The organism is Streptomyces sp. NPDC007856, from assembly GCF_042868225.1.
In the GTDB taxonomy this organism is placed as follows: Bacteria; Actinomycetota; Actinomycetes; order Streptomycetales; family Streptomycetaceae; genus Streptomyces.
In genome coordinates, this window is the sequence record NZ_JBIAEC010000003.1 from 57,277 (window position 1) to 112,458 (window position 55,182).

Annotated in this window: 53 protein-coding genes, 5 tRNA genes, 1 other RNA gene and 5 pseudogenes (2 of these 64 cut by a window edge); 31 read left to right on the forward strand and 33 right to left on the reverse strand. The window is 71.1% G+C overall.

All coding sequences use genetic code 11. The features are described from left to right. The 6 genes from purF to purS all read right to left on the reverse strand — a co-directional run. A protein-coding gene (purF, locus tag ACFYOH_RS08250; RefSeq protein WP_388622433.1) for an amidophosphoribosyltransferase crosses the window boundary here: on the reverse strand, positions 1-198 show its 5' portion. It extends 1,332 nt beyond the left edge of the window; only the first 198 of its 1,530 coding nucleotides appear in the window; it begins with the start codon at positions 196-198; its stop codon lies off the left edge, out of view. A gap of 201 nt (positions 199-399) precedes the next feature. Further along, complete coding sequence (locus tag ACFYOH_RS08255) at positions 400-858, reverse strand: META domain-containing protein (protein ID WP_388622434.1); 459 nt, start codon at positions 856-858, stop codon at positions 400-402. Between the two features lie 35 nt (positions 859-893). Then, positions 894-1,691 (reverse strand): sterol carrier family protein, encoded by a 798-nt coding sequence (locus ACFYOH_RS08260; RefSeq protein WP_388622436.1) that lies wholly within the window; start codon positions 1,689-1,691, stop codon positions 894-896. 104 nt (positions 1,692-1,795) lie between these two features. Next, positions 1,796-4,054, reverse strand: coding sequence for a phosphoribosylformylglycinamidine synthase subunit PurL (purL, locus tag ACFYOH_RS08265; protein WP_388622438.1), 2,259 nt, complete (start codon positions 4,052-4,054; stop codon positions 1,796-1,798). Further along, on the reverse strand, positions 4,051-4,731 hold the full coding sequence (gene purQ / locus ACFYOH_RS08270; protein ID WP_388622440.1) for a phosphoribosylformylglycinamidine synthase subunit PurQ: 681 nt from the start codon (positions 4,729-4,731) through the stop codon (positions 4,051-4,053). The genes purL and purQ overlap by 4 nt, the downstream gene beginning before the upstream one ends. Then, the gene (purS, locus tag ACFYOH_RS08275; RefSeq protein WP_388622442.1) at positions 4,728-5,000 is read right to left on the reverse strand and encodes a phosphoribosylformylglycinamidine synthase subunit PurS; all 273 of its coding nucleotides are present in this window, start codon (positions 4,998-5,000) and stop codon (positions 4,728-4,730) included. The genes purQ and purS overlap by 4 nt, the downstream gene beginning before the upstream one ends. A gap of 310 nt (positions 5,001-5,310) precedes the next feature. Between purS and ACFYOH_RS08280 the strand changes: the two genes are divergently transcribed. From ACFYOH_RS08280 to ACFYOH_RS08295, 4 genes are all read left to right on the forward strand, one after another. Continuing rightward, positions 5,311-5,628, forward strand: a complete 318-nt coding sequence (locus tag ACFYOH_RS08280) for an Lsr2 family protein (RefSeq protein ID WP_388622444.1) — start codon at positions 5,311-5,313, stop codon at positions 5,626-5,628. A gap of 203 nt (positions 5,629-5,831) precedes the next feature. After that, positions 5,832-5,903: transfer RNA gene (locus ACFYOH_RS08285), tRNA-Gly, on the forward strand. A gap of 82 nt (positions 5,904-5,985) precedes the next feature. Then, positions 5,986-6,061, forward strand: a tRNA-Gly gene (locus ACFYOH_RS08290). A 572-nt stretch (positions 6,062-6,633) separates the two neighbouring features. Then, positions 6,634-6,706, forward strand: a tRNA-Gly gene (locus ACFYOH_RS08295). 45 nt (positions 6,707-6,751) lie between these two features. Here the strand turns inward: ACFYOH_RS08295 and ACFYOH_RS08300 are convergent. The 6 genes from ACFYOH_RS08300 to ffs all read right to left on the reverse strand — a co-directional run bounded on the left by ACFYOH_RS08300 (position 6,752) and on the right by ffs (position 15,522). Then, positions 6,752-7,651 carry a phosphoribosylaminoimidazolesuccinocarboxamide synthase gene (locus tag ACFYOH_RS08300; RefSeq protein WP_388622446.1) on the reverse strand — a complete coding sequence of 300 codons (900 nt, stop codon included), beginning with the start codon at positions 7,649-7,651 and terminating at the stop codon, positions 6,752-6,754. 92 nt (positions 7,652-7,743) lie between these two features. Beyond that, positions 7,744-9,225 (reverse strand): N,N-dimethylformamidase beta subunit family domain-containing protein, encoded by a 1,482-nt coding sequence (locus tag ACFYOH_RS08305; RefSeq protein WP_388622448.1) that lies wholly within the window; start codon positions 9,223-9,225, stop codon positions 7,744-7,746. Between the two features lie 251 nt (positions 9,226-9,476). After that, the gene (locus tag ACFYOH_RS08310) at positions 9,477-11,387 is read right to left on the reverse strand and encodes a hypothetical protein (RefSeq protein WP_388622450.1); all 1,911 of its coding nucleotides are present in this window, start codon (positions 11,385-11,387) and stop codon (positions 9,477-9,479) included. A gap of 263 nt (positions 11,388-11,650) precedes the next feature. Further along, positions 11,651-12,919, reverse strand: a complete 1,269-nt coding sequence (purD, locus tag ACFYOH_RS08315; RefSeq protein WP_388622452.1) for a phosphoribosylamine--glycine ligase — start codon at positions 12,917-12,919, stop codon at positions 11,651-11,653. 100 nt (positions 12,920-13,019) lie between these two features. Beyond that, positions 13,020-15,347 (reverse strand): DNA polymerase III subunit gamma and tau, encoded by a 2,328-nt coding sequence (locus ACFYOH_RS08320; RefSeq protein WP_388622454.1) that lies wholly within the window; start codon positions 15,345-15,347, stop codon positions 13,020-13,022. Positions 15,348-15,425: 78 nt separating this feature from the next. Then, an RNA gene (ffs, locus tag ACFYOH_RS08325) (signal recognition particle sRNA small type) lies at positions 15,426-15,522 on the reverse strand. Positions 15,523-15,642: 120 nt separating this feature from the next. Between ffs and ACFYOH_RS08330 the strand changes: the two genes are divergently transcribed. Then, positions 15,643-15,730, forward strand: a tRNA-Ser gene (locus ACFYOH_RS08330). Between the two features lie 79 nt (positions 15,731-15,809). Here ACFYOH_RS08330 and ACFYOH_RS08335 read toward each other — a convergent pair. Beyond that, positions 15,810-16,355, reverse strand: a pseudogene (locus ACFYOH_RS08335) (tyrosine-type recombinase/integrase); the annotation flags it as partial. On the opposite strand from ACFYOH_RS08335, the pseudogene ACFYOH_RS08340 reads away from it, so the two are divergent. Continuing rightward, positions 16,307-16,771: pseudogene (locus ACFYOH_RS08340) on the forward strand (ATP-binding protein); the annotation flags it as partial. The pseudogenes ACFYOH_RS08335 and ACFYOH_RS08340 overlap by 49 nt on opposite strands. 402 nt (positions 16,772-17,173) lie before the next feature. Beyond that, the gene (locus tag ACFYOH_RS08345; RefSeq protein ID WP_388622456.1) at positions 17,174-18,856 is read left to right on the forward strand and encodes an RICIN domain-containing protein; all 1,683 of its coding nucleotides are present in this window, start codon (positions 17,174-17,176) and stop codon (positions 18,854-18,856) included. 402 nt (positions 18,857-19,258) lie between these two features. Here the strand turns inward: ACFYOH_RS08345 and ACFYOH_RS08350 are convergent, their stop codons facing one another. Continuing rightward, positions 19,259-21,697 carry a non-reducing end alpha-L-arabinofuranosidase family hydrolase gene (locus ACFYOH_RS08350; protein ID WP_388622458.1) on the reverse strand — a complete coding sequence of 813 codons (2,439 nt, stop codon included), beginning with the start codon at positions 21,695-21,697 and terminating at the stop codon, positions 19,259-19,261. An 88-nt stretch (positions 21,698-21,785) separates the two neighbouring features. On the opposite strand from ACFYOH_RS08350, the gene ACFYOH_RS08355 reads away from it, so the two are divergent. Further along, the gene (locus tag ACFYOH_RS08355) at positions 21,786-22,106 is read left to right on the forward strand and encodes a hypothetical protein (RefSeq protein WP_388623815.1); all 321 of its coding nucleotides are present in this window, start codon (positions 21,786-21,788) and stop codon (positions 22,104-22,106) included. Here ACFYOH_RS08355 and ACFYOH_RS08360 read toward each other — a convergent pair. The 8 genes and pseudogenes from ACFYOH_RS08360 to ACFYOH_RS08395 form a co-directional block, all read right to left on the reverse strand. Further along, positions 21,997-22,782, reverse strand: coding sequence for a hypothetical protein (locus tag ACFYOH_RS08360; protein ID WP_388622460.1), 786 nt, complete (start codon positions 22,780-22,782; stop codon positions 21,997-21,999). The genes ACFYOH_RS08355 and ACFYOH_RS08360 overlap by 110 nt on opposite strands. Then, entirely contained in the window at positions 22,779-23,309 is a 531-nt protein-coding gene (locus tag ACFYOH_RS08365) for a SigE family RNA polymerase sigma factor (RefSeq protein ID WP_356317216.1), read from the reverse strand. Before ACFYOH_RS08365 ends, ACFYOH_RS08360 begins: the two co-directional genes overlap by 4 nt. A 143-nt stretch (positions 23,310-23,452) precedes the next feature. Next, positions 23,453-23,716 (reverse strand): hypothetical protein, encoded by a 264-nt coding sequence (locus tag ACFYOH_RS08370; protein ID WP_388622462.1) that lies wholly within the window; start codon positions 23,714-23,716, stop codon positions 23,453-23,455. Positions 23,717-24,292: 576 nt separating this feature from the next. Continuing rightward, entirely contained in the window at positions 24,293-24,931 is a 639-nt protein-coding gene (locus tag ACFYOH_RS08375) for a lanthionine synthetase LanC family protein (RefSeq protein ID WP_388622464.1), read from the reverse strand. Positions 24,932-25,010: 79 nt separating this feature from the next. Further along, entirely contained in the window at positions 25,011-26,792 is a 1,782-nt protein-coding gene (locus ACFYOH_RS08380) for a copper resistance CopC/CopD family protein (RefSeq protein ID WP_388622466.1), read from the reverse strand. A gap of 231 nt (positions 26,793-27,023) precedes the next feature. After that, entirely contained in the window at positions 27,024-27,800 is a 777-nt protein-coding gene (locus ACFYOH_RS08385; RefSeq protein WP_388622468.1) for an SDR family NAD(P)-dependent oxidoreductase, read from the reverse strand. Beyond that, positions 27,797-28,270 carry a cupin domain-containing protein gene (locus ACFYOH_RS08390; protein WP_388623817.1) on the reverse strand — a complete coding sequence of 158 codons (474 nt, stop codon included), beginning with the start codon at positions 28,268-28,270 and terminating at the stop codon, positions 27,797-27,799. Before ACFYOH_RS08390 ends, ACFYOH_RS08385 begins: the two co-directional genes overlap by 4 nt. Before the next feature lie 2 nt (positions 28,271-28,272). Beyond that, positions 28,273-28,436, reverse strand: a pseudogene (locus tag ACFYOH_RS08395) (siderophore biosynthesis protein); the annotation flags it as partial. Between the two features lie 56 nt (positions 28,437-28,492). Between ACFYOH_RS08395 and ACFYOH_RS08400 the strand changes: the two are divergent. The 6 genes from ACFYOH_RS08400 to ACFYOH_RS08425 all read left to right on the forward strand — a co-directional run bounded on the left by ACFYOH_RS08400 (position 28,493) and on the right by ACFYOH_RS08425 (position 31,803). Further along, complete coding sequence (locus tag ACFYOH_RS08400; RefSeq protein WP_388622470.1) at positions 28,493-29,095, forward strand: HhH-GPD-type base excision DNA repair protein; 603 nt, start codon at positions 28,493-28,495, stop codon at positions 29,093-29,095. Between the two features lie 77 nt (positions 29,096-29,172). Next, positions 29,173-29,841: an HdeD family acid-resistance protein gene (locus ACFYOH_RS08405; RefSeq protein WP_388622472.1), complete on the forward strand. Its 669-nt coding sequence runs from the start codon at positions 29,173-29,175 to the stop codon at positions 29,839-29,841. A 96-nt stretch (positions 29,842-29,937) separates the two neighbouring features. Then, a complete protein-coding gene (locus ACFYOH_RS08410) occupies positions 29,938-30,258 on the forward strand; it encodes a hypothetical protein (RefSeq protein ID WP_388622474.1) in 321 nt (106 codons plus the stop codon). Between the two features lie 79 nt (positions 30,259-30,337). Continuing rightward, a complete protein-coding gene (locus ACFYOH_RS08415; protein ID WP_388622476.1) occupies positions 30,338-30,460 on the forward strand; it encodes a hypothetical protein in 123 nt (40 codons plus the stop codon). A gap of 305 nt (positions 30,461-30,765) precedes the next feature. Continuing rightward, positions 30,766-31,062 carry a type II toxin-antitoxin system VapB family antitoxin gene (locus ACFYOH_RS08420; protein WP_004943146.1) on the forward strand — a complete coding sequence of 99 codons (297 nt, stop codon included), beginning with the start codon at positions 30,766-30,768 and terminating at the stop codon, positions 31,060-31,062. A gap of 105 nt (positions 31,063-31,167) precedes the next feature. Beyond that, complete coding sequence (locus tag ACFYOH_RS08425; RefSeq protein ID WP_388622478.1) at positions 31,168-31,803, forward strand: LytR C-terminal domain-containing protein; 636 nt, start codon at positions 31,168-31,170, stop codon at positions 31,801-31,803. A 51-nt stretch (positions 31,804-31,854) separates the two neighbouring features. On the opposite strand, the gene upp is transcribed toward ACFYOH_RS08425, so the two are convergent. Further along, the gene (upp, locus tag ACFYOH_RS08430) at positions 31,855-32,490 is read right to left on the reverse strand and encodes a uracil phosphoribosyltransferase (protein WP_365720507.1); all 636 of its coding nucleotides are present in this window, start codon (positions 32,488-32,490) and stop codon (positions 31,855-31,857) included. Between the two features lie 161 nt (positions 32,491-32,651). Between upp and ACFYOH_RS08435 the strand changes: the two genes are divergently transcribed. The 9 genes from ACFYOH_RS08435 to ACFYOH_RS08475 all read left to right on the forward strand — a co-directional run bounded on the left by ACFYOH_RS08435 (position 32,652) and on the right by ACFYOH_RS08475 (position 38,091). Then, a complete protein-coding gene (locus ACFYOH_RS08435; RefSeq protein WP_388623896.1) occupies positions 32,652-32,873 on the forward strand; it encodes a hypothetical protein in 222 nt (73 codons plus the stop codon). A gap of 312 nt (positions 32,874-33,185) precedes the next feature. Next, complete coding sequence (locus tag ACFYOH_RS08440; RefSeq protein ID WP_388623820.1) at positions 33,186-33,722, forward strand: hypothetical protein; 537 nt, start codon at positions 33,186-33,188, stop codon at positions 33,720-33,722. Between the two features lie 56 nt (positions 33,723-33,778). Further along, on the forward strand, positions 33,779-34,210 hold the full coding sequence (gene tadA, locus ACFYOH_RS08445) for a tRNA adenosine(34) deaminase TadA (RefSeq protein ID WP_388622481.1): 432 nt from the start codon (positions 33,779-33,781) through the stop codon (positions 34,208-34,210). Between the two features lie 45 nt (positions 34,211-34,255). Continuing rightward, positions 34,256-34,340: transfer RNA gene (locus ACFYOH_RS08450), tRNA-Ser, on the forward strand. Positions 34,341-34,503: 163 nt separating this feature from the next. After that, a complete protein-coding gene (locus ACFYOH_RS08455) occupies positions 34,504-34,683 on the forward strand; it encodes a hypothetical protein (RefSeq protein ID WP_055708362.1) in 180 nt (59 codons plus the stop codon). Between the two features lie 10 nt (positions 34,684-34,693). After that, the gene (locus ACFYOH_RS08460; protein ID WP_388622483.1) at positions 34,694-34,987 is read left to right on the forward strand and encodes a Dabb family protein; all 294 of its coding nucleotides are present in this window, start codon (positions 34,694-34,696) and stop codon (positions 34,985-34,987) included. Positions 34,988-35,161: 174 nt separating this feature from the next. Next, positions 35,162-36,010: an RNA polymerase sigma factor SigF gene (locus ACFYOH_RS08465; RefSeq protein WP_388623822.1), complete on the forward strand. Its 849-nt coding sequence runs from the start codon at positions 35,162-35,164 to the stop codon at positions 36,008-36,010. A gap of 327 nt (positions 36,011-36,337) precedes the next feature. Then, a complete protein-coding gene (locus tag ACFYOH_RS08470) occupies positions 36,338-37,276 on the forward strand; it encodes an RNA polymerase sigma factor SigF (protein ID WP_388622485.1) in 939 nt (312 codons plus the stop codon). 254 nt (positions 37,277-37,530) lie between these two features. Then, complete coding sequence (locus ACFYOH_RS08475; protein ID WP_388622487.1) at positions 37,531-38,091, forward strand: hypothetical protein; 561 nt, start codon at positions 37,531-37,533, stop codon at positions 38,089-38,091. A gap of 16 nt (positions 38,092-38,107) precedes the next feature. Here the strand turns inward: ACFYOH_RS08475 and ACFYOH_RS08480 are convergent, their stop codons facing one another. Then, positions 38,108-38,308 (reverse strand): hypothetical protein, encoded by a 201-nt coding sequence (locus ACFYOH_RS08480; protein WP_388622489.1) that lies wholly within the window; start codon positions 38,306-38,308, stop codon positions 38,108-38,110. A gap of 207 nt (positions 38,309-38,515) precedes the next feature. On the opposite strand from ACFYOH_RS08480, the gene ACFYOH_RS08485 reads away from it, so the two are divergent. From ACFYOH_RS08485 to ACFYOH_RS08500, 4 genes are all read left to right on the forward strand, one after another. After that, a complete protein-coding gene (locus tag ACFYOH_RS08485; protein WP_388622491.1) occupies positions 38,516-39,022 on the forward strand; it encodes a MarR family winged helix-turn-helix transcriptional regulator in 507 nt (168 codons plus the stop codon). 13 nt (positions 39,023-39,035) lie between these two features. Beyond that, positions 39,036-41,579: an MFS transporter gene (locus ACFYOH_RS08490; protein WP_388622493.1), complete on the forward strand. Its 2,544-nt coding sequence runs from the start codon at positions 39,036-39,038 to the stop codon at positions 41,577-41,579. 94 nt (positions 41,580-41,673) lie between these two features. Then, the gene (locus tag ACFYOH_RS08495) at positions 41,674-42,495 is read left to right on the forward strand and encodes a YceI family protein (protein WP_388622495.1); all 822 of its coding nucleotides are present in this window, start codon (positions 41,674-41,676) and stop codon (positions 42,493-42,495) included. A 49-nt stretch (positions 42,496-42,544) separates the two neighbouring features. After that, positions 42,545-43,015, forward strand: a complete 471-nt coding sequence (locus ACFYOH_RS08500) for a PPOX class F420-dependent oxidoreductase (RefSeq protein ID WP_388622497.1) — start codon at positions 42,545-42,547, stop codon at positions 43,013-43,015. A 130-nt stretch (positions 43,016-43,145) separates the two neighbouring features. On the opposite strand, the gene ACFYOH_RS08505 is transcribed toward ACFYOH_RS08500, so the two are convergent. The 9 genes and pseudogenes from ACFYOH_RS08505 to ACFYOH_RS08545 all read right to left on the reverse strand — a co-directional run bounded on the left by ACFYOH_RS08505 (position 43,146) and on the right by ACFYOH_RS08545 (position 52,499). After that, positions 43,146-43,910, reverse strand: a complete 765-nt coding sequence (locus tag ACFYOH_RS08505; protein WP_388622499.1) for a TetR/AcrR family transcriptional regulator — start codon at positions 43,908-43,910, stop codon at positions 43,146-43,148. A gap of 136 nt (positions 43,911-44,046) precedes the next feature. Beyond that, a pseudogene (locus ACFYOH_RS08510) lies at positions 44,047-44,337 on the reverse strand (MFS transporter); the annotation flags it as partial. 87 nt (positions 44,338-44,424) lie between these two features. After that, positions 44,425-46,659 carry a glycosyltransferase family 39 protein gene (locus ACFYOH_RS08515; protein WP_388622501.1) on the reverse strand — a complete coding sequence of 745 codons (2,235 nt, stop codon included), beginning with the start codon at positions 46,657-46,659 and terminating at the stop codon, positions 44,425-44,427. Further along, positions 46,656-48,149, reverse strand: a complete 1,494-nt coding sequence (locus tag ACFYOH_RS08520) for a glycosyltransferase (RefSeq protein ID WP_388622503.1) — start codon at positions 48,147-48,149, stop codon at positions 46,656-46,658. The genes ACFYOH_RS08515 and ACFYOH_RS08520 overlap by 4 nt, the downstream gene beginning before the upstream one ends. 14 nt (positions 48,150-48,163) lie before the next feature. After that, on the reverse strand, positions 48,164-49,828 hold the full coding sequence (locus ACFYOH_RS08525) for an ATP-binding protein (protein ID WP_388622505.1): 1,665 nt from the start codon (positions 49,826-49,828) through the stop codon (positions 48,164-48,166). Continuing rightward, positions 49,825-50,565 carry a response regulator transcription factor gene (locus tag ACFYOH_RS08530; RefSeq protein ID WP_388622507.1) on the reverse strand — a complete coding sequence of 247 codons (741 nt, stop codon included), beginning with the start codon at positions 50,563-50,565 and terminating at the stop codon, positions 49,825-49,827. Before ACFYOH_RS08530 ends, ACFYOH_RS08525 begins: the two co-directional genes overlap by 4 nt. Positions 50,566-50,665: 100 nt before the next feature. Further along, positions 50,666-51,037 (reverse strand): antibiotic biosynthesis monooxygenase family protein, encoded by a 372-nt coding sequence (locus ACFYOH_RS08535; RefSeq protein ID WP_388622509.1) that lies wholly within the window; start codon positions 51,035-51,037, stop codon positions 50,666-50,668. A gap of 87 nt (positions 51,038-51,124) precedes the next feature. After that, positions 51,125-52,000, reverse strand: a complete 876-nt coding sequence (locus tag ACFYOH_RS08540) for a DUF2797 domain-containing protein (RefSeq protein WP_388622511.1) — start codon at positions 51,998-52,000, stop codon at positions 51,125-51,127. Positions 52,001-52,106: 106 nt separating this feature from the next. Next, entirely contained in the window at positions 52,107-52,499 is a 393-nt protein-coding gene (locus tag ACFYOH_RS08545) for a hypothetical protein (RefSeq protein ID WP_388622513.1), read from the reverse strand. Positions 52,500-52,704: 205 nt separating this feature from the next. On the opposite strand from ACFYOH_RS08545, the gene ACFYOH_RS08550 reads away from it, so the two are divergent. The 4 genes and pseudogenes from ACFYOH_RS08550 to ACFYOH_RS08565 all read left to right on the forward strand — a co-directional run. Continuing rightward, complete coding sequence (locus ACFYOH_RS08550; protein WP_388622515.1) at positions 52,705-53,241, forward strand: GNAT family N-acetyltransferase; 537 nt, start codon at positions 52,705-52,707, stop codon at positions 53,239-53,241. A 105-nt stretch (positions 53,242-53,346) separates the two neighbouring features. Further along, positions 53,347-53,568, forward strand: coding sequence for a hypothetical protein (locus ACFYOH_RS08555; protein WP_388622517.1), 222 nt, complete (start codon positions 53,347-53,349; stop codon positions 53,566-53,568). Positions 53,569-54,655: 1,087 nt separating this feature from the next. Continuing rightward, complete coding sequence (locus tag ACFYOH_RS08560; RefSeq protein ID WP_388622518.1) at positions 54,656-54,847, forward strand: IS3 family transposase; 192 nt, start codon at positions 54,656-54,658, stop codon at positions 54,845-54,847. Positions 54,848-54,869: 22 nt separating this feature from the next. Further along, positions 54,870-55,182: pseudogene (locus tag ACFYOH_RS08565) on the forward strand (site-specific integrase) (its annotated part continues 146 nt past the right edge of the window); the annotation flags it as partial.

The following is a 55,182-nucleotide window of genomic DNA, read 5'->3' on the forward strand; positions in this document are numbered from 1 at the left end:
GACGAGGATCTGGGAGCCGTTGCTGACCGCGATTCCCGCGGATTCCTGACCCCGGTGCTGGAGGGCGTAGAGCCCGAAGTACGTGAGCTTTGCGACCTCTTCACCCGGAGCCCAGACACCGAAGACGCCGCAAGCGTCCTGGGGGCCCTTCTCGCCGGGAAGCAGATCGTGATTGAGTCGACCGTCACCACGTGGCACGCCACCGAGTGTAGGCGAGGTCGACCACTGGTCCGAATTGGGGATACGTGCCTTTGACGGACAAGCGCTTCCCGATCACCTTGGCGGTTTCCGCGTTTGCGCAGGTCAACGAGGTGCGCTCGCGGTTCTGAGCGTCGGAGGCGGCGCTGCGGGCGCCGGTCGCGGGCCGGTTCGCCCGGGGAGTGAGTGAGGTGTCGCACATCATCCGGGCGCGTTGCGGCTGAGGTGGATGCGGTCGCCGTCGCCGTCCGTGAGCGTCAGTTTCGCGTGTTGCGTCTCGGCGACGAGCGTGCCCGTGGTGAGCGCGCGGGCGAGCGCGCGCTCGAAGTCCATCCGGTCCGGGGCGCAGGCCATCCGGGTCGTGCGCAGGTCGCCGAAGGTGAGGTGGTCGCCGTGCACGGTGACCCGCGCGCTGAACTGGTTGCAGCCGAGGTTGCCTGCCGCCTTGCCGTCCGCGTCGATGCGCAGGCGGGCCGCGGCGGGCGCGTGCCGGGTCGTACCGCCGACGGTCAGGCTGTCGACCCGCCAGTCGACGCCGGTCACGGGCTGCTGGACGGTCACCGCACCACTGTCCGCCCTCCCGTTGCCGCACGCCACCGTGAGGACGGCGAGCACGGCGGCCGCCGGCGCGAGGATCATGCGCTGCTTGTACCGGTTCATAACGATTCGACGGTAGACCGGCCGGACCGGTTCCGCTACGCCATCAGCGGCAGCAGCCCCCCGATGTCCGCCCGCTCCCCACTGGCGCTCACCTTGGCCTCCTCCAGGGCGTCCTGCCAGCTCAGACGGCCGGTGGCGAGCCGGATCCAGGTCAGCGGGTCGGTCTCCACGACGTTGGGCGGGGTGCCGCGGGTGTGGCGGGGCCCCTCGACGCACTGCACCACGGCGTACGGCGGCACCCGCACCTCCGTGGAGCCGCCGGGCGCCTTCGCGGCGAGGGCGTCGGCGAGCAGCCGGGTGGCGGCGGCCAGAGCCTGGCGGTCGTACGGGATCTGCAGGCCCGGGAGGGCGGCGTTGAGGTCGTCGGTGTGGACGACGAGTTCGGCGGCGCGGGTGACCAGATAGTCGTCCAGGGGCATGGCACCGGCGCTCGTCTGCAGGATCCGGGTGCCGGGGTGCTCGGCGAGCAGGGCGCGCGTCGACCGGTCGACCTCCGTGAGGTAGGCGCCGAGGTCGGGGTGTTCGCCGGACAGGTTCCGGGTGAACTCGTCGATGGCGGCGGCGTTGGCCGAGGTGGCGAAGGGCCAGTCGAGCAGGACGGCGTCCGCCTTGGCCGGCTCGGGCAGGGCGAGCGAGCGGTGGACGGCGGTGAGCGCCATGCCGATGTGCACGGCCAGGTCGCGTACGGTCCACTCGCCGAGCCGGGTGGGCAGCGCGAGCTGCTCCCGGGTGAGGCCGCGCACGGCCTCCCTGACGTTTCCGAACTGGGCCAGGACCGCGGCACGGGTCCTGGCGGGGTCATAGCTGCGGGCACGCTTCCTGGCCGGTGGCATGGCGGTGAGCCTATGCCTTCACGGCGTTCTCCCTCGCCGTGCGGCCGCATGCGGAAGACCCCGTCCGGCTCTCCGGACGGGGCCCTCACATGGCCGTACGGCGATTACGCCAGCAGCGCCGGAATGGTCTCCTCGTGAGCCTTCCGCAGCTCCTCCGGGGTGAGCGCGAACTCGCCCTGGACCTCGACCGCGTCTCCGTCCACGACACCGATCCGGGTGGCCGGCAGGCCCCGCGCACCGCACATGTCGTTGAAGCGGACCTCCTCCGAGCGCGGCACCGCGACGATCGCGCGGCCGGCCGACTCGGAGAACAGGAAGGTGAAGGCGTCCAGGCCGTCCGGTACGACCAGCCGCGCGCCCTTGCCGCCGAGCAGCGCGGACTCCACGACCGCCTGCACCAGGCCGCCGTCGGACAGGTCGTGCGCGGAGTCGATCATGCCGTCGCGGGAGGCGGAGATCAGGATCTCGGCCAGCAGGCGCTCGCGCTCCAGGTCGACCTTCGGGGGCAGGCCGCCGAGGTGGTCGTGGACCACCTGGGACCAGGCCGAGCCGCCGAACTCCTCGCGGGTGTCGCCGAGGAGGTAGAGCAGCTGGCCCTCCTCCTGGAAGGCGACCGGCGTGCGGCGCGCGACATCGTCGATCACGCCCAGGACCGCGACCACCGGGGTCGGGTGGATGGCCGCCTCGCCCGTCTGGTTGTAGAGCGAGACGTTGCCGCCGGTCACCGGGGTGCCCAGCTGCTGACAGGCGTCCGCCAGACCACGCACGGCCTCGGCGAACTGCCACATCACCGCCGGGTCCTCGGGCGAGCCGAAGTTCAGGCAGTCGGAGACGGCGAGGGGCTTGGCACCGGTGGTGGCCACATTGCGGTAGGCCTCGGCCAGGGCCAGCTGCGCGCCCGTGTACGGGTCGAGCTTGGCGTAACGGCCGTTGCCGTCCGTGGCGATGGCGACACCGAGGCCGGTCTCCTCGTCCACGCGGATCATGCCGGAGTCCTCCGGCTGCGCGAGGACGGTGTTGCCCTGCACGAGGTGGTCGTACTGCTGGGTGATCCACCTCTTGGAGGCCTGGTTGGGGGAGGCGACCAGCTTCAGGACCTGGTCCTTCAGCTCCTCGCTCGTCTCCGGCCGCGGCAGCTTGTTCGCATCGTCGGCCTGCAGGGCGTCCTGCCAGTCCGGGCGGGCGTACGGACGCTCGTACGTCGGGCCCTCGTGGGCCACCGTGCGCGGGTCGACGTCCACGATCTTCTCGCCGTGCCAGAAGATCTCCAGCCGGTCGCCGTCGGTCACCTCACCGATGACGGTGGCGATGACGTCCCACTTCGCGCAGATCTCCAGGAAGCGGTCGACCTTCTCCGGCTCCACGACCGCGCACATGCGTTCCTGCGACTCGCTCATGAGGATCTCCTCGGGCGAGAGCGTGGAGTCGCGCAGCGGGACGTCGTCCAGGGTGACGCTCATGCCGCCGGAGCCGTTCGAGGCCAGCTCGGAGGTGGCGCAGGAGAGACCGGCGGCACCGAGGTCCTGGATGCCGACGACCAGCTTCTCCTTGAACGCCTCCAGGGTGCACTCGATGAGCAGCTTCTCCTGGAAGGGGTCGCCGACCTGCACGGCCGGACGCTTCGACGGCTTGGCGTCGTCGAAGGTCTCGGAGGCCAGGATCGACGCGCCGCCGATGCCGTCGCCGCCGGTCCGGGCGCCGTACAGGATGACCTTGTTGCCCGCGCCGGAGGCCTTGGCGAGGTGGATGTCCTCGTGCCGCATCACACCGATGGCACCGGCGTTGACCAGCGGGTTGCCCTGGTAGCAGGCGTCGAAGACGACCTCGCCGCCGATGTTGGGCAGGCCCAGGCAGTTGCCGTAGCCGCCGATGCCCGCGACCACGCCCGGGAGCACCCGCTTGGTGTCCGGGTGGTCCGCCGCGCCGAAGCGCAGGGGGTCGACCACGGCGACCGGGCGGGCGCCCATCGCGATGATGTCGCGGACGATGCCGCCGACACCCGTGGCCGCGCCCTGGTAGGGCTCGACGTACGAGGGGTGGTTGTGCGACTCGACCTTGAAGGTCACTGCGTAACCCTGGCCGACGTCCACCACGCCCGCGTTCTCGCCGATGCCGACGAGCAGGGCGTCCGACTGGGGCGCCTTCTCGCCGAACTGGCGCAGGTGGACCTTGGAGGACTTGTACGAGCAGTGCTCGGACCACATGACCGAGTACATGGCGAGCTCGGCGCCGGTCGGGCGGCGGCCGAGGATCTCGACCACACGCTCGTACTCGTCCTTCTTCAGGCCGAGTTCGGCCCAGGGCAGCTCGACGTCGGGGGTCGCGGCCGCGTGCTCGACCGTGTCCAGAGGCGTCCGGCTCATGCGTTGACCAGCTTCTTGAGGATCGAGGTGAAGAACGGGAGCCCGTCGGTACGGCCCGTACCGACCAGCGGCTCGACGGCGTGCTCGGGGTGCGGCATGAGGCCTACGACGTTCCCGGCCTCGTTGGTGATGCCGGCGATGTCCCGCAGCGAGCCGTTCGGGTTGAAGTCGAGGTAACGGAAGACGACACGGCCCTCCGCCTCCAGCTTGTCCAGCGTGTACTCGTCGGCGACGTACCGGCCGTCCATGTTCTTCAGCGGGATGTGGATCTCCTGGCCGGCGCGGTAGTCGCTGGTCCAGGAGGTCTCCGCGTTCTCCACCCGCAGCTTCTGGTCGCGGCAGATGAAGTGGAGGTGGTCGTTGCCGAGCATCGCGCCCGGGAGGAGGTGGGCCTCGGTGAGGACCTGGAAGCCGTTGCAGATGCCGAGCACCGGAAGTCCGGCCTTCGCCTGCTCGATGACCGTCTCCATCACCGGCGAGAACCGGGAGATGGCACCGGCGCGCAGATAGTCGCCATAGGAGAAACCGCCGGGCAGGACCACGGCGTCGACCTGCTTGAGGTCCTTGTCCTTGTGCCACAGGGCGACCGGTTCGGCGCCCGCGAGGCGGATCGCGCGCTGGGCGTCCTGATCGTCAAGGCTGCCCGGGAAAGTGACGACGCCAATACGAGCGGTCACTTGGCCGCCTCCGCGACTTCCGCGGCCTCTTCCACCTTGACGGTGAAGTCCTCGATCACCGTGTTGGCGAGGAAGGATTCCGCGAGATCGTGGATGCGGGCGAGCGTGGCCTCGTCGACCGGCCCGTCAACTTCCAGTTCGAAACGCTTTCCCTGACGTACGTCCGAGATCCCTTCGAATCCCAGGCGCGGCAGCGCACGCTGGACCGCCTGGCCCTGGGGGTCGAGGATCTCCGGCTTGAGCATGACGTCGACTACGACGCGTGCCACTGGCACTCCCGGTGTGTGGTGCTGAGCAGGTCCCTTCAGACTACCCGCACAAAATTTCTACGCGGGTAGAGTTGTAGGAAACTACGTGAGGCGCATCACGATCGGGTGTCGAAGCCGTACTCCCGTGAAAAGTTCTGGGAAAGTTCCCCAGTCCGCCCCGTTCGCCTATTGTCTTCGGACACGCGGACGGATTTAGTCGGGCTTCACTTTGCATTGCCGAGCACTGTACAAATGAATTGGCAATAGCCGATACTCGGCACGTCGTCGCCGGTGAGCTGTATCGACGTGCCGCACGAAGGGACCGATATTCGTGGCGCAAAAGGTCGTGGTCACGCTCTTTGACGACATCGACGGCTCGGAAGCGGCGGAAACGATCGCCTTCGGACTCGACGGGAAGTCGTACGAGATCGACCTGAACGAAACCAACGCCAAGAAACTGCGCAAGGCGCTCGCGCCCTACGTCGAGGCCGGCCGCAAGCGGTCGCGGTCCGGCAAGGCGTTCAAGCAGACGGAGGTCGCCCCCGACCCGGCGGCCGTCCGCGCCTGGGCCCAGGCCAACAAGATGGACGTCCCCGCCCGCGGACGCATCCCCAAGAAGGTCTACGAGGCGTTCAGCGCCGCGCAGTGAGGCGTGCCGGGAGCCGTCGTGAGCGGCCGCCGCATGAGCCCGCGAAGGGGCAGTCCTCAGGGTTCGTCAGCGGACCCTGAGGGCCGCGCACTTGGGCATACCGGGCACCAGGGGAAGCCGACTTGCGTCACCCCCCTGTTGATCAGCTAATGTCTGGAGCACGCCGAGGGGCGAGGCCGGAAAGCCGAAACCCCGAGGAGCGTGCGGGTGTAGTTCAGTAGCAGAACATCCCCCTTCCAGGGGGAAGGCGCAGTGTGCGATTCCTGTCACCCGCTCCGGCACCGGTTGTCACGACCACTCTTGTGGATCAGGTAGGCTGGTGCTCGCACCGATCGGTGGGAGCCGGTCGGGAGCAGTGCGGACGTAGCTCAGTTGGTAGAGCGCAACCTTGCCAAGGTTGAGGTCGCGAGTTCGAGCCTCGTCGTCCGCTCCAGGGAAAGCCCCGGTCATAGCGACCGGGGCTTTTTTCGTGTCCCCTGTGATCGCGCCGGATCTTCGGATACCGGGCATCTTCTGATACTCGGCATCATCGGATACCGGGCGCCGGTGCTGTGAAGGACGCCACATCTGCGCGCGCCGAAGTGCCCTCCTGCCAGGTGCTGATCGTCACCGGGCCCGGGCTGCCGGGCCGCCTGGAACCGGCGCTCGCGGCCGGTGTGCGTGGGTTCGTCCTGACGGCCGTCAGCGCCCAGCGGCTCGCCTGGATCTCTGGACCGTGCATCGACCGTGCACGCCGGACACCCTTGTGCGGACCCGGGGTTGGCCGCCCGACGCGATCTCCGTCAGGGCTGCCCTCCAGCGCCTCGGCTTCCCGTACGGTCGGCGCTCGCGGCCGACGGGGCGCCCGGTCGCGGAGATCGCCGAACGGGCCGCGCCGGCCTTGGTGACCGTGCGGGATCGCCGCTCCTCGGCCGTCCCGAAGCCCGGCACCGGAAACCGACGCGCGGCGGTGCGTCTCACACACGACCGAGGTTGGGTATAGTTGCTCTCGCGCCACGGCGCAACGCGGACGTAGCTCAGTTGGTAGAGCGCAACCTTGCCAAGGTTGAGGTCGCGAGTTCGAGCCTCGTCGTCCGCTCTGGAAGAAGACCCCGGTCCAATGGACCGGGGTCTTTTCGTGTTGCTAGCTCCAGCTGAGGCCGGTGAGGCGCTCGTACGCCTCCACGTACTTCTGCCGAGTCGCCTGCACGACCTCCTCGGGCAGCGGCGGCGGGGGCTGCTCGCTCTTGCGGTCCCAGCCGGAGGCGGCGGAGGTCAGCCAGTCCCGGACGAACTGCTTGTCGTACGACGGCTGGGCGCGGCCCGGCTGCCACCGGTCGGCCGGCCAGAAGCGGGAGGAGTCCGGGGTGAGGACCTCGTCCGCGAGGACCAGGGCGTCGCCGTCGAAGCCGAACTCGAACTTGGTGTCCGCCAGGATGATCCCCCGGTCGCGGGCGATGTCCCGGGCCCGCGAGTACACGGCGAGGGTCGCCTGGCGCAGCTGGGCGGCGGTGTCGGCGCCGACCTGGCGGGCGACCTCCTCGTAGGAGACGTTCTCGTCGTGCTCGCCGACCTCGGCCTTGGTGGCCGGGGTGAAGATCGGAGCGGGGAGCTCCGAGCCGTCCACGAGGCCTTCAGGGAGGGCGAGGCCGCAGACCGTACGGGACTCCTCGTACTCGACCAGGCCGGAGCCGGTGAGATAGCCGCGGGCCACGCACTCCACCGGGACCATCTTCAGCTGCTTGCACACCAGCGTGCGGCCCGCCCAGTCGGCGGGGGCGCCCTCGGGCACCTCGGTGCTGATCACGTGGTTGGGGGCCAGGTCCCGCAGCTGGTCGAACCACCACAGGGAGAGCTGGGTGAGGACACGGCCCTTGTCGGGGATCTCCGTGGGCAGCACCCAGTCGTACGCGGACATGCGGTCGCTGGCGACCATCACGAGGTCGCCCGCCTCGTTCTGGTACAGCTCGCGCACCTTTCCGGTGTGCAGGTGCACCAGGCCCGGAACCTGGATCGGCTCGGGCTTTTCTACGAATCCGGACACGGTTCCTCCCCGTGGTTCTGTCCAAGTGCCTCGATTCTCCCTTATCGGGGGGATCGGTTTCGGCCAGGGGGTCGTGCGCGGTCCGCCGGCGGTCAGTCGCGTTTGCAGATGCGGTCGAGGAGGTTCGCCGTGGCGCGCTGGACACGGGGGTCCACATGGCCGGGGCGGTCCAGGGCCGGGGACCAGGCGAAGGTGCCGGAGGCGAAGACCCAGGCGCCGGAGGGGGCGCGGTACAGGGAGGTCTCCTGGTGGCGCAGGACGCCGTCGTTGTCGGTGTACGGGGAGTGGGCGAGCAGGATGCGCTCCTCGTGCGCGGGCAGCGGGGTGCGCGGGAAGTACCGGTCGGCCTCGCCGGCGACCAGGCCCTCGATCTCGTCACCCTCGCGCGCGCCGGTCGCCTCCCACAGCCAGTGGTCGGCGTTGCGGACGACCAGCGGATGCGGCTCGGGCACCCGGCCCGCGTACTGGATGCCGACCAGCTGCTGCTCGGGCCGGTCGATCTCGCGCCAGAGGACCGGCTTGCCGGGTCCCTTGCGCTTACGGCAGGTCAGCAGGCGGTCCGGGACACCGGACGGGGAGGGGCCCAGCTCCACCTGCCAGTACATGGTGTTGGCGGAGAGGAAGACCAGTGAGGTGCCGTGGTCGCGGGCGTCCTCCACGGCCCGGCGCATCGGCACCGACCAGTACTCGTCGTGCCCGGGGAAGACCAGGCCCCGGTAACGGCCGGGGTCGACGCGGCCGGCGTGCAGATCGCGGGCGTCGGCGTAGGCGAGGTCGTAGCCGTAGCGCTCGGCCCAGCGGATGAAGTCGTAGGCGTGCCCGACGTGCAGGGGCAGGCCGGCGCCCGCGTACGGCCGGTCGAAGGAGACCGTGGTCGCGGCGTCGGCCTCGCCGAGCAGCCGGCCCCTGTCGTCCCAGGCGTGGTACAGACTGGCGCCGGTGCGGCCGTCCTCCGGATACAGGTTGTACGCCTGCCAGGTGATGTCCGGCAGCAGCAGGAGCAGGTCGGCGGGGTGGTCGTCGCGGACCGTGAACGGCACGTGGGAGCGGTAGCCGTCGGTGGTGGTGAGGACGGCCACATAGGCGCCGATGGGCCAGTGGGAGGGCACCTGGAGGCGCCAGGACAGCCACCAGTGGTGACAGGAGACCGTGCGGTCGGCGGTCAGCGGCGGGGCCTGGACGATCCCGGACAGCCGCGGACTGGTGGTGATCTTCGCGGCGCCGTCGCCGCCGTAGTGGCCGATCCGGTAGATGTCGACGCTGAACTCCTGGGGCGGGTCGACCGTGACGTGGAAGTCGATCGCCGCGCCGGGCGTGACCGCGCCGGTCGCGGTGAACCCCTTGATCTGGCGGTGCACGTCGTCCGCCGAGCGGGGGCCGGGCACACGCGGGGCGGCACCGACCCCTTTCAGCGGCTGCGGGCTCGGTTCGACGTACCAGGGCACGACATGGCCCGTGTCGTCGAAGTAGGTCTCACTGCCGCGCAGCCAGGGCACCGGGCCCTGGCCGAAGGGGTCCGTGACGGCGTGCGCGAGCGCTCCCGACTCCCAGCGGCGGATGTGGTCCGAGGCCATGGTCGCTCCCCTCCCTCATGCCCCCCGTGTCGTCCTGTCTCGGTGGTGCTCGACGTGCTCTCTGTGCTCGCCGTGCCCGGTGTGCTCGGTGGTACGCGCAGTCCTCGGGCGTGCTGTCGTATGTCGCACGCCCTTGCCAGGTGCGTGGTCACTCCCAGCACATCACATAACGCACGGGCTCGGTCACTAGTCGTTGCGAATTGACCTGAAGTGGAAGACAGAACTCCCGTTTTACGACGCTGCCGGGTCCCCTAGACGAGCCGTACGGGCTTCTCCGGCCGTATCCCGGACGCGGCCAGCCAGTCGCGCAGCGGGCCCGGGTCTCCCTCCTCGATGAGGCTGAGCACCTTGGGAACGAGGTCGGTGGCGCGCTCGCCGCCCAGCACGAGGGAGGGGCCGTCCAGCCAGTCCAGCGCGGGGACCGCGCCCGCGGTGTCGACGGCCGCGCAGCACACCATCGCCGTGACGTGGTCGGTGAGCAGGTCGCGGGCGGTGCGTGGGGGCTGCAGCGGGAAGAGCGGCAGGCCGCCGTCGTCCCACAGGGCGCTCTCCGGGGTCCGGCCGGTGGCGGTCGCGCCGGACCTCGGGGCGCCGGCCTCCTCGCGGGCCAGGGCGGCGCTCAGGCCCGCGGCGAGGGTGGCGCTGCGTTCCGTGCCGGGGTCTTCGGGCGGCGGTCCCACCTCGGCTTCGCGGGTCGCCTGAGGCGCCTCGGCGGCATGGGACACGTCCGCCTCGTCCTCACCCTCGGCGGGGTTCTGGTTCCCACTCGCACCACCCGTGCGGCTTTCGTCGTCGGGTGCGGGTGGCCCCTGTGGGGCGTCCTCTCCGTCGGCGGCTTGCGGGATGAGGTGTGGGGATTTCGGTATCGCCGCTTCCGAGGGGTGTTCGGTGAGGTGGTCCAGGACTCGGGCCAGGGTGGGGCCGCCGGGGTCGGGGGTCGTGGGGTCGAGGGAGGGGCGGACACCCAGGGAGTCCAGGACGCGGTGCAGGCGGGCCGCGTCGGCGCGCCAGGTGCGGTCCACGACCTCCTCCGGATACGCCTGCCAGTCCACCGGAGCCCAGTCCGGACCGGGCTCCGCGGGGCCGCCGTGGAAGAGGCGGGCGGCGAGGAGGGACGCGGCCTCGTCCACGGCACCCGGCTCCTCCAGGAGGTCGCACGCGGGCCGCTCGCCGAGCCGGGAGGTGAAGCCCTCCGCCAGGCGGTCGCGCCGGGACAGCTCGGTGAGCGCCGCCACCACGCCCGCGTCCAGCCGCGAGGGCCAGCGGCCCATGCGCCAGGCGGGCACCGCGACCCTGGTCAGCAGCCGGTCCCAGCCGGCGTAGGCGAGACCGACCTGCTCCTGGGCGACGATCCGCAGGCCGTAGTCGACGGCCTGGGCCCGCTCGGCCGCCGCCGCGGCGACCCCGCGCTCCATCTGCGTCGCGTGCTCCCGGCAGCCGCGCAACAGCAGCCGGGCCACCCAGCCGAGGGCCGCGCACACACCGCGTGTCGCCGGGCAGCGGCCCGGTGTCGAGGCGACCGCGACGGCCGCGTCCAGGCCGCGCACGAAGCGCCGGGCTGCGGCTATGTCCGGGTGCGCCGAAGGGCCCGTACCGGCGATGACAGGGGCGAGGACCGCGCGCAGCTCGCCGACGCGCATCCACCACAGGAACGGGGAGCCGATGACGAGCACCGGGGCGACCGGCGCGCGGCGGCGGCCCGGACCCGCCAGCTCGTCCTCGTCGGGCGTGGAGCGCTGCGGCGGGCCGTGGGCCGAGTGCGTGCGGTCCTCCAGCCAGCTGTCGCAGTCCGGGGTGAGCGCTATGGCCGAAGGGGCCGGCACGTCCAGCCGGTCGGCGAGGTCGCGCACCATCCGGTACAGATCCGGGGCGGACTCCTCCGGGACCGGCACCGTGGGGCTGACGGCGGGGCGGGCCCGGGCCACGACCAGGGCGATACCGGTGGCGGCCAGCAGCACCAGCACGGCGAGCAGGCCCACGACCCAGCGGGTCACGTCCCAGCCCCGGCCGACGAAGTGGCCGGTGGAGCCGCCGGTCAGCAGGATCACCGCGGCGGCCGCGGGCAGCACGGCCACGGCCAGGGCCCGGCCCCGGACCCGCAGTACGGCGAGGGCCCGGGAGCGCGCGGCCTGCGCGCCCATTTCCGCACCGATTCCGGTCACGTCCCGCCCTCACCCCCTCGCCGCCGATGCCGTGCTTGCCTGGTGGTGCTCACTCCCCCACTGTGGCACCCGCCACTGACATCGCAATGCCGGTGGGCCAAGTGCCGGAACGCATGCGCGGCACCCTAGTTGGGGCCCCGGCCCCCGTCAGCCGTATGGACGATTGCTCACTCGATGGAATGGCTTTGGTCAGAGGTGAGTGACAGACAGCAAAGATCAGGCCCCGGATTGTGGGTCCGGGGCCTTCATCAGGAGGGGGCAGGTCAGGCGGTTGCCGCCGGTGCGGCCTGGGCCGCCTTCGCGGCGATGTCCGTGCGGTGCTGGGCGCCGTCCAGCCGGATCCGGCCCACCGCCCGGTACGCCCGCTCGCGCGCCTCGGTCAGGTCCTTGCCGGTAGCCGTGACGGACAGCACCCGGCCGCCCGCGCTGACGACGGCGTCGCCGTCCCGCCTGGTCCCGGCGTGCAGCACGTACGCGTGCGGGGCGTCCTCGGCGGCCACCTCGTCCAGACCGGTGATCGGGTCGCCGGTGCGGGGGGTGGCGGGGTAGTTGTGCGAGGCGACGACGACCGTGACGGCCGCGTCCTCGCTCCAGCGCAGCGGCGGCAGATCGGCGAGGTTGCCGGTGGCGGCGGCCATCAGGAGGCCGGCCGGCGGGGTCTTCAGCCGGGCGAGCACCACCTGGGTCTCGGGGTCGCCGAAGCGGGCGTTGAACTCGATCACCCGGACACCTCGGCTGGTGATCGCCAGGCCCGCGTACAGCAGCCCGGAGAAGGGGGTGCCGCGGCGGCGCAGCTCGTCCACGGTGGGCTGCAGAACCGTCTCCAGCACCTCGTCGACCAGCTTCGGCTCGGCCCACGGCAGCGGCGAGTACGCGCCCATGCCGCCGGTGTTCGGGCCCTCGTCGCCGTCCAGGGCACGCTTGAAGTCCTGGGCGGGCTGGAGCGGTACGACCGACTCCCCGTCGGTGATCGCGAAGAGGGACACCTCGGGGCCGTCGAGGAACTCCTCGATGACCACGCGCTCACAGGCGGCGGCGTGTGCCTTGGCGGCCGCCAGGTCGTCGGTGACGACCACGCCCTTGCCGGCGGCGAGGCCGTCGTCCTTGACGACGTAGGGGGCGCCGAAGGCGTCGAGCGCTTCGGCGACCTCGTCGGCCGTCGTGCACACGTAGGAGCGGGCGGTCGGCACGCCGGCCGCCGCCATGACGTCCTTGGCGAAGGCCTTGGAGCCCTCCAGCTGCGCGGCCTCCTTGGACGGGCCGAACACCGGGATGCCCGCCGCGCGGACGGCGTCGGCCACGCCGGCGACCAGCGGGGCCTCCGGGCCGACGACGACCAGGTCGGCACCGAGGCCGGCGGCCAGCTCGGCGACCGCCTTGCCGTCGAGCGCGTCGACCGGGTGCAGCTCGGCGACCTCGGCGATGCCGGCGTTGCCTGGGGCGCAGTGCAGCGCGGTGACGTCGGGGTCGAGGGACAGGGAGCGGCACAGGGCGTGTTCGCGGGCGCCGTTACCGATGACGAGGACCTTCACGGGGTCAGCCTAATGGCAAGGTTGCCGAAGGTCGGGGGGCGGGTTTGTTGGGGTTTCCTCCAAAGAGGGGCCACTCGCGCGTCGTCGCCGTCCCGGTCGGCTACTCGTTCGAGAACTCCTCCACCACCGTCGCGCCCAGTTCCCGCACGATCAGTTCGTGGCCGGAGAGGGCCGACTCGTCCAGGTCCGGGTCGTCGTCCTCGGGGATGTCGTCCTCGGGGGCGACCGGGGGCGGCTCGGGCGCGGCGGCGGGCCGGGGGGCAGGCGTGGGTGCCGCCGTGGCGGAGCTGGGGCCGGCCTGGGGCGCGGCGGGAGCCTGCGGGGTCGGCTGGGGAGCCGTGGGACGGGGTGCGGCCGGGGTGCCGTAGCCACCGCCGCCCCCGGCGGGAGCGCCGTAGCCGCCTGGGCCGCCGAAGCCCGAGCCCCCGGCGGGCGCCGGTGCGGAACCGCCGCCGGACGGGTCGACGACCGCCTCGATCTTCCACTGCACGTTGAACTGCTCGGCCAGTGCCGCCCGCAGCACGTCCTCGCTGCCGCTGCCGGCGAAGTTGTCCCGGGCACCGGCGTTGACGAAGCCGAGTTGGAGGGTGGTGCCGTCGAAGCCGGTCACCTGCGCGTTCTGGCTGAGCAGGATCCAGGTGAAGCGGCGGCGGTTCTTGACGGCCTCCAGGATGTTCGGCCAGAGCATGCGGGGGTCGAGGCCACCGCTCGGGGCGGCCGGGGGCGCCGCCGGGGCTGTGGGGGCCGCCGGAGCTGCCGGGGGCTGCTGCTGGGCTGGGGCACGGCCGGGGGCCTGGCCCTGGGGTCCGCCGCCCGCCGGTGCCGCTGCCGTGGGCCAGCCACCGGGGCGTCGGCCGCTTCCGGCGGATGCGGCGGTGGGCCAGGCACCGGGAGCGGCGAGAGCCGGGGTCGGAGCACCGGCCGGGGCCTGGGCAGCGGGGGGTGCGGAAGGCGATGCCGGGGCCTCGGCGGAGGGGGCAGCCGCTGTGGGGGATGGCGTGGGGGCCGCGGGGGCGGGGGCGGGGGCCGCCGGAGCCGGACCGCCGGCACCAGGGCCGCCGGCGCCGGGACCAGCAGCACCAGACCCACCAACACCCGGCGCACCAGCACCGGTATCACCCGCCCCCGGCCCACCAGCCGCTCGTACCGCCGCGCGGGCCGCTGCCGGGCCGCTTCCGGGCGGTACCGAGGGCAGGGGGGCGCCGGTGCCGTGGGCCTCGGGGCCGGGGACGTAACCCATGGCGGGCATGCCGCCGCCGCCCGAGAAGTGGACGCCGCGTTCGAGACGGTCGAGGCGGGCCATCAGCGACCGGTCGTCGCCATAGGCGGCGGGCAGCAGCACGCGCGCGCAGATCAGTTCCAGCTGGAGGCGGGGCGATGTGGCGCCGCGCATCTCCGTCAGGCCCGCGTTGACGAGGTCTGCGGCGCGGCTCAGCTCGGCGGCGCCGAAGGTGGAGGCCTGGGCCTGCATGCGCTCCAGGACGTCGGCCGGGGCGTCGAGGAGCCCCTTCTCCACGGCGTCCGGCACGGCGGCGAGGATCACCAGATCCCGGAGCCGCTCCAGCAGGTCGGCGACGAAACGGCGCGGGTCGTTGCCGCCCTCGATGACACGGTCGACGACCTCGAAGGCGGCGGCCCCGTCACCGGTGGCGAAGGCCTCGACGACGGAGTCGAGAAGCGAGCCGTCGGTGTAGCCGAGGAGGGAGGTGGCCATGGCATACGTCACACCTTCCTCGCCGGCGCCGGCGAGGAGCTGGTCCATGACGGACATGGAGTCACGCACGGAACCCGCGCCGGCCCGCACGACGAGGGGCAGCACGCCGTCCTCGACCGGGATGTCCTCCTTCTGGCACACCTCGGCGAGATAGTCCCGCAGGGTGCCGGGCGGCACCAGCCGGAAGGGGTAGTGATGGGTCCGCGACCGGATGGTGCCGATGACCTTCTCGGGCTCGGTGGTCGCGAAGATGAACTTGAGGTGCTCCGGCGGCTCCTCGACGACCTTCAGCAGCGCGTTGAAACCGGCCGACGTGACCATGTGGGCCTCGTCGATGATGTAGATCTTGTACCGGCTGCTCGCGGGGCCGAAGAACGCCTTCTCGCGCAGTTCACGGGCGTCGTCCACGCCACCGTGAGAGGCCGCGTCGATCTCGATGACGTCGATCGAGCCCGGGCCGTTGCGCGCCAGGTCCCGGCATGACTGGCACTCGCCGCACGGGGTCGGAGTGGGACCTTGCTCACAGTTCAGGCAGCGGGCGAGGATGCGTGCGCTCGTCGTCTTGCCGCAGCCGCGCGGACCGCTGAACAGGTACGCGTGATTGACCCGGTTGTTCCGCAGCGCCTGCTGCAGCGGGTCGGTGACATGCTCCTGCCCGATGACCTCGGCAAAGGTCTCCGGGCGATAGCGGCGGTACAGCGCGAGAGACGACACGCATACGAGGTTATAGGCGCCCACTGACAACCGGTCCCGGCCGCGGACGCCCCGACGAGGTCCGGACCGACCCGGGAACGCAAGGGCCCCCCACGCACCCGCCAGAGCCGACCTACCCTTGCTGCCTTCCGGCCCTGGGGGAGTTCAGTCAGATAGCGCCGCGTGAGGGGCTGCGCCCCACATTACCCGATCGCGGCCCACGGTCCGTACCCGATCACGACCCACGGCCGCACCCGATACGGGCCTGCGGGAACGAGTTCGCGAGCACTCCCCTCGGTCATGTAATGTTTCCGGCGGAGGATTCGCCTAGAGGCCTAGGGCGCACGCTTGGAAAGCGTGTTGGGGGCAACCCCTCACGAGTTCGAATCTCGTATCCTCCGCCAGTGCCTCACCGGGCACGATGTCGAAGGGCCCCACTGTTCGCAGTGGGGCCCTTCGACGTGCGTGGTCTCGGTTTTGGTCTCATTTGGCTCCGGAGGAGCCCCACAGCTTCTCTCCGACCTGATCCGCGACCTTCCGGAGCATGAGCCCTGTCACATGCATGTAGCGAGCTCGCATCCGCGCGGCGCCACCCGGCTCCCATCCCATGATCGCGTCCACGATGACATCCGGGACACCGAGCACGAGGAGGACCGTAGCCGCCGTGTGGCGAGCGTCATGAAGGCGCCCGTCCCGCACGCCAGCGTCCCGAAGAAGCCGCTTCCACACGTGGTAGTCGGTGTTCGGGCTCAGAAGCCCCCCAGTCGGCGACGTGAAGACGTAGCCCTTGTCCTCCCAGTCGGCTCCGGCCCCCGCGCGCTCCCGGTCCTGCTCCTCCCTGTGCTTGCGGAGCAGCTTGATCAGCGGGTCAGGCAGGCCGACCGTTCGGCGGCCAAAGCGTGATTTCGTGCTCTTGTGCTCGCGCCGGATCTGCTCGCGTTTGGGGCAGTACCCCGGCTTCTTGCCGCACGACTCGTCCCGACCGGATCCTGCACGACCTGCTCCCTCAGCCCCAGACGGACGACGTCGCTCTCCTTCTCACCCGGACCAGGACCCTTGGCACCAGCCAGGTCGCCACCTGGGAACTGCCCGCCGAACCCTCCGTCGTGGCCCTGGCCCGTGAACTCGCCTGTGAGCGTCTGGCCGCCTGGCACCAGCAGGAAGCTGCCTTCACCGCGGAACTCGTGGTGAGCGAACTGGTCACCCATGCCATCCTCTACGGCTCCCCATTGATCCACCTGCGGCTCATCCGTGACACGGCGTTGATCCGTGAGGTCAGCGACGCCAGCGGCACAGCCCCGCATCTGCGACGCGCCCGCCTCTCCGACGAAGGCGGCCGGAGCCTCCTCATCGTCGCTCAGCTCTCCCAGCGGTGGGGCAGCCGTCACACCCGCACCGGCAAGACGATCTGGGCCGAACTACCCCTCACCCCTGCGCAGCATTGATCTTCATCCGCGGGGAGGTCCAATAGCGGGCGTGGTACGCGGTAAGCGGCGGGGCCGGGAGCAGCCATCAGGCGTTCGCCACCGCCGGCGTCAGACGTGCCGCGCTCCGCAGCGAACGGGAAGCGGTCAAGGCGAAAAAATCTGTGGCTCTTCGCGGCAACCTTTTCGGCCTCTGGGACCACTCAGCGTTGTCCGGCCAAGTGGTCCGGTCAGATGCAACGGCTGAAAGAGAGCACAGGCATGTCCCTGGAACGAGAGCACAGACATGTCCCCGGCCCACCCACGTCATCGGTGGCGTCCCGCGTCGGCGGCCACCGTGCCGACGGCGGCGGCCGCGGTGGTCGCCCAAAGCATCGTGGCCGTCGGTTGCTCGCGCGTCGGGGTTTCTGGGCGGGCCTCGTCATGGTTGTCGTGGCCGGCTCGACTGTCGTGGTCAGCCAGGCTTCGGCGCAGCAAACCCTGGATCTGAAGAAGTGGTACGTGCTGGTCAACCGCAACAGCGGCAAGGTGCTGGACGACCGCGCCTTCGCCACGAACGACGGCGCGGCGGTGGTGCAGTGGGCGCGCCACGGAGGGGCCAACCAGCAGTGGCGGTTCATCGACGCGGGTGACGGGTACTACCGGCTGCAGAACCGGAACTCCGGCAAGGTGCTGGACGACCTCGGCTGGTCGAAGACCGCCGGCTCCGCCATCGTGCAGTGGAAAGACCTGAACGGCACCAACCAGCAGTTCAAAGTGGCCAAGTCGCCGGACGGCTACGTGCGTTTGGTCAATCGCTTCAGTGGCATGGCTGTCGATGTCCACAACGCCGCCAAGGCCGACGGGGGCGACGTCGTCCAGAACCGCGACCGGGGCGGCGCCGATCAGCAGTGGCAACTCGTCCCGGCCGGGAGTGTCGGCAGCGCCGGTACGCCCACCGCGCCGGGCGGCAGCGTTCCCACCAGCCAGGCTCCGAGCGGCTCGCACCCGTCGTCGCCGTCGTCTCCCGAGGCTGGTGGCGGCAGCTCGACGACACGTTTCATGGGCAGTAGCACGGTGCTCATCGGCGGCTCGATGTCTGATGCCTCGGCGGCCGCCGCGCCGTTCGACGTGCGGTACGCCTATGTGCACAGCCAGCCCGCGCCCTCGTCGGCTTACTATTCGGCATCGCTCTGCCAGGCCGCGTGGTCGAGCTGGTGGGGCTGCTGGAACGGCAGCACCACGGCGCCCGGCACTTACGTGACCTGGCGGGACACCGTGGCGGCCCACGCGACGTACAAGGGCAGCCCGCGCCCGCAGAAGATGCTCTGGACGTGGTACTCGTTGCGCGACCTCGGGGATGCGGCAGGCCAGGGCGACGGTCCGGGCGAGGTCGTGGCCATCAACCGGCTTGACCTGCTCACCCGGTACATGAACGACTACCGTTTCTTCCTCCAGAAGATCGGCAACTCGAACGACATGATCGACCTTGAACCCAACTTCTGGGGCTACGTCCGGTCGCTCGGCGATCCGCACAAGGTTGCCGCCCAGGTCTCGGCCGCAAACCCGACCGATTGCGGATCGCAGGAGAACAGCGCCGCCGGACTCTCCCGCTGCCTGATCTCGATGGCGCACAAGTACGCGCCGCACACCGCCGTGGGGCTCCACCTCACCTGCTGGGACTGGCAGAACAACACCCAGGGATGCATCAAGGACTACGCAAGCCTCGGGGCACAGAACGCCGACCTCCTGGTCACCGACGTGTCGGACCGCGACGCAGGCTGGTACGCGCAGCCGGCACACGGCGGCCGTGACACCTTCTGGACCGACCAGAAGGCCGCTGACTCGCTGAGGTTCTACAAGACGATGGCCGAGTCCGTGGGCAAGCCGGTGGTCCTGTGGCAGATCCCCGTGGGCAACATGGCGCAGAACAACACCCTCAACCATTACAAGGACGACAAGGTGGACTGGTTCTTCGGGCACATGGACCAGGTGGCGAACGCCCATGTCGCCGGGCTGCTGTTCGGTCCAGGGCAGCAGGAACAGACAACGGCCGAGACCGACGGCGGAAACCTGATCAGCAAGACCATCGCCTACCACAACTCAGGTGGCACAGCGCTCAAGTAGGCGAAGGCACGAATGCGCCCCCATCTCCCCGATGGGGGCGCGTTTTCGTCATCTTCGTCGGGCTGAGGACTTCTCGGCCGGCGCCGGCCATGCCGCCGTCGGTGCGGGCGTCGATCGAGGCGGCCTTGGCGAAGGGGATGATGGTGCTGACAGGTGCCGGCAGAACGCCGATCCGGGACGTCGGCGCCCACGCCGCGCAGGATCAGGAGCACGCCCATCTGCCGGACAAGCCTCGCCGGGCCTCCGCCTGGTCCCCAAACGATTGGAACCCCAGCCGGCGTACGGCTGGGGTTCCTCGAGGCGGTGAGTATCGGTCAGCGGGTGGAGGTGCCCGAGCCGTAGACCGCTCGTCTACGCCGCCGGTGCGCCGCACCAGATCGCGATCACCATGGATCAGGCGGGTCAGCGCTGCAGGGTGAGGGCCCCCGGCCGCCACGGCAGTCGGTCGTAGGGGCCGGTCGCGGTGGGGGACTTGCCCTGGTAGAGGAACTGCAGGTGGCAGGGGTCGATGGTCATGGTCTGGTCGGGGTTGGTGCGGACCAGGTCGCCGTGGCTGATGTCGTTGGTCCAGGTGGCACCGCTGTTGGCCTTGCCGGCGAAGGGGTTGCTCTCGCTGGTGGCCTGCGGGGTCCAGGAACCACTCAGGCTGGTGGCGGTGAACGAGCGGAAGTAGCGCTGCTCGTTCGCGCCCCGAGCCTCGACGATCATGAGGTACTGGTTCTGGCCCTGCACCTTGTAGACCTGCGGCGCCTCGAACAGGTTCTTCACCGTGTCGCTCATGACCGTCGTGTAGGACGAGCCGAAGTTGCCCGGGAAGTTCCCGATCGGCATGCTCGCCCGGTAGATCTTGCCGTTGTCACCGGCGAAGAACAGGTAGATGTTCTGGTCGTCGGCGATCAGTGTCTGGTCGATCGGGCCGGTGGGGGATTCAGTCTTGGGGATGCTGCCGGTGAACAGCGGCTGCGGCGCGGACCAGCCGTCGGGGTCGGTGGGGTCGCTCGACGTACGGTAGACGAAGGGCGACGCGCCCCACTGGGACGCCAGCACCCAGATCTTCTTGGGCGCGAAGTAGAACAGCGTGGGCGCCACCGCGGACTGGCGCATCCCGGCCTGGCCGGCCGACGCCATGTCCGACCAGTTCGTGAAGGGCCTGAACATCATCGAGCCGTACGACGAGCCCGACACGCTCGACGCGTACACCAGGTGCTTGCCGTTGTACACCACGTCGGTGAAGTCCTTCACCGCGTCCCACCCGTTCGCCGGCTGCGTCAACGCACCCGTCGACGACCACCGGTACGTCGACGGAAGAGCACACGTGCCGCCCGCCGGCGCGGGCGCCGAAGTCCTTAGGTTCCAGTGCTGGTGGGCGCCGCCGTTGGAGTCCCAGATCTGGACGGGAGTGCCGTTGGCGGTCCGACCGCCGGGGATCTCCAGCGCCCGGCCGCTGGCGACGTTGGTCAGCGTGTAGGAGCCGTCACTGTTGCGGCCGGCCCGCCAGTGCTGGTTGGCGCCGCCGCACGAGTCCCAGACCTGCATCCTCGTCCCGTTGCCCGTCTGGTTGCCCGGCTCGTCCAGTACCCGGCCGCTGGCGACGTTGGTCAGCGTGTAGGAGCCGTCACTGTTCCGGCCGGCCCGCCACTGCTGGTTGGAGGCACCGCTGGCGTCCCACACCTGGAGCGGGGTGCCGTTGCCGTTGTATCCCGCGGGCTCGTCGAGAACGCGTCCGGCGGCCACGTCGGAGAGCGTGTAGACCGCGCCGGAGGTGATGCCGCCTGCGTCCGGCGTGCCGCCGCTGGCGCTGCCCAGGGCGGTGAGCGCCGCACTGTAGGCGGGTTTCTTGTTGCCGCTCGCGTCGAACAGCAGCGGGTTCTCGCCGGTGCGCCACGAGTCGCTGTCCCTGATCCCCCACACCGTGATGCCCGTGCAGCGGGCGACGTTCATGCACGCCTGGACGGCGTTGGTGTACGCCGTCGGCGACGCCTGGGCGATGTCGAGCTCGGTGATCTGGACGTCCACGCCGAGCGCGGCGAACTTGGACAGAGTGGTCTGGTAGCCGGCCGGTGGGCCGCCTGCGCCGAAGTGGCTCTGGAAGCCGACGCAGTCGATCGGTACACCGCGGGACTTGAAGTCCTTGACCATCGCGTAGACGCCCTGCGTCTTGGCGTCGGTCCAGTTCTCGATGTTGTAGTCGTTGTAGCAGAGCTTGGCGGAGGGATCGGCGTTCCGGGCGGTGCGGAACGCCTCCTCGATGAAGCCGTTGCCCAGCACGTCCTGGAACACCGAGCTGCGGTGCCGGCCGCTGCCGCCGTCGGCGAACGCCTCGTTGACCACGTCCCAGGCGTAGATCTTGCCCTTGAAGTGGCTCATCTCGGTGGTGATGTGGTTGTCCATCACACTGCGCAGGGTGTTGGCGTCGGTGATGGACTTCACCCAGCCAGGCAGTTGCGAGTGCCACACCAGGGTGTGCCCGCGCATCCGCTGCCCGTGCGCGGAGGCGTGGCCGACGATCGAGTCGGCCGGGCCGAAGTTGAAGGTGCCGCGGGACGGTTCGGTGGTGTCCCACTTCATCTCGTTCTCCGGGGTGATCATGTTGAACTCCCGGTCGAGAATCGTGGAGTACGTCGAGTCCCCGAGCCTGCCCGAGGACACCGCCGTACCGAAGTAACGGCCGCTACCGGCCGCTGCACCGGCCAGGGTCGGGGTGCGGGCATTCGGCGTGTGGGCGGCCTGGGCGACCAGCGGTACGGCGGCACCCGCGGCGGCGAGGACCACGGCGGCGGCGAGCACGCGGCGGGTAGCCGGACGGCGGCGATGAGAGCGGTTCTGATCTGACAAGGGCATGTCCTTCTGGCACAACGGGCCTTGATCCGGCCCTGGTTACTCGCCAGTTGCCGCCACGCACACAAAGGTTGCCGCGATCGCGGGAAGAATTTTCACGGCCGCCGTCACCGTCCCCACCCAGTTCCGCGGCGACCTGCTGGCCACCGTGGAGGCCACCTACGCCGACGGGACCAACGCCGGGTCGGCCGATGGGACCAACGCCGACCCGGCCGACTGGACCCCGTACCAGCAGTTCGGGTACTTGTTCTCCCACCGGGCTGTGCGGCAAGGGGACTCATCCCCTTGCCGCACAGCGGCCTTCACCGGGTCGGGACGAACCCTCCCCGGACCGACGCGGAGCCGCCCGAACCCTGCGCGTCGACGCGGTAGCCGTCGCCCGCGGCACTGCGCACGCCGGTGCCGTTGTTGAACTGGGCGGCAAACTCATAGCTCCCGGCCGGCACGGTCAGGCCCGGCTTGAGGACCCAGCGGTAGACCAGCGTGCCGTCGGCCTCCTGAGCGGTGACGGTGAAGTCACCACTCGGCAGGGTCTGCCAGGTGCCGGTGTTCTTCACCCCGCCGGTCTGCACGATCCGTATCTCGATCGTGAGCGAGGTGAGCGGCTGGGTCGTCTTGAGGGCGAGGTTGCTCTGCGTCCAGTAGACGGTGCTGTGCGGGTCCACCGAGCCGGTCGACCACAGCGCCCCGTTGCGGCTCTCGCCGGCGGCCGGCGATGGACTGGTGGCCGGCTGAGTCGGGCGCGGGCTGCCCGGGGTGGTGGCCGGGGCCGGCGCGACAGGGGTGGGGCGGGCCGATGTCGGGTGCGGGGAGCCGGCGGTCGGGGACGGGCTGGCCGGCGTGGTCACGGTGGCCGACGGCGACGAGTGCGCGACGATGGCGGCGACGGCGAGGCCGCCGGTCGCCAGGATGCCGGCGGCGGCGAGCCCGGCGAACACGACCCTGGTACCGGACCTCGCGAACGGCCGCGCGCGGTGACGGACGGCGGGGCCGGCCACGCCGCGTTGCACCCGGGCCAGCATCCTCGCGCGGTCGGGCCGGTGGGCCTCGGCGGCCTCGCGCAGCCGACGGGCGATCTCCTCGTTCACCGGTTCCTCCTCCCTGCCACCAGGTCCCCGACCGCTCGCGCGCCAAGAATCCTTTCCAGCTCGGCCATTCCCTTCGAGGTCTGGCTCTTCACCGTACCGACCGATATGCCCAGCGCCACCGCCGTGTCCTTCTCCGACAGGTCGAAGGCGTGCCGCAGCACCACGCAGGCACGCTTGCGGAACGGCAGCCGGGCGAGCGCCGCGCGGACGTCCAGCACGGCCGCCATGTCCGGCCCCTCCACCTTCTCGGGGCTGCGGGACCAGAACAGCGTGATCCGGCGTCGCTCGCGCACCGCGCTGCGGATCCGTCCCCGCGCCAAGTTGGCCACCACGCCGCGGGCGTAGGCGAGCGGGTGGTCGGCCTGCCGCAACCGGTCCCAGCGCTGCCACAGGGCGACCAGGGCATCCGCCGCGAGGTCGTCCGCCGCGTCGGTCTCGCCGGTCAGCAGGTGTGCTAGACGGGCGAGTTCGGCATAGTGGCGTTCGAAGAATTCGTGGAACTCCGCGGACGCGTCATCGAGGACCATCCCCCGGTCGCCCTCTCCTGGCAATGATGTGCGCGTTGGTTGCGCGTTTAACAATCGGGGCGGCAGCCTAACAGTGCCCAGCCCGGGATTCGAACGGCGGCCGTGCTCGGTTGCGGGCCGGTGAAGGCCGACCGGCGGGCTGGTCAATGCTGGGCGAGCCGGACGCTGGTCGGCTGCACCGTCGCACCCGCACCGCCGCCCGCCGCAGACCCGGCATCGGACGGGGCGGCCGCCCGCGCGCCTGCGGCGGACGCGTCGGCTGCCCGCCCGGCACCGGTTCCGCTCGCGGTGAGGAGGGTCAGGGCCAGGCGCGCCAGCACACCGACGACCAGCAGCCCCAAGGGAATGCCCGTGACCAGTCCGCGCCTGCGCCACGGTCGCGGCGCGGCGTGCTTCGTTGCCCTCATGCCCGTCCATCCGGTAGTTCGAATCGGCCTTCCGGCTCCCAGTTGCCGCAGGGGACGAGAAGGTTGCCGCCCCGACGCTGATTTCCCGGCGACCGGTGCACGGCACGAAAGGGATCTGAAGAACATCGGATACGGCGGCAACCTTTCCGTCCCGAGCGGCCACCCAGGGGTGCACCAACCACGGCGAGCGCAGTCAGCTGCGCCACCGCCACCCGTAGCCACGCACTCCGATCGGGGGCCACTCGTGTCACCTGACGACCCGATAACCTCCGAGCAGCCGATGCCCCGGGGCCGTACGCACCGCCGTGGCCGAACACGCCGCCGCATCGTGGCGGGAGCGGGGGCGGCACTGCTGGCCGGGGCCGGCGCGGGCGCCCTGGCACTCAGCGCGCACGCCGCGGCGACCGTCGCCGTCACCGTCGATGCCGGCACCTCGCTGAGCACGATGCCCAGCACCGGCGTCGGCCTCAACACAGCGGTCCACGACACCTACATGACCGACGCCAAGGCGGCGTCGCTGATGAAGGCGGCCGGGATCCGGCAGCTGCGCTTCCCCGGCGGCTCCGTCGGGGACGCCTACCACTGGAAGACCCATACCGTCACCGGCGACAGCTGGGCCGCGCCGGGCACCGACTTCGACCACTTCATGGCCACCGCGAAGAAAGTCGGCGCCCAGCCGATCATCACGCTCGCTTTTAGGCGTGGACGTAGGGGCCGGCCGGGCCGTGGCACCAGCCGTAGCTGATGGGCTCGATCACATCGGGTCGGTACTGGGGGGTCGAGTGCGGCACCAGGAAGCCCTCCGGCCCGGCTTCGTCGCGCCACGACGTCTGCGGCACCGGCCAGCGCCAGCTCGACCAGGTCCGCACGGCCGGTGGCCTCGCCGACCCGGGCAAGCGCCAGGACGATGCCGAGCGTGCCGTGCGAGATGTGATGCAGACGGGAGTCGATGCCCGTGCGGTGGGCCCAGTGGACGCCCGCCGGGGTCTGCTCCGCCGTGCGCAGATACGGCTCCATGGCGAGGACGGCCAGTTCGGCGTCGCCGGCCAGGAGTGCCCCGAGGCCGATCCCCGCGTTGCCGCCCATCAGCTCGAACAGTTCGCCCCAGCGGGTGCCGTCGAAGCGTGGCCGCACGAGTTGCAGCGCGCGGTCGACGGCGGCGCCGGCGGCCGTGTCGCCGAGTTCTTCGTGAAGGGCTCGCAGGACGAGCGCCATTCCGGTGCGGCCAGTTCTGGTCTCGAGTGGGCGGCGACCGGCTGCCCCGCCCAGAAGATCGACCGCGTCCGGGGCTGGCCTACCGCGTCACCCGCACCCGTGCCGACACCGTCACCTGGTCCAGGTCCGACACCCGGACCGTCGCCTTCATCGTCCAGGTGCCGGGGAGGGGGAGGTCGAAGGAGTCGGTGGACCAGTAGCCGCCGCGGTCGGTGATGCGGGTGTCGAGGGGGCCCAGGTGCCGGGCGGGCAGGGTGAGGGTGACGCGGAGTTCGGGGACCGTGGACAGGCCGCCGTCGGGGCCGTAGACCACCGCCTGCACGGAGGTGCGGCCGATCCGGCCCGGGTCCAGCGTGATCTGGACCTTGCCGTGGCCGCCGGGGGTGCCGACGTCGAAGGGGATCGTGGTGACGGAGGCCGTGGGGATGCCGGTCGTCGCGGTTGCGGACGGTGTGGCCTCCTCGGCCGCACGGCCGGGGACCGTGCTCGTCAGCAGGGTCGTCAGGGCCAGGACCAGCACGCCGACGGCCGCCTCCGCCAGCACCGAGCGGCGCAGGGTGTGGAAGGGCGGGGGTGGGGGCGGAGTGGCGGGTTCCGGGGGGAGCGGGGGGCCGGTGGCCGGTTCGGGGACACGGGCGGCGGCCACCCGGGGCTCCCGGGCCAGGCGGCTGGTCCAGGTGCGGGAGCAGGCCGCCGCCAGCAGCAGCGCGGTGACCGCCGCCAGTTTGGCCAGCAGCGTGCGGCCGTACGTCGTGTCCGTGAGTGCCTGCCAGGAGCCGAGGCCGCGCCAGGACTGGTAGACGCCGGTCAGGACCAGGACCGTCACCGAGGCGGAGGCCAGGCGGGAGAAGCGGGCCACGGTAGCCGGGGAGGTGCGCCGCAGGGTGCGCAGGAGGGCCGCCAGACCGCCCAGCCAGGCCGCCATGGCCAGCAGGTGGAGGGTGGCGGAGGTGATGGCCAGGGGGACCTGGATGCCCGCCGCGGCGTGGTCGGCCGCCGTCCAGGTCAGGGTGAGGGGGAGGGAGACGGCCCCGGCCACGGCGAGCGTCGTACGGCGCGGGAGTCTTCTGCGGCGGGCCCGCAGGAGCGCCACACCGGCGCCGGCCAGGAGCAGCAGCGTCAGGCGGAGGAGCAGGAGGGCGCCGGGGCGGGTCGTGGCCGTGTGGGTCAGGGAGCCCAGGGAGACGCCGGGTGAGGTGCCCTCCTCGTAGGGGGCGCGCAGGAGGTACAGGGCGGCCGTCGTGGCGAGCAGGGTCCAGGCGGCGGCCAGCACCGGGGTGCGCAGCGGGGCCGCCGTCGGCGGGCGGCAGTACGCCACGAACGCCGCGGCGCCGAGCAGAAGGGCCACCGAGAGGTAGGCGAGGTAGCGGGCGATGTTGTACAGGGCCGCCGTGGCGGGGTTCTCCGTGTCGTCGGGGGCCGGGCTCGCGGCCGTCGCCGTGCGGTTGCCGACCGAGAAGGTGAGCGCTCCGGACACCGGGTGGCTGTCCGCGGACACCACCCGCCAGGCGACCGTGTAGGTGCCGGTGGCGAGCTTCGCGGGGAGGGCGACGCGGGCCGCGTCCGAGCGGCCGGGGGCGTGCTCGGCGGGGCCCGTGCGCAGCCGGTGGTTGGTGGGGTCGTAGACGCGGAAGGAGTCGGTGAGCAGGCCGACCGATTCGGTGAAGGTCAGGGTGACGTGCCGGGGGGCCGTGCGCAGGAGGGTTCCGTCGGCGGGGTCGGACGTGCGCAGGGCCGCGTGGGCGGACGCGGGGGCCGCCGTGCCGAGCAGCAGCACGAAGAGGCCCGCGCAGAGCAGGCCCAGCCGTCGTGCCCATCGACGCCGGTCGTGCAGCAGCACTCGTCCCCTCCCTCGACGCATGCCTCGTAGGAGCACGCCTCGCCGCCTGTCCTCCGTATGAGTACGCAGAGACCGGCCGGAGCGCTCACCCCGCGAGCGATCGGCCGCAACGCACCCATCGACGCCGGTCGTGCAGCACTCGTCCCCTCCTTCGACGCATGCCTCGTAGGAGCACGCCTCGCCGCCTGTCCTCCGTATGAGTACGCAGAGACCGGCCGGAGCGCTCACCCCGCGAGCGGTCGGCCGCAACGCTCACCAGGTCGGCCGGGCCGAGATGCCGCCGTCCACGGTCAGGTCGTGGCCGGTGATCCAGCTCGCGAGCGACGAGGCCAGGAACACACAGGCGTCGGCCACGTCCTCGGGACGGCCGAGCCGGCCGGTGGGGACGGCGGCGAGCCAGCGGCGTACGCCGTCCGGCCAGGCCTGCGCCAGGCCCTCCCGGTCGATCAGGCCGGGCGACACGGTGTTGACCCGGATGCCGTCGGGCCCGTACTCCAGGGCCGCCGCGCGGGCGTGCATGACCACTGCCGCCTTGGCCGCGCTGTAGTGGGCGTGGCCGGGCGCGGGACGGGAGGCCTCGATGGAGGCGATGTGGGTGACGCTGCCGCCGCCGTGGGCCCCCATATGGGCGGCGGCGGCCTGGGTGCAGGCGAAGACGCTGGTGAGGTCGGTGTCGACGACCGTGCGCCACTCGGCCGCCGTCATACCGGGCAGGGGCTGGATGGGCTGGACGGCCGCGTTGTTGACGAGGGCGGTGAGCCGGCCGCCGGACCAGTCCGCCGCCTCCCGGACCAGCCGGTGGCAGGCGTCCTCGTCCGTCAGGTCCGCCCGGAGTACGACGGCCTCGCCGCCCGACTCCCGGATCCGGGCCGCCACCTCGCCGGCCGCGTCCACCGCCGTACGGCAGTGCACGGCCACCGCCGCGCCCTCCTCGGCGAAGCGCAGCGCGATGGCGCGGCCGATGCCGTCGCCCGCGCCGGTCACCAGGGCGGTCTGTCCGTCGAGCAGGTTCAGCGGGCTCCTGTTCATGGGCGGCACAGTTCCGCGATCCGGGCGGCCTCGGAGGGATAACGCGCCGTCAGGTCGGCCGCACTCCCGTGTTCGTAGTCCGGGTAGGTGAATCCGGGCGCCATCGTGCAGCCGAAGAACGCCCAGGCGCCGCCCGGTGCCACCCGCGCGCCCATCCAGGTGCGGGCGGGCACGGTGAGCTGGGGCTGCTGGCCGGACAGCGGGGCGGGGCCTAGAACGGCGGTGCGGGTGCTGCCGTCGGGGACGAGCAGCAGGAGGTCGAGCGGGTCGCCGAGGTAGAAGTGCCAGATCTCGTCGGTGGGCAGGCGGTGCAGGGCGCAGAAGTCGTCGGCGGTGAGCAGGGCGACGATGGCGGAGCCCTCGGGCCGGCCGTCGGGGCGCTCCGGCCCCTCCCAGGTACACCGGAACAGGCCGCCCTCGCGGGGGATGGGTTCGAGGCCGTAGTACGCGATCAGATCGTCCGGCGTCAGCGTCACCCGGGGAAGGCTATCGCGCGCTCCGGAAGGCGAGTTGGCGTCGGGCGTGCTTCTCCGGCCGGTACCCAGCGGGGAGGTCCACCTCGGGCAGGACGACCGCCGGGCCGCGCACGAAGCCCTGGCGTTCGAAGCGGGTGATCGCCCTGGTGTCGCGTACGTCCGTACCGTCGGACCACCCCGGCTGCGTCGCGCGCGCCGGCGGGCCACCATCGACGCATGGACGTCACCCTGCACCTCGCCCAGGACCCCGACGCCGACGCGCTCCTCGGGCGGTCCGCGCTCGCCGCGCTCACCGGCATGCTGCTCGACCAGCAGGTCCCGATGGAGTGGGCGTTCAAAGGGCCCCGGACCATCGCCGACCGGCTCGGCGTCACAGCGGCCGGCGATCTCGACGCGCACGCCATCGCCGCGATGGACCCGGAGGCCTTCGCCGCGCTGCTCGCCGAGAAGCCGGCCGTGCACCGCTACCCGGGCTCGATGGCGGGGCGCATCCAGCAGCTGTGCCAGTACCTCGTCGAGCACTACGACGGGGACGCGGAGGCCGTCTGGCGGGGCGTGCCGACCGGTTCCGAACTGCTGAAACGGCTGGAGGACCTGCCCGGGTTCGGCAAACAGAAGGCCCAGATCTTCCTCGCCCTGCTCGGCAAGCAGCTCGGCGTCACGCCGGAGGGCTGGCGGGAGGCCGCGGGGGCGTACGGCGAGCGCGAGTCCTTCCGGTCCGTCGCCGACATCACCGGGCCGGAGTCACTGGCCAAGGTGCGCGCGCACAAGCAGGAGATGAAGGCGGCGGCGAAGGCCTCCGGCAAGCCGGGCCGATAGACGTGGGGTGGCTGCGGGACTCACTCGACCGGCCCACCCCGATGGCAGCGCCGACCCCGCCGTCCACAGCATGAACCATGACCGAGATACCGAACACCGGTCCGGAGTGGGGCCGTGAGTACGACGACCGGAATGTGCACGCGGGCGCGCCGCCGGGCGAGCGGCGTGAGCCCGAGCCGCCGTTCGAGGGGCCCCTGCACGCCCTGTCCCAGGCCGCATGGCAGGTGGTCCTGGTCACCGGGACCGCCTCACTGGTCCTCGGCGTCCTGGTGCTCCTCTGGCCCGGCCCCTCCCTGCTCGTCGCCGGTGTGCTGTTCGGGCTCTACCTCTTGGCCAGCGGCGTCTTCCAACTGGTCGCCGCGTTCGGCACGCACCGGGCGACCTCGCTGCGGGTGCTGGCGTTCATCAGCGGCGCGCTGTCGATCCTGCTCGGCCTGCTCTGCTTCCGCGGGCCCATGCAGTCGATCCTGCTGCTCGGCCTGTGGATCGGCATCGGCTGGCTGATCCGCGGGATCACCCAGACCATCGCCGCCGCGCAGGACTCCCGGATGCCCGGCCGAGGCTGGCAGATCCTCCTGGGGGTCCTCACCTTCGTCGCCGGGATCGTGCTCATCGACGCGCCGTTCCGGTCGGTCGCCGTGCTGACCCTCGTCGCCGGCGTCTGGCTGCTCGTCGTGGGGATCGTGGAGATCGTCACCGCGTTCAGCATCCGCGGCCGGGCGAAGGCGATACCGCGGACGGTGTGAGCGGCGGCGTCAACGCGGGCCCCGCACCTACGCCGAGCGGGCGGATCTCGGGCCCCGCGTGCTGCACACCCCGCACGCCCCGGGGACATACCCGATGTGAGCAGGACCGCGAGTGTCCCCCGGAGCCGTACCTGGCTGCGGGCGCTCGTGCTGCTCCTCGCCCTGTGGGTGCCCGTCGCCCATGCGCAGGCCCAGGCGGCCCACGCGCTGGGCACGTCCGCCGAGACCTTCGAGCACGACGTACTCGACACGCTCCTACGGCCGCCCGCCCCCGCCGTCCACCGGGCGGGCGTACCCGAGCGTCCCGCGCCCCTCCCCGACCCGGCACCCGCCCGGCCGGCGGTACGCGCCTGCCCCGGCACGCCCCGGGCGCCGTACGCCCCGCCCCTGCTCCGCACCGTGGTCCTGCGCTGCTGACGGACCCGCGTCCCCGCGAAAGGCCGGCCGAAGGCCGGTCACAGGTCAGTCAGACGCAAGGAGCGACACAGTCATGCCCATGGATACCTACGCCGTCCTGCGCGCCCTGCTGCGCGCGGAGGCCCGGCGCGCGACGAAACCGAAGCCGGAGCAGAAGCACGAGGAAGAGCCGCAGCGGCCGTCCGAGGAACGGGACCGCTGAACCGGTACCGGCGGGGGCGGGTCACCGCCTTCGCCGGTCCGTGCCGAAGGCGGGGCGAGGATCTCGCGGCCGGCCTGGTGCCGGGCTTCTCGGGGGCCGGCTCGCGGTCCACAGCCTGTGCACGACGCCCGTGGAGCGGGGAGCCGCGCACCGCCCGCTCCGGTACGGCCCCGCCCGTCGCGACCCCCTGCGCCGGTGATCTCGTCCCGTTAGCGGCACATATGACCCGTTTGCAGAATCTTTTCAGGTGCCGCACTCCGCCGCCATGGCTGCGCCCGGAACGTCTTGACCGGTAGGCTTTCCGTGTGATCTTCAAGCGCATCGGAAACGGCCGGCCGTACCCCGACCACGGCCGGGAAAGCACCCGGCAGTGGGCGGACGTCGCGCCGCGCCCGGTCCGCCTCGATCAGCTCGTGACCACCAAGCAGCAGCTCGACCTGGAGACCCTGCTGGCGGAGGACTCGACGTTCTACGGCGACCTCTTCGCACACGTCGTGAAGTGGCAGGGCGACCTCTATCTGGAGGACGGGCTGCACCGCGCGGTCCGCGCCGCCCTCCAGCAGCGCCAGGTGCTGCACGCGCGCGTGCTCGAACTCGACTGACCGGCGCGACACCGCCCTTGCTCCCTTGACCCTTTCGGGTTCCCCTGAGCGGCATCGACTGATCATCTAATAGGCAGCGCCGCTCGGGCGCACTACGCTGCGCCCATGAGCATGCTCACTCCCCCTGGCATGGGCGGCCGGTACCGGATCACGGGGGACAAATACCCTCGGATGCGTCCGCCGCGCCGACGCGCCAGGCTCGTGGCCGCCATGGTGGCGTCCGTCGCCGTGCTCGGCCTGATCGGCTGGGGCACCCTGCAGCTCATCGACGTCTTCACCGGCGGCAAGAAGGCCTCGGCGGCCGGCCCGAAGACCGACTGCCACCCCAAGGCCGCTACGGCCGCACAGGTGAAGGCCCTGCCGAAGCCGGGTCAGATCACCGTGAACGTCTACAACGCCACCGCGCGCACCGGGCTCGCCAAGTCCACCGCCGACGAGCTGAAGAAGCGGGGCTTCAGGATCGGTGACGTGGGCAACGCGCCCGGGGAGTACGACAAGAAGGTGAAGAGCGCCGGGATACTGCTCGGTCCCGCGGCCGCCCAGAACACCTCGCTGCCGGTGCTCGCCGCCCAGCTCACCGGCGCCGAACAACGCGCCGACACCCGCAAGGGCACCGACGTCGACCTCATCCTGGGCGACGCCTTCAAGGGCCTGGTGAAGCCGACGGAGGCGGACCAGACCCTGACCAGGCTGACCGCGCCCGCATCGACGTCGGCGCCTTCCGTCAAGAAGGGGTGCTGAGCCGGGGGCGAGCACTCAGCACCCCGGTCAGCACCCCGGTCGGCGCGAAAACTACTCGGCCGCCCCGTAGAGACGATCCCCCGCGTCCCCCAGTCCCGGCACGATGTACCCGTGCTCGTTGAGGTGGTCGTCGACGGCCGCCGTGACCACCGTCACCGGCGTCCCCGCCAGCTCCCGCTCCATCACCTCGACGCCCTCGGGAGCGGCGAGCAGCACCACCGCCGTCACGTCATCCGCACCGCGCTTGATCAGCTCCCGGATCGCCGCGACCAGCGTGCCGCCCGTCGCCAGCATCGGGTCCAGGACGTACACCTGACGGCCGGAGAGGTCCTCCGGCATGCGCGAGGCGTAGGTGGAGGCCTGCAGTGTCTCCTCGTTGCGGATCATGCCCAGGAAGCCCACCTCGGCGGTCGGCAGCAGCCGGACCATGCCGTCCAGCATGCCGAGGCCGGCGCGCAGGATCGGCACCACCAGCGGGCGGGGGCGGGCGAGCTTGACGCCGGTCGTCCGCGCGACCGGGGTCTGGATGTCGACGGCTTCGGTGCGCACGTCCCGCGTGGCCTCGTAGGCGAGCAGGGTGACCAGTTCGTCGGCGAGCCGCCGGAAGGTCGCGGAGTCGGTGCGCTGGTCGCGCAGCGTGGTGAGCTTGTGGGCGACCAGGGGGTGGTCGACGACATGGAGACGCATGCCCCTAACGGTACCCGCGCCGCGGCCCCCGCCCGCTCCGGCGTACCCCCCACCGGGACCCCGGCCCGGACCCGGCCGACACCCCGGCCGACACCCCTCCGGCCCTGGATCGAAGCGGCCGTACGAGGGAAAGTGGGAGGGAGGAACTGGGGTGGTGTGACGTGCCCGACCTGTCTGGCCTTCCGGAGAACGCACCCGAGGGCGCCGACGAGCCCGCGATACGCGCCGCGGCCGTGGAGACGGACGCCGAGCGCCGGCGCCGCCGCGCCCGGTTCCTGCGTGACCTGGCCGAGGCCCGTGAGCTGCGCGCCCGGGTCCAGCCGCGACGCGCCAAGGCCGCCCGGCTGCGCCACGCGCTGCGCATGCGGACGTTCCGCTGGTAGACCGACTGCGGGAGGGACACGCTTGGGAATCCTCGTGGGAATCCTCTGGGGCAGGACCCGGTAAGGAAGTTCTGGGTCAGGAAGATCCGCGCACACACCGGCGTTTGCGAGGTGGGCGTGCGTGACCGGCCGGAAAAGCCGCGTACGATCCGCAGGTGGCTGCAAGACACAGGGCGTCGAAGACGTCCCCTGAACGCCTTGTTTCTGCCACGATTCCGAGTGGGTGGGGCTCGGAGCCCAGCTCTCTCCGCCCAAGTACCTCCGCCGGGGGGACCCCCAACCGGCACGCCTATGACCAGTGGGAGAGTCACGGTGTACTTCGCCGCACTGCTCGCGCGCACCGAAGACGGGTGGGAAGCGAGCGACACAGAGCTCGACGATGTGGAGACCCTGTCGGATCTTGCCGACCTGGCCCGTGAAGCCTCTCCCGAGGAGGACACGGTGCTCGTGCTGATCGAGCAGGAGGACTCCTGGTTCGGCGTCGTCCGCGTGGACGGCGAGGACGACCCTCGCATCTACGTCTCGGACGCGGCCGCCGCCCAGCGCAGCGCGTACGGCGAGCTGCTGCTCACCGACGAGCTGCTCGGCCGGGAGCCAGGTGCCGACGACGGCCCCGATCTGGACTCCCTCGACCTCGACGGCACCGAGGACGGCGAGTCCGAGTCCGCCGAGGACGACGAGGAGGGCGCCGCCGCCGACGCCGTTCCGCACAGCCCCGTGGGCGACAGCCAGATCCTCGACGACCTGGGCATCAGCGAGAAGGAGCTGCGCTCGCTGGACGCCGAGGACGCGCTGGGCACGATCGCCGAGGCCCTGGGCGCCTCGGAGGTGCTGGAGACCGTCCGCTGACCGTCGAGCACCCGGCCGCCGCTCCGGACCCGGTACGCGACCGCTGGCGGGCCGCGATGCGACTCGCCCTGGCCGAGGCCGAGCGGGCCGTCCGGGGCGGGGACGTCCCCGTCGGCGCCGTCGTGCTGTCCCCGGACGGTACGACGGTGCTCGCCGTCGGGCACAACGAGCGCGAGGCCACCGGCGATCCCACGGCACACGCGGAGGTCCTCGCGATCCGGCGGGCCGCCGCCCTGCTCGGGGAGTGGCGGCTGGCCGGCTGCACGCTCGTGGTCACCCTGGAGCCGTGCACGATGTGCGCGGGCGCGATCGTCCAGTCCCGCGTCGACCGGGTCGTCTACGGCGCCCGGGACGACAAGGCGGGCGCGGCGGGCTCGCTGTGGGACGTGATCCGCGACCGGCGGCTCAATCACCGCCCGGAGGTCGTCGAGGGCGTCCTCGCGGCGGACTGCGCCCGCCTGCTCACCGAGTTTTTCCGGGACCGGTGAATACCGATTTCGGAGCACACCCCGGTGTGCTGTAAGGTCTCCCTCGGTAGCGTGTCCGAGCGGCCGAAGGAGCTCGCCTCGAAAGCGAGTGTGGCGCAAGTCACCGAGGGTTCAAATCCCTCCGCTACCGCTTGAAGAAGGGCCCTGTCGACAGACGGGGCCCTTCGTGCATCCCGGGAACGGGACGGAAAAGACCCCGGGCGACGGACCGTTGGTCCCCCGAAAAGAGCGCGAAGGTTACACTCGCCGCCGGCAACAGGGGCTCACAAGGCGCACGCACAGGGGAGGCCGCGGTGGCGGTGAACGCCAAGAAGATCGCCGTATACGTGCTCGTGGTCTTCGCGCTGTATGTGATCATCACGGACCCGCCCAAGGCGGCCCATTACGTACAGATAGTCTTCGAGGGCATATCGGACGCGGCCAAGGCCGTGGGTGACTTCATGACGTGGGTCGCCAACGGAGGAAAGAGCTGAGGTACATTCCATGATCCGCCACCTGGTCCTCTTCAAGCTCAACGAGGGCGTCGAGCGCGACGATCCGCGGGTCGTGGCGGGCGCGGAGGCCTTCAGGGCCCTCGGCGGCCAGATCGCGGAGCTGCGCTTCTGGGAGTGCGCCTGGAACATCAGCGACCGGCCGGTCGCCTACGACTTCGCGATCAACTCGGCGGTCGAGGACACCGACGCCCTCCAGCGCTATCTGGAGCATCCGGCCCACCAGGCGGGCGTCGCGATGTGGCGCGAGTTCGCCACGTGGGTGATCGCCGACTACGAATTCTGAACACTTCCGCCCGGGAGCCCCCCGCCGCAACGGTGGGGGGCTTTCGTGCGTCTTAATCCCCAACTTGTTGGAGTTTGAACACAACACGGGGTAATGCGGTGCTTGCACACAGTGCACATGTCTTGTGATGCTATGACCGCTTTTGACCGATCATTGAGCGACGAAGAGGTGGCGTTGACCGTGTCGGCCAGTACTGCGCCGCCCCAGGAGGAGGCGGCCCCGCCTGCCCCCGCCACCGCTCCCGTGGGCCCCGAGAAGCGGCGCGGTTCCGACACACGAGCCCTCACCCAGGTGCTCTTCGCCGAGCTGAAGGACCTCACCCCTGGTACGCCGGAGCACCACCGCGTGCGCGGGGCGCTGATCGAGGCGAACCTCCCGCTCGTGCGCTACGCCGCCGCCCGCTTCCGCTCCCGCAACGAGCCCATGGAGGACGTGGTCCAGGTCGGCACCATCGGCCTGATCAACGCCATCGACCGGTTCGACCCGGACCGGGGCGTGCAGTTCCCCACCTTCGCCATGCCGACCGTGGTCGGCGAGATCAAGCGCTACTTCCGGGACAACGTCCGCACCGTCCACGTACCGCGCCGGCTGCACGAGCTGTGGGTCCAGGTCAACAGCGCCACCGAGGACCTCACCACGCTCTACGGCCGCTCCCCGACCACCGCCGAGATCGCCGATCGGCTCAGGATCAGTGAGGAGGAGGTGCTGAGCTGCATCGAAGCGGGACGCTCGTACCACGCCACCTCGCTGGAGGCCGCCCAGGAGGGCGACGGACTGCCCGGACTGCTGGACCGCATCGGCTACGAGGACCCGGCCCTGGACGGCGTCGAACACCGCGACCTGGTCCGCCATCTCCTCGTCCAACTCCCGGAACGAGAACAGCGAATCCTTCTCCTGCGCTACTACAGCAATCTCACCCAGTCGCAGATCAGCGCGGAACTCGGCGTCTCCCAGATGCACGTCTCCCGGCTTCTCGCCCGCAGCTTCCAGCGACTGCGCTCGGCGAATCGCATCGACGCGTAGAAGCTCCCGGGGCGGAGCACAGCAGGCGCACGGAAGCACACACGGGATCACCCCCTGCATCGCAAGCCCGATCGATGCATCACCACCGAGAGCGAATCGCTCACCAGCGCAGATGCCGACAGCTGGGTCCCCGAAAAGCGTCAGACCCCGTCTTTCCAGGGCCGATTCACTTCTCACATGTCGACATGTCACTACAGCGTGTTGCCGACATGTGACATTCTGCGGGAGACGCGTTTGCCGGGCCTTCGGCGCCGGTATTCAGGTGAAGGCTGCGCTGCTCGCAAGAACGGCGCCGCCACGACCGTCCCGCGACCCAAAGGGGGTGGCATGTCCGCAGACCAGGGCAGCTCGAAGGTGCTGACGCCCGCGACGAGCGAGGCAGCGCCCAAGGAGCTCGACGCTCTCGACGTCCTCGACGGCATCGAGGGCGTCACGGCCCTCGACGCCGCGCCGTCCCCGACCGCCCCGGCGGCCGCCGACCTGCCGGCTCCGCCGGCCGCGGGGGACATCGACACCCGCACCCTGTCCCGCTCCCTGTTCCTGCGGCTCGCCACGCTCGGCGAGGACAGCCCCGAACGGGCCTACGTCCGGGACACCCTGATCGAGCTGAATCTGCCGCTGGTCCGCTATGCGGCCGCGCGCTTCCGCTCCCGCAACGAGCCGATGGAGGACATCGTCCAGGTCGGCACCATCGGCCTGATCAAGGCGATCGACCGCTTCGACTGCGAACGGGGCGTGGAGTTCCCGACCTTCGCCATGCCGACGGTCGTGGGCGAGATCAAGCGCTTCTTCCGCGACACCTCGTGGTCCGTCCGCGTCCCGCGCCGCCTGCAGGAGCTGCGCCTGGCCCTCACCAAGGCCAGCGACGAGCTGTCCCAGAAGCTGGACCGCTCCCCGACGGTGACGGAACTGGCCGCCGTGCTCGGCGTCTCCGAGGAGGACGTGGTCGACGGCCTCGCGGTCGGCAACGCCTACACCGCGTCCTCCCTCGACTCACCGGCCCCCGAGGACGACGGCGGTGAGGGCTCCCTGGCCGACCGCCTCGGCTACGAGGACACGGCCCTGGAGGGCGTGGAGTACCGCGAGTCCCTGAAGCCCCTGCTGGCCAAGCTCCCGCCCCGCGAGCGCCGGATCATCATGCTCCGCTTCTTCGCCAACATGACCCAGTCCCAGATCGGCGAGGAGGTCGGCATCTCCCAGATGCACGTCTCACGCCTCCTGACCCGGACGCTGGCGCAGCTGCGGGAGGGCCTGATCTCCGACTGACCGTGTACCGGCCCCTGCGGGGCGCTGGTCCCGTCAGGACCCTTTCTATCTGACGAGGCGTCAGCCACCATGGCCCGATGCTTCGTACGACGACATGGACACGTGGCCGCCGAGGCGCCGTTACGGCAGCGTCGGCGGTCGTCGTCGTCCTGGGCGGGGTGCTTGCCGCGTGCGGGGGCCATGGCCCGGGCGGCGGATATGTCGCGGTCGGCTCGGGACAGCGCGGACCGGGCTCCGTCGGCCCGACGGGATCCGTGACCCTGGCGCCGCTCGACACAGGCGGCGGCACGAGCGGGAGCCGCCGTAACCCACCTGACGCGGCCGCGACTTCGGGCAGCACCGGCACCTCGGGCAGCCCGGACGCTCCGGAGCAGGCTTCCACCGCCCCCGGCGGTGACGGCTCCCCCGCCACTCCCGGCCCGACCGGCACGGACAGTCGTACGACACCGTCCGCCACCTCGCCCGGTCCCACCCCCGGCCCCACGCGCGGCCAGGGCGAGCCCGCCACCCCCGCCGAACTCTCCTGGGGCACCCCGACGACCGGGGCGACGGACCAGCGCTGGTGTCAGAAGGTGACCGTCGGCTTCCACAACTCTGGGGGCACGGCGGTGCGATCGGGGTCCGTGACCTTCGGGACGCACGTCATCGGCGCGCTCGGCATCGACTGGGGGACGGTCGACTCGACGGTCGGCCTTCCCGTGCCGATCGCACCGGGCGCGCACGAGGACCACACCTGGACGGTGTGCGTCGACGCCTGGCGTGTGCCGCTCGGCATGCACATCGAGACGCGGGACGTGTCCGTCCAGTGGAAGTGATCGCCTGACGGCGGTCCTACTTCAGCGCCAGCCAGGCCACACCCGCCACCACGGCGATAGCCACGACGACACCGATGATCAGGCCGATACGGGGGCCGGAGGACGTGGCGGCCGGCTGCTGCTGTCGGCCCTGGGGGGCCTCGTCCACGAACGCGCGGAACATCTGGGTGCTGCCGGCGGGGTCGTAATTGCCCTGGGGGCCCTGGGTGTTAGCCATGGCCCGAGACCTTAGCGAAGACGGGCCGGGCCGCCCAAGTGGGGGGCCACCGGGACAGACAGGGGCACCCCACCCGCACCTACCTGCATGTTTACGGTTGCAATACTTGCCTTTGTCAAGTTTTTACGCCGCAGGACCCCTCATTTATTTGCCTGCAGCAACCAAACAGACCTAAGGTTGCCTCAAGCAACGAATGCGGGAGGTGTGATGGCCGAGCAGGCGCAGTTCGAAGAGCTGGCGCGTCAGCTCAGCGCCGTCGGAGCCGTGAAACGGGACATGGGGCGGATACTGCCGCCCGAATGCCCGGCCGGATCGGCCGCCGTGCTGACCCTGCTCGGCCGCCACGGAGACATGCGCATGAGCAAGCTCGCGGAGCTGCTCGCCGTGGACATGTCGGTCACCAGCCGGCATGTCGCGCACGTCGCCGCGCGCGGCTGGATCGAGCGGCACCCGGACCCGGCGGACAAGCGCTCGCGCATCCTGCGCCTGACGCCCACGGGCCTGGCGGAGCTCCGGGAGCTGTCCCGGCGGACCACGCATCTGCTCGCCGAGCGGCTCGCCGACTGGACCGACGACGAGGTGGCCCAGCTGATCCGGCTGATGACCCGCCTGCGCGCGTCCTTCGGCGACTGCCGGTCCGTCCCGGTCCGGTTCCCGGCCGCCGCAGCCGCCCCCGTAGTCGAAGAGACCACCCGTACACCCGCAAGCACGTAAGAGAAGGAAGCCCATGGCAACGACCACACCAGCCGGTGTGCGGGCTCACGCCAAGCACGGGGGAGGCTCCGCGGCGGGCCACGCCCCGATGACGCACCGGCAGATCATGGAGGCCCTGTCCGGCCTCCTCCTCGGCATGTTCGTGGCGATCCTGTCGTCCACGATCGTCTCCAACGCCCTGCCGCACATCATCGGTGACCTCGGCGGCGGTCAGTCCGCCTACACCTGGGTGGTCACCGCCGCCCTGCTGTCGATGACCGCGGCCACTCCCCTGTGGGGCAAGCTCGCCGACCTCTACAGCAAGAAGGCCCTCGTCCAGATAGCCCTGGTCATCTACGTCCTCGGCTCGATGGCCGCCGGTCTGTCGCAGAACGCCGGCATGCTGATCGCCTGCCGTGTCGTCCAGGGCATCGGTGTCGGCGGTCTGTCGGCCCTCGCCCAGATCGTCATGGCCGCGATGATCTCCCCGCGTGAGCGCGGCCGTTACTCCGGCTACCTCGGCGCCACCTTCGCCGTCGCCACCGTCGGCGGCCCGCTGCTCGGCGGTGTCATCACCGACACCTCCTGGCTGGGCTGGCGCTGGTGCTTCTACGTCGGTGTCCCGTTCGCCGTCATCGCCGTGATCGTGCTGCAGAAGACCCTGCACCTGCCCGTGGTCAAGCGGGAGGTCAAGGTCGACTGGGGCGGCGCGTTCTTCATCTCGGCCGCCGTCTCGCTGCTGCTGATCTGGGTCACCTTCGCCGGTGACAAGTACGACTGGGTGTCCTGGCAGACGTACGCGATGGTGGGCGGTTCGATCGTCCTCGGCGCGCTGTTCGTGCTCGTGGAGTCCAAGGCGAGTGAGCCGATCATCCCGCTGCGGCTGTTCAGGAACCGCACCATCACCCTGGCGTCCCTCGCCTCCCTGTTCGTCGGCATCGCGATGTTCACCGGCACGGTGTTCTTCAGCCAGTACTTCCAGCTGGCCCGGGACAAGTCCCCGACGATGTCCGGCGTCATGACCATCCCCATGATCGGTGGCCTGTTCGTCTCCTCCACCGTCTCGGGTCAGTTCATCACCCGCACCGGCCGCTGGAAGGCGTGGCTGGTCAGCGGTGGCGTCCTGGTGACGGCCGGCCTGTGCCTGCTCGGCTCCATCCGGTACGACACCGAGTACTGGAAGATGGCGATCTTCATGGCGCTGCTGGGTCTCGGCATCGGCATGATGATGCAGAACCTGGTGCTCGCCACGCAGAACCAGGTCGCCCCGTCCGACCTCGGATCGGCCAGCTCCACGGTCACCTTCTTCCGCTCCCTCGGCGGTGCGGTCGGCGTCTCCGCGCTCGGCGCGGTGATGTCCCACCGGATCACGCACTACGTCCAGGACGGCATCTCCGCCCTGAGCCCGAAGTACCAGGCGGCCCTGGCGGGCTCCAGCTCCACCGACAGCATCCCGGACATGGGCAAGCTGCCGGCGCCGCTGCGGACGCTGCTGGAGAGCGCCTACGGCCACGGCATCGCCGATGTCTTCTTCATCGCCGGCTGCCTCGCCGCCCTCGCCTTCCTGATCACCCTGTTCATCAAGGAGGTCCCGCTGAAGACCAAGGGTGCGCTCGCCCAGGCCGCCGAGGCCGACGCCCCGGCCGCCCCCGTGGAGACCGTTGTGCAGGACACCGTGCAGGAACCCGCGCAGCAGCAGGTGCCCAGCTGGGCCACGCCCGTCGTGTCCGACACCTCCGCCCAGGCACCGGCCGCGGCCGCGGCCGCCCAGCCGGCGGCGACCGCCGTCGCCACCATCGCCGAGCCCGGCACGGGCGGCGGCACGCCGGTGCACGGCTTCGTCCGCGGCGCCGAGAGCGCCCCGGTCCCGCAGGCCGCGGTCACCCTGATCTCGCTGTCCGGCCGCCAGCTGGGCCGCGCGGTCGCCCAGGCCGACGGCAACTACTCCGTCGACGCCCCCGGCACCGGGACGTACGTCCTGATCGCCTCCGCCGACGGCTACCAGCCGCAGGCCGCCACCGTCGTGGTGGGCGAGGAACCGCTGTCGTACGACATCCTGCTCAGCGGCACCAGCGGGCTGACCGGTGTGGTCCGGGCCGCCGGGAGCGCGCTGCCGGTCAAGGGCGCCATGGTGATCGTCACCGACGTCCGCGGTGACCTGCTGGCCACCGCCGCCACCGGCGAGCAGGGCGACTTCGGCCTCACCGACCTGGTGCCGGGCACGGTCACCCTGGCCGTCAACGCGAGCGGGTTCCGGCCGCGCGCCCTGCCGGTCGAGATCGGCGCCACCGGGGTCACCCGGATCGAGATCGACCTGGACGCCGGCGCCCAGCTGCAGGGTGTCGTCCGGGCCCCGCACGGCCCGCTGGCCGACGCCCGGGTGACGCTCGTCGACCAGGCGGGCAACGTGGTAGGCACCGCCACCACCGGTGCGGACGGCGCGTACGCCTTCACCGACCTGGACAGCGGCGAGTACACGGTCATCGCGACCGGTTACCCGCCGGTGGCGACGGCCCTGACCGTGGCCGGCACCGGGGTCGACGGGCACGACATCGAACTCGCCCACCCCAGCGAGTAGTTCACTCCCGGCCCGTGGCACACATACCGTCGTGTGTGCGCCACGGGCCGGTTTCATACGACCGATTTGTAAGGCTTTGCAGGGAGAAAACGGGATGGGACTGACCGCGAAGATCCGCACGCGAGACGGGTGGGCCGTGTCGCACGCGGTCGTCACGGTGACCGACATGACCGGCACGCAGGTGCTGCGCGCCGAGGCGGACGCCGAGGGAGCCGTACGGGATGCCACCGAGCTGGCGCCGGGGGCGTACACGGTGATCGTGACGGCCGTCGGGTACGCGCCCGCGGCCTGCTCCGCGATCGTCACCGCCAGCGGCCGGGCCGAGGTCGGCACGGTCACCCTGGCCCGGCAGGGCGGCACCGAGCTGCCGCCGCCCGGGCCCTGGACCATCGACCCGGTGCACTCCTCCGTCGCCGCGGTCGCCCAGCACCTGGGGATCTCCAGCGTGCACGGGCGGTTCACCGAGTTCGGCGGCACGATCGAGATCGCCCCGGACGACGTCACCAAGTCCCGTGTGGAGGCGGTGATCAAGGCCGCGTCCATCGACACGGGCAACGGCATGCGCGACGGGCATCTGAAGTCCGCGGACTTCCTCGACGTCGAGCAGCACCCGGAGATCGGCTACCGCTCGACGGGCCTGACCCAGTCGGGCTCCGACCGCTGGACCGTGCACGGCGAACTGTCCATGCACGGGGTCGTACGACCGGTGGACCTGGACCTCGCCTACCTCGGCACCGGCGCGGACCCGTGGGGCGGCACGCGCGCCGCGTTCCGCGCGACCGCCGAGCTGCGCCGCGAGGACTTCGCGATGAACTACAACCAGGTACTCCAGGCGGGCATCGCGGCGATCGGTACGACGCTGAAGGTGGAGCTGGACATCCAGGCGGTGCAGGGCGACGCGCTGCCCCAGGCGTAGGCACGGCAGGGTCAGTCACGGGGGCGCACACTGCCCCTAGGCTGCTCCCATGGCACCGAACATCGCTACCAACACCCGTGTATCGCTGGACGAGCTGCTGGACTTCGTACGGCCCCGGCACCGCGCCCTGCTGATCACCCGCCGCGCCGACGGCGGACCGCAGGCCTCCCCGCTGACCTGCGGGGTCGACGACTCGGGACGGATCGTCGTCTCCACCTACCCCGAGCGCGCCAAGACCCGCAACGCCAAACGGGATCCGCGGGTGAGCCTGCTCGTCCTGAGCGACGAATGGAACGGCCCCTGGGTCCAGATCGACGGCACGGCCGAGGTCATCGACGCGCCGGACTCGGTGGAACCACTGGTCGAGTACTACCGCAACATCGCCGGCGAACACCCCGACTGGGACGAGTACCGGGAGGCGATGGTCAAGCAGGGCAAGTCCATCATCCGGGTGACACCGCAGCGGTGGGGACCAGTGGCGACCGGCGGGTTTCCGGCGCGGCTGGCCGACGATCGATAAACACCGCCCGCTCCCACCCGACGGACGGAGTCCGGCGCAGCGCCCCGAAGCCATCCGCGTGACACCGCAGCTGTGGGGACCGGTGGCGACCGGCGGGTCTCCGGCGCGGCTGGTGGGCGGTGGGGAGTAGTCAGCCTCGGCCGACCATCGCCTCGATGCCGGCGATCAGCAGGTCCAGGGCGAAGGTGAAGTCGCGGTCCAGCATCTCGTCGACCGTGTCCCCGCCGCGGGCCGCCATGAGGTCCTTCGACTCCTCGACGACCTCGGCGGTCCCCGGGGCCTCGGTCACCAGGGCCATGGCCTGCTCGTAGTACTCGTCGGCACTCAGCCCGGTGTCCGCGATCCGGGCGAAGAAGTGGCCCTCGATCGTGCCGAAGCCGTACACGAACTGGAAGACCGCCGAGATCGCCCCCGTCACCCCGTGCGCGGGCAGCCCCGCCCGGCGGACGACCCGCTGGACCGCGCGGGAGAACGCCAGCGAGTTCGGGCCGATGTTGAGGTAGCGCCCCGCCAGCGGCGACAGCCACGGGTGGCGCACCAGCAGCGCCCGGTACTCGGTGGCCAGCCCGCGCAACTGCTCGCGCCAGTCCTCGCCCTCGGCGTCCGGATCCGGCAGCCGCAGCTCGCCGAAGGCCGCGTCCAGGGCGAGTTCGAGCAGGTCGTCCTTGGTGTCGACGTACCAGTACAGGGACATGGCGGTGACGTTCAGCTCCGCGGCCAGCCGCCGCATGGAGAACTTCGCCAGCCCCTCGGCGTCCAGCAGCCGAACGGACACCGTCGTGATCCGCTCACGGTCGAGCCCGGAGGGCTGCCCGCCACCGCTACGACCGCTCCGGCGGGCCTTCTCCTCCAGCCAGACACTGCTCCGCGCCGACCGACCTGCGTCCTTCGCCACGGGCGCACCTTTCTCGATTCCAGCCACCGGTCCAACTTAAGGGGCGCGGGGCAGCAGCCGTATGCGGCTACCGCCGCGTGGGCGCGAACAACCACATACAACCCGAGGCCGCACACATACCCACACCGCCGAGCCCTCAGGCGACCGTCCGCTCCGCCCGCTTCAAGAGCCCCGCTGCCACGAACCCACCCAGCAGCACGGCAACCGCCCCCACCAACTGACCAGCCCCGAGCCCGGCCGACAACGACTCCCCGGACGCCACGGAAGAGCTGAGCACAGCCCCGAGAACGGCAACACCAAGACCGTTCCCGAACTCGGCGAGGGTGCCGTTGATCCCGGCCCCGACCCCCGCCTTCTCCGGAGGAATCGCGCTCATGACGGCGTGCGCCATCGCCAGGTTGGCGACGGCGCATCCCGCCCCGATCAGTGGCCTTGGGAAGCAGACGTGTCGTACACCGTATAGCAGTCACTATACGGTGTACGACACGTTTTTCCGTCAGCCGGGTTCCGCCGGTCAGCCGCTCGTCTTCTGCGTCAGGTCGTAGAACGTGGCCGAACCGACCGTGACCTTCTTGAAGTTGCTCTCGACCCACGAGGTGATCCGGGACGACGTACCGCTGCCGCTGCCGCCCATGCCACCGCTCATGCCTCCGCCGGCGATGAAGTAGTGGATCTTCCCTTCCTCGGCGTACTTCTTGAACTGCGCGAGCGTCGGGGACGGGTCGGTGCCGTTGAAGCCGCCGATCGCCATCACCGGGTCACCGGTGGCGAGCTGGTAGCCGGCCGCGTTCTGGGAACCGATGGACGCGGCGACCCAGGTGTACTTGGCGGCGTCCTTCTCCAGCAGCTGCTTGGCGGCGGAGGAGACGTTCGCGCCGTTCAGCAGGCCGCCGGCGCCACCGCCGCCGCCCATGCCGCCTTCGCCCGTCCGGCCGGCGCCGGGGAAGCCGTTGCCGTTCCGGCCCTGGCCCTGCGTGTTGCCGTTGCCCTGTTGCTGGTTCTGGCCCGGCAGGCCGCCGCCGAGGCCGCCGCCCCCGGGGAAGCCATTGCCGTTCTGCTGCCCCTGCTGCCCCTGCTGCCCCCGCTGCCCCCGCTGCCCCGGCATCGCGCCGCCGAAGCCGCCGCGCATACCGCCGCCGAAGCCCCCACCGGGCCCCCGGCCGCCGCCGAAGCCCATCATGCTGGCGCCCGCCGGACCGGCCGTCGGGATGGAGCCGGTGTGTGCGGAGTCCACCGTGCTGAGGGTGTACGCCGTCGGACCGGCGAGCGCGGCCACCAGGCCCACCCCCGCCGCCCCGAGGGCCAGCTGCCGGGAGATCCGGCCGGCGAAGACCAGGCCCAGCGCGGCCGCCAGACCGCCGATCAGCACCAGCCACTTCAGCCAGGGCAGATAGCTGGAGGTGCGGTTGAGCAGGACGTATCCCCACACGGACGCGGCCACGAGCGCGGCGGCGAGGCTGATCGACGCCCAGGTCTGCCTGCGCCGCTCCCACAGCAGCCCGGCGCCCATGCCGACGACGGCCGCGAGGTAGGGCGCGAGCGCCACCGTGTAGTACTGGTGGAAGATGCCCGCCATGTAGCTGAAGACCACCATGGTGATCAGCAGCGAGCCGCCCCACACCAGGAACGAGGCCCGCGTCACCGACGTCCGCTTCAGCTTCCGGGTGGCCACGAGACCCGCGACCAGCAGGACCAGCGCGGCCGGGAGCAGCCAGGAGATCTGGCCGCCGATCTCGGAGTTGAACATCCGGTCCCAGCCCGTGGTGCCCCAGCGGCCGGAGCCGTTCCCGCCGCCGCCGCCACCGACGCTGCCGGTCTCGTCGCCGTTGATCCGGCCGAGGCCGTTGTAGCCGAAGGTCAGCTCCAGGAAGCTGTTGTTCTGCGAACCGCCGATGTAGGGGCGGGAGGAGGCCGGCCACAGCTCGACGATCGCGACCCACCAGCCGCCGGCGACGACCAGCGCGACGGTCGCGAGACCCAGCTGCGCCAGGCGCTTGCGCAGCCTCACCGGACCGCACACGGCGTAGACGATCGCCAGCGGCGGCAGGATCAGGAAGGCCTGCAGGGTCTTGGCGAGGAAGGCGAAGCCGATCGCGGCCCCGGCCGCGACCAGCCACTTCGTCCGGCCGTCCGCCACCGCGCGTACGACGAAGTAGCAGGCCAGCGCCATCAACAGGCCCAGCATCGCGTCCGGGTTGTCGAACCGGAACATCAGCGCCGCCACGGGGGTGAGCGCGAGCACCGCGCCCGCGATCAGACCGGCCACGGGGCTGAACCGGCGCCGTACGGCCGCGTACACGACCGCCACCGTGCCCACGCCCATCAGCACCTCGGGCGTGAGGATCGCCCACGAGTTCAGGCCGAAGATCCGCACCGACAGCTCCATCGGCCACAGGAAGGCCGACGGCTTGTCGACGGTGATGGCGTTGCCCGCGTCCAGCGAGCCGAAGAAGAACGCCTTCCAGGACTTGCTGCCCGCCTGCACGGCCGCCGAGTAGAAGGAGTTGGCGTAGCCGGAGGCGCTGAGGTTGTACAGGTAGAGCAGGAGGGTCGCGGCGAGCAGGCCGAGGAAGGCCGGGCGCGCCCAGCGGGGGTCCTCGGCGCGGCCGCGCCACAGTCTGCGGAGCAACGGCTGCTCGGGCACACCGGCCCCCCGGTGCGGGTGTGGCTGCGACGGGGGGTGCGGGGGAGCGCCCGTGGGCGGGCCCCACACGGTCGTACTGCGCTGCTGGTCGTACTGGGTGGTCATCGGGGATCCCCCGGATCGGTGTCGTGAGGGCGCACCGGCTGCAGTCGCATGGTGGCGTCCCTCCAGCTGCCGTCCGCGGCTTCACCGGCGCGGACCTGGGTGGCCGTCGGATACGGCTGCTGGTACGGCACCGGGCGCTGGGGCAGCGGTGCGTACGGAGCGGTCGTGCCGTGCGGCGGGGTCGTGCTCGTGCTGTAGGTCGGCGAGGAGAGGGGGTGGGAGGCGACGACCGTCGAGCCGGTGCCGGACTCGCCGCGGTCCGGGAACACCCAGGCGCGGAAGAGCAGGAACCGCAGGACGGTCGCCGCGAGGTTGGCGGCGATGAGCACCGCCAGTTCGGTGGAGTGCGCCGGGTGGTCGCTGGCCGCGTTCAGGGCGGCCAGGGAGCCACTGGTCAGGGCGAGTCCGATGCCGAAGACGACCAGGCCCTGCGCCTGGTGCCGGACAGCGCCGCCCCGGCCGCGCACCCCGAAGGTGAGCCGGCGGTTGGCGGCCGTGTTGGCGACCGCGGAGACCAGCAGGGCGAGCGCGTTGGCGATCTGGGAGCCGGAGAACTGCCGGAAGACGCTGTAGAGGAGGAGGTAGAAGAGGGTGGACAGGCCGCCGACGACACAGAATCCCACGAGCTGACGGGCCAGCCCCTTGGGCACGTTGGTCAGGTCGCGGTCGCGCGGGTCGTCACCGAAGGGCCGGGTGAGCCGGTCCAGCGGGAGTGAACCGGTGGCCAGCGCCTTGCCGACCCGCCAGACGCCCTTGAGGTCGTCCGTCGCGGTCTTCACGATGTGCACGGTGGAGTCCGGGTCGTCGACCCAGTCGACCGGCACCTCGTGGATCCTGAGGCCCGCCCGCTCGGCGAGCACCAGCATCTCGGTGTCGAAGAACCAGCCGGTGTCCTCCACCAGCGGCAGCAGCACCTGGGCCACATCCCGCCGGATGGCCTTGAATCCGCACTGGGCGTCGGAGAAGCGGGCCTGGAGCGAGCCGCGCAGGATGAGGTTGTAGGCCCGGCTGATGAACTCCCGCTTGGGGCCGCGTACGACCCGGGAGGCGCGGGCGAGCCGGGAGCCGATCGCCAGGTCCGAGTGGCCGGAGATCAGCGGGGCCACCAGCGGCAGCAGGGCGTTGAGGTCGGTGGACAGGTCGACGTCCATGTAGGCGAGGATCGGCGCCTCGGAGGCGGACCACACGGTCCGCAGGGCCCGTCCCCGGCCCTTCTGCTCCAGGCGGAAGTTGGTGACCTCGGGGAGCTCCGCCTCCAGCCGCGCCGCCACCAGCGGGGTGGTGTCCGTGGACGCGTTGTCCGCGATCGTGATGCGGAAGGCGTACGGGAAGGTGCGCGTGAGGTGCTCGTGCAGTCTGCGGACGCACGGCTGGAGGTCCTTCTCCTCGTTGTAGACGGGGATCACTACGTCCAGGACAGGCGTACCGGCGTCTCCGGCCGGGAGGTGCTCCCGCGCCGGCAGGGTGCCGGGAGAAGAGTCGGTTCGCATGGGACCGACTCAACTCAAGCGCCCTGTTGCACCCATGTGGTGGCACTGTGCCGTGGCTGTGAGTGCGATTGCCGGTTCGTTTCGGGCGCGGGCCGCGGAACGGCGGGGGCCGGCGCGGGCAGATGCACGGTGAACACGGTCCGCCCGGGCACGCTGTCGACGGTGACGGCACCCCCGTGCGCGGCCGCGACCGCCTGCACGATGGCGAGCCCGAGGCCCGTCGAGCCGGTGGCCCTGGACCTCGCGGAGTCCCCGCGCGCGAACCGCTCGAAGACGTGCGGCAGCAGCTCGGGCGGAATCCCCTGCCCGTTGTCCTCGACGTCGACGCACATCCACGGCCCGCGCCGCTGCACGCGCACGGTGACGGTCGTACCCGGTGGCGTGTGCTTGCGCGCGTTGCCGAGCAGATTGACCAGCACCTGCTGGATGCGTGCCGCGTCCGCGGACACGAGGGCGGGTTCCTCGGGCAGATCGAGCCGCCAGTTGTGGTCCATGCCGGCCGCCCGGGAGTCGCTGACCGTGTCGACGACCAGCGGGATGAGATCGGTCTGCTCGAACTGCAGCGGCCGTCCGGCGTCGAGGCGGGCGAGCAGGAGCAGGTCCTCGACCAGGAGGGTCATACGGCCCGCCTCGGACTCGATCCGGCCGAGGGCGTGCCGGGTGTCGGGGCCGACCTGTTCGCGTCCGCGTCTGGTGAGTTCCGCGTACCCCCGGATGGAGGCGAGGGGGGTGCGGAGTTCATGACTGGCGTCGGCGACGAACTGCCGTACCCGCATCTCGCTCTGCTGCCGGGCGTGCAGGGCGCCGTGCACATGGTCGAGCATCCGGTTGAGCGCGGCACCGACCTGGCCGACCTCGGTGTGCGGGTCGCACTCGGACTCCGGGACCCGCTCGCTGAGGTTCACCTCGCCGGTGTGCAGCGGGAGTTCGGAGACGCGGGTGGCGGTGGCGGCGACCCTGCGGAGGGGGCGGGTGGCCACGCCGACGATGACGAATCCGGCGAGCGAGGCGGCGAGCAGTCCGGCGGCGGTGACGCAGACCTCGACGACGATGAGGGTGTCGATGTTGTCGTCGACGTCCTTGGTGGGCAGGGCGACGTAGTAGGTGGCGCTGCCGTCGGGACTCGCCGCGTACTGGACGCGGTAGCTCCCCAGGTCCGGGAGGTCGACCGTGTGCGCGTGCCCGTCCTTCGGCACGCCCGCGAGCGCCCGCTGCTGCGCGGCCGTGAGGCTGACGGTGCCCATCTTCCGGAAGCCGCCGTTGCTGTCGTTCAGCTGCACCGCCTTGGCCGCGCCGGCGATCCGGCCGTTCTGCAGACAGGCCGCGACGGTGCTGGGCTGGGTCGGGCCGTTGGTGAGGAGGCGCGCGATCTTCTCGTTCGGCGTGGCGGTGGCCTTGTCCCCGGCGTCCGGGTCGGTGGGGAGGCCGGGCACGGTGACGCCGGGGTGCAGCCGGCCGCCCTTCGCGCGCATGGCGATTTCGCCGACCTTCTCGTCGAGCTGCCCGTACAGGTGCGAGCGCAGCGCCACCGCGGTGACCGTGCCGATCACCGCGCACACCACGGCGATCAGCACCACCGACGCGACGACGAGCCGGGTCCGCAGGGTGCGCGGCTGTCCGGCCCGTCGCTTCTGCCGCTTCTGCCGTTGCCGCGGACCCGGCCGTCGTCGCCTGCTCATGAGGCGGCGGGCTTGATCAGGTAACCGGCCCCACGCCGGGTGTGGATCATCGGCTCCCGCCCCGCGTCGATCTTCCGTCGCAGATAGGAGATGTACAGCTCGACGACATTCGCCTGCCCGCCGAAGTCGTACGACCACACCCGGTCCAGGATCTGTGCCTTGCTGAGCACGCGCCTAGGGTTGCGCATGAGGAAGCGCAGCAGCTCGAACTCGGTGGCGGTCAGATGGATGGAGTCCCCGCCCCGCGACACCTCGTGGCTGTCCTCGTCGAGCGTCAGGTCTCCGACCACGAGCACGGAGTCGGAGCGCCGGTCGGCGGCCCCGGACCGGCGGATGAGTCCCCGCAGCCGGGCCACGACCTCCTCCAGGCTGAACGGCTTGGTGACGTAGTCGTCACCGCCGGCCGTGAGCCCGGCGATACGGTCCTCCACCGCGTCCTTGGCGGTCAGGAAGAGGACGGGCACGTCCGGCAGCTCGCGCCGCAGCCGCCCGAGGACGGTCAGCCCGTCCATGTCGGGCAGCATCATGTCCAGTACGACGGCGTCGGGGCGGAACTCACGGGCGGTCTGGACGGCTCCCTGCCCGTCCCCCGCACTCCTGATCTGCCAGCCCTCGTAACGAAGAGCCATGCTCAGCAGTTCGGTGATCGACAGTTCGTCGTCCACCACAAGCACGCGGACGGGGCTCCCGTCCGGCCTCAGCAGTTCGGTGCGCCCCTGGGGCGAGGTCGTGGTCATGGTGGGCACCTTGTCCGGGACCTCTGAGAGGAGGCTTTCCCCAGTCTGTGATTTCCCTGAGAAACACACAGGCACCTCTCAGGCGGCGCCTGGGAAGCGCTCACTCCCGCGCGAAGACGCGCGCGTGCTCGACCCTGGCGATGTGGATCACGTACCGCTCGTACCAACGCTCCCGGCCGCGGCGCTTGGCCGCGAGGTGCTCGGGGTGCCGCCGCCAGCGCTCGACCCCTTCGAGATCCCGGAAGCAGGCGACGGATACGGCGAGTCCGCCGGGGGTACGGGCGGAGTCCTCACCGAGGAAGCCGGGGACTTCACGGACGAGACGGGAGAGGTGTTCGGCGGTGCGGTCGTAGCCGTCGGGGTCGTCGTCGGCTTCGTCGTCGGTACGGAGGGAGGTGAAGATCGCGGCGTAGTAAGGGGGTTCGGGGAGGGAGGAGGTGGGCTGTACAGCGGCATCCGTGTGATCGCTCATGACAACCACGGTCGGGGGCGGGCCCGTTCGGCGTCCACGACCCTTGCCGAAAGGGATCCGTAGGGGATCCGAGTCTTTGCCTTCGCCTCAGAACAGCCCCTCCTGCGGTTGGGCGAACTCCCGGAACGCAAAGGTGAGTCCGGCAGTCCCGGTAGCGGTCGGCGCCACCAGCTCCCAGCCGGTCATGAGCCGGGTGTCGAGCACGACGGCCCCGCGCTCGCCGACCGCCAGATGAAGATCGGGCCCGGCGGCCGCGACCAGCTCACCGCTGACCCGGCCCCCCGGGACCAGTTTCACCACCTCTCCGAGCGCGGAAGGAGCACCGGCGAGCCCGAACGCCGCCACATGGTCGGTGACTTCGCAGGGCGCGGGCCGCAGGGACTCGGGCCATCCGCTGAGCGCCACGGCCCGCGCATGCAGCTCCCGCACCTCAGCCGCCCGCTCCCCCTCGGTCCCCGGCAACGCCGACCGCACCGCGCGCTTCTCGGCGTACGGGATCCGGTCCGGCACCTGGAGCGCGGCCCGCAGCAGCTCCTCGGTGCGCCGGGCGGCCATCAGCGGGCCGGTGCCCAACCAGCTGAAACTGACAGCGCCCTGCTCCAGCAGCCGGGCGGAGCCCCGCTCGACCGCGGTGATCCCGACTTTCACCATCCCGGGCCCGAACCACGCCAGATACACCCGGTACGGCCGCGGGTCGTCGGCGATCGTGTCGGCGGCCACGGAGTGCGCCCGGTCCAGCCGCGCACACTCCTCGCACCGGGCGCCCGTGCTCCGCGCCGGCACGGCAGCACGGGTGGGGCAGGCATGCCCGCGCGCCCCCACACAGTGCCGGGCGCTCCCCTCCGGCACGGCGAATCCGACCCGCTTCCCCCACGGCAGCGCACTGCGCCGCCCGCCGTCCCACACCAGCACCGGTCCGGTCGGCGACCAGCGGAGCCCCGAGCATTTCCATACCTGTGCCATCACTCGTCAGGGTATGGGTCGGGTCTGACAACGGGTTCCGGGCGGCGGACTGGCGTAAGCTGCGCGAAGGCCCGAAGCCGCAACCTCGTTTTGCGACTTCGGGCCTTCAGTCGGATTGGGCGGTTACGGCGGAACGCACACCGGCACCCCTTCCGCCGCGACCCCCGCCTGCCGCACGCCCCCCCTTGATCAGCATGCGCAGGCAGTCATGGCCCCGATCGAGCGTGAGCCCCGTACGCTCCGAGACCTCGTCCAGCCGGCAGTGCACCGGCCCACGCACCAGCGCCGGGGCGAGGTAGGCGGCGACGGCGTGCACGTCCTCGATGACGACCAGGCTCTTCGCCCGCCAGGTGGCGAGGAGCTGCTGGGGGGTCATGGTGGGCCGGGGCGGTACCGGGGCGGGAGGCCGCATACGGTCGGCGATGAGGCCGAGGGTGTCGGCGATACGACCGAGCCACTCCCGACCTGCAGGAATGCTGAGACAGTACGCTTGGAGCACGGTCTCAGCGGAAGCGAAGTCGGTTGCGTCGGCGACGTTCCGCAGCGCGGAGCCTGCGTGTGCGTACCCCAAGTGCTGGCACACGTCCACAGCAGGACAACGGGTCGTTGCGCTGTGCGCCTGCGCACCGGCAGAGTCGGACGCCGTTGCCCACGTCGGCCACACGAGGTCGAACCCGTTGGTCCGGAGGATCAGGAGTCGTTCCATGTCCGATGAAGTCACTCTGCGCCCGGTGACCGCCGACGATCTCGACCTGTTCGAGCGCGAGTTCAACGGGCCGGAGGGGGCCGGCCAGTACCAGTGGTTCGGCTACGGTTCACCGGCCGGCCTGCGCCGGCAGTTCGCCGAGACCGGCCTGCTCGGCCCCGACGGCGGCATGCTCTCCGTCGCGGAGGCGGGCCGGACGGTGGGCAGCGTCGAGTGGTTCGCCAGCGCCTGGGGGCGGCCCGCCACCTCCACCTGCTGGACCCTGGCGATCGGCCTGGTGCCCGCCGCGCACGGCCGCGGCATAGGCACCCAGGCCCAGCGACTGCTGGCCGAGTACCTCTTCGACCACACCAGGGCCGAACGGCTCCAAGCCTGGACGGACTGCGCCAACCTCGCCGAGCAGCGTGCGCTGGAGAAAGCGGGCTTCGTCAGGGAGGGCGTGCTGCGCTCCGCTCAGTGGCGCGGCGGCCAGTGGCACGATCAGGTGATCTTCTCCATGCTCCGCGCGGAGCGATTCGGCGGCGAACTGAGGTGAACACTGGTCTCAAAACACCAGGTCAGCGGTGTGACGCGGTTGTCCCCGTCCTGATCTGTGCCGACGGCCACAGCCAGCGGGACACACGTAGGCTCATACTGAGCTATGACAAAGCCTGCGGCACCGAAGCGTCATCTTCCTACCAGTCCCTTCAAGGCCCCGGTCACACGGGCTCCCAAGCACTTCGCCCTGGGCGACCAGGTCACACATGACGTGTACGGCCTCGGCCGGGTGGTCGGCGTCGAGGACGGAATCGCGGTCCTCGTGGATTTCGGCTCGGCGCAGATGCGGATCTTGAGCCCGTACGCCAAGATGACCAAGCTGTAGGACCCCTGTGCCCGGTCACGGCACGCCAGGCCCCATCGGGGGCCTGTAACGAAAGGCAGACCTCTCATCGACCCGACGTCGCTGTTCTCCGCCCTGGAAGGGCAACCCCGCCGTTCCACCGCGCTATCGCCGCCTCCGACGACAACCCCCTTCCAGGCCCCGGACTTCGGAGAAGACGAGATCTTCTGGTCCGAGGACGCACAGGAGCCCGCCCCGGGCACGCGTGCGACGCGGCCCAAGGCTGCCTAGCGGCGGGCCGGCGGGCGGTCGAGTACGCGCCGACGCCCGCCCGCGCCCGCCCTCAGCGCAAAAGCAGAGGCCCTGTGGAGTGATCCACAGAGCCTCTGATCCATGTGCACTCGGCAGGATTCGAACCTGCAACCTTCTGATCCGTAGCTCTGGAGAGATCGGTCGGAGACGGTCATACAGGTCGCGTATCGGCCTCAGGGGGAGGCTATGGGGCGGGGCCGGTTGCTGCGGCTGCTGTACAGCAGGATCCCGGTGGGGGTCACGGCATGGAGCGGGAGCTACTCGAACGGCTCCTGGTCGGCAACGACGAGGCGTCCGTGGTCGCTCTGGCTGCGCTCCACTGCGGCGGTTCCCACGAGGTCTGGGACGGGACTACGGCTTCTGAACCACTCGCCGAAGACGGCAGCAGGTTGATCGCGTGCACCGGCGTGCGGCGGACCCATGTCTGAACCTCAGCCGACGAAAGTCAGCCACGACGGCGGGTGCGCCGACCGATCAGGCGCGTATGTCTCGCTGTACCCCACCGGGCTCAGCCACGCCGCTGACGCCGTCGACCAGAGCAAGCCGCGAGAGCCGGTACGGGACCACGGCGCCGGAGCCTCAGCTTGGGAAGCTGCGATCATTTGGGGCCGATGTGGGCGCTGACCTGATCTCAGTCGCAGAATTCGCATGTAGTCTCGCAGACACTGAGCTCGGGCTTCCGTGACAGGAAAGATATAAACCCGACCTAAAGCGCCAGTTACCAGACATGCGGCGTTATTGACTCATCGTCACCTATATAATCTTCGGGTATTGATGCTGGTACTGCTGGCGGCGCCGGGGGTCTGCCCTGGTTCTGATGGAGTCGGGTCGCTGGAGAATTGACCGTTCCAGAAGCCCTGGTAGGCCGCCATACCCCGCAACTGTCCACCGGAGTTCCACCGCCCTCTTCGAGTACCTGAAGATCTTCCATAACCGGCAGCGCAGACACTCCGCCCTGGGCATGCGTAGCCCGGTGGAATACGAACTGTGCGCAGCACCTGTGCCGTGAAATCAGCTATCCCGACTCCACGGAGGCCGGGCGCTTCCTCGCCGATTCACTCGCCCGGGAAGATCCGCTCTTCGCGGCCTGGGTCCTGGTCCTCTGCCTGGGGCTGCGGCGCGGTGAGGTGCTCGGCCTCACCTGGAAGTCGATCGACTTCGAGACCGGTGAGCTGTACGTGGATCACCAGATCCAGCGCGCGGGGCGGCAGATTCTCCACCGGGAGACCAAGACTGCGGCATGCCCAGCAGACCGGGGACCGGAAGGCGGCCGGTGAGCTGTGGCAGGACACGCGCGGACTGATCTTCACCACGAAGTACGGCACCCCGATCGAGCCGGGCGAC

Coding starts and splice junctions, on each gene's coding strand:
- ACFYOH_RS08255 (WP_388622434.1), bottom strand. CDS start 858: ATGAACCGGTACAAGCAGCGCATGATCCTCGCGCCGGCGGCCGCCGTG.
- ACFYOH_RS08260 (WP_388622436.1), bottom strand. CDS start 1,691: ATGCCACCGGCCAGGAAGCGTGCCCGCAGCTATGACCCCGCCAGGACC.
- purL (WP_388622438.1), bottom strand. CDS start 4,054: ATGAGCCGGACGCCTCTGGACACGGTCGAGCACGCGGCCGCGACCCCC.
- ACFYOH_RS08305 (WP_388622448.1), bottom strand. CDS start 9,225: ATGGCCTCGGACCACATCCGCCGCTGGGAGTCGGGAGCGCTCGCGCAC.
- ACFYOH_RS08345 (WP_388622456.1), top strand. CDS start 17,174: ATGGTTGTCGTGGCCGGCTCGACTGTCGTGGTCAGCCAGGCTTCGGCG.
- ACFYOH_RS08350 (WP_388622458.1), bottom strand. CDS start 21,697: ATGCCCTTGTCAGATCAGAACCGCTCTCATCGCCGCCGTCCGGCTACC.
- ACFYOH_RS08365 (WP_356317216.1), bottom strand. CDS start 23,309: ATGGTCCTCGATGACGCGTCCGCGGAGTTCCACGAATTCTTCGAACGC.
- ACFYOH_RS08370 (WP_388622462.1), bottom strand. CDS start 23,716: ATGAGGGCAACGAAGCACGCCGCGCCGCGACCGTGGCGCAGGCGCGGA.
- ACFYOH_RS08375 (WP_388622464.1), bottom strand. CDS start 24,931: ATGGCGCTCGTCCTGCGAGCCCTTCACGAAGAACTCGGCGACACGGCC.
- ACFYOH_RS08380 (WP_388622466.1), bottom strand. CDS start 26,792: ATGCGTCGAGGGAGGGGACGAGTGCTGCTGCACGACCGGCGTCGATGG.
- ACFYOH_RS08385 (WP_388622468.1), bottom strand. CDS start 27,800: ATGAACAGGAGCCCGCTGAACCTGCTCGACGGACAGACCGCCCTGGTG.
- ACFYOH_RS08400 (WP_388622470.1), top strand. CDS start 28,493: ATGGACGTCACCCTGCACCTCGCCCAGGACCCCGACGCCGACGCGCTC.
- ACFYOH_RS08405 (WP_388622472.1), top strand. CDS start 29,173: ATGACCGAGATACCGAACACCGGTCCGGAGTGGGGCCGTGAGTACGAC.
- ACFYOH_RS08415 (WP_388622476.1), top strand. CDS start 30,338: ATGGATACCTACGCCGTCCTGCGCGCCCTGCTGCGCGCGGAGGCCCGG.
- ACFYOH_RS08425 (WP_388622478.1), top strand. CDS start 31,168: ATGAGCATGCTCACTCCCCCTGGCATGGGCGGCCGGTACCGGATCACG.
- upp (WP_365720507.1), bottom strand. CDS start 32,490: ATGCGTCTCCATGTCGTCGACCACCCCCTGGTCGCCCACAAGCTCACC.
- tadA (WP_388622481.1), top strand. CDS start 33,779: ATGCGACTCGCCCTGGCCGAGGCCGAGCGGGCCGTCCGGGGCGGGGAC.
- ACFYOH_RS08460 (WP_388622483.1), top strand. CDS start 34,694: ATGATCCGCCACCTGGTCCTCTTCAAGCTCAACGAGGGCGTCGAGCGC.
- ACFYOH_RS08470 (WP_388622485.1), top strand. CDS start 36,338: ATGTCCGCAGACCAGGGCAGCTCGAAGGTGCTGACGCCCGCGACGAGC.
- ACFYOH_RS08480 (WP_388622489.1), bottom strand. CDS start 38,308: ATGGCTAACACCCAGGGCCCCCAGGGCAATTACGACCCCGCCGGCAGC.
- ACFYOH_RS08485 (WP_388622491.1), top strand. CDS start 38,516: ATGGCCGAGCAGGCGCAGTTCGAAGAGCTGGCGCGTCAGCTCAGCGCC.
- ACFYOH_RS08490 (WP_388622493.1), top strand. CDS start 39,036: ATGGCAACGACCACACCAGCCGGTGTGCGGGCTCACGCCAAGCACGGG.
- ACFYOH_RS08495 (WP_388622495.1), top strand. CDS start 41,674: ATGGGACTGACCGCGAAGATCCGCACGCGAGACGGGTGGGCCGTGTCG.
- ACFYOH_RS08500 (WP_388622497.1), top strand. CDS start 42,545: ATGGCACCGAACATCGCTACCAACACCCGTGTATCGCTGGACGAGCTG.
- ACFYOH_RS08515 (WP_388622501.1), bottom strand. CDS start 46,659: ATGACCACCCAGTACGACCAGCAGCGCAGTACGACCGTGTGGGGCCCG.
- ACFYOH_RS08520 (WP_388622503.1), bottom strand. CDS start 48,149: ATGCGAACCGACTCTTCTCCCGGCACCCTGCCGGCGCGGGAGCACCTC.
- ACFYOH_RS08525 (WP_388622505.1), bottom strand. CDS start 49,828: ATGAGCAGGCGACGACGGCCGGGTCCGCGGCAACGGCAGAAGCGGCAG.
- ACFYOH_RS08530 (WP_388622507.1), bottom strand. CDS start 50,565: ATGACCACGACCTCGCCCCAGGGGCGCACCGAACTGCTGAGGCCGGAC.
- ACFYOH_RS08535 (WP_388622509.1), bottom strand. CDS start 51,037: ATGAGCGATCACACGGATGCCGCTGTACAGCCCACCTCCTCCCTCCCC.
- ACFYOH_RS08540 (WP_388622511.1), bottom strand. CDS start 52,000: ATGGCACAGGTATGGAAATGCTCGGGGCTCCGCTGGTCGCCGACCGGA.
- ACFYOH_RS08550 (WP_388622515.1), top strand. CDS start 52,705: ATGTCCGATGAAGTCACTCTGCGCCCGGTGACCGCCGACGATCTCGAC.
- ACFYOH_RS08555 (WP_388622517.1), top strand. CDS start 53,347: ATGACAAAGCCTGCGGCACCGAAGCGTCATCTTCCTACCAGTCCCTTC.
- ACFYOH_RS08560 (WP_388622518.1), top strand. CDS start 54,656: ATGGAGTCGGGTCGCTGGAGAATTGACCGTTCCAGAAGCCCTGGTAGG.